We start from the raw sequence: 55744 nt of genomic DNA on the forward strand, positions 1-55744 counted from the left end.
GACGCCTCGTGGCGTGAGCCCATGCTCGGCATCATCGAGCAGCGCTGTGTCACCGCCCGCAACGGCGCCCTGTGGCAGGCGGAGACGGTCCACCACCTGGAGAAGTCCGGCGTCGGCGACCGCGCCGAGGCGCTGCGGCGGATGACCCTGTCGTACAAGGACTACATGCATCTGAACGCGCCCGCGCACACCTGGCCCGTGGACTAGGGGGTGGTGCGGAAGTCCCGCACAGCACCCCCTGGCCGAGCGGTCCGCGAGGGCACGGCGTTCAGGTGCCGCGGTAGCCGCGCAGCTTGCGGTAGAGCGTGGCGCGGCCGATGCCCAGGGCCGCCGCCGTACGGGCCTTGTTGCCGCCGTGCAGGCGCAGCGCCTCCAGGATGGCGGTGCGTTCGGCCTCCTCCATCGGCGTGAGGGGGCGGGACGCCGGGCCCTCGCGCACGGGGCCGGGCAGGTCGGCGCGGCGGACGGGGCCGGTCGTGCGGCGGTGTTCGGCGACCGTGCGGACCAGGTGGGCGAGTTCGGTGACGTTGCCGGGCCAGGGGTACTGCTCCAGGGCGCGCAGCGCGTCCAGGGACCAGGTGAGCGGGGGACCGGAAGGGGTGAGGTACCTGGTCAACCCGCTGATGTCCTCCGGGCGTTCCCGGAGCGCGGGCAGGGTGACCGAGCGGGCCGCCAGGGTGTCCAGGAGGCGTTGCAGACAGGGGCCCGGCGTGGCGTCCGGGGTGTAGGTGACCAGGAGCGGCAGCGCGGGACGGGCGGCGAGCAGGGAGTTGAGGGCGGCGGTGTCGGTCTGGGCGAGCTGCTCGGCGTGCCGGACGAGGACCCGGCGTCCCGCCGTCAACTCCTCGAACCTGTCGTTCAGTTCGCCTTCCGCCGCGTCCAGCTCCACCGCGTCCGGGGCGAGTTCGCGGGCCAGGGATGTCTTGCCGGTGCCGCGCTCGCCGATGAGGAGGACGGGTTCGCCGTCCGCCGCCAGTTCCGCCGCCCGGCCCGCCGCGTGCCGCCACGGCAGTGACCGTGCGCCAGGTTCCGAGACCGTGCGCGCGGCCGGGCCGCCCAGGTGCCGCGCGGGTTCCAGCACGGCGACCGCGCCGACGACCGTGCCCTGGTGGGCGACGGGGGAGAGGTGCGCGGAACCGTCCGGGAGGGGCACACGGTGCGCGGTCCTGGCGCCCCGCATCAGGGCGAGCGCGCCCCGTTCCAGTGCGTCGAGTCCCTCCGGGGACAGCAGTCGGCGCGCGGCCTCGCTGACGAGGCGGTTGCGGCCGTCGAGGGCGACGACCGCGCGGGGGCGCGCCCGGCCCCGGCCCTCGCTCGCGTCCCCGCTCTCGCCGGAGATCCTCAAGTAGGCGTCCAGCAGCAGCCGTTCGGCCGCCCCGGACCGGGCGAGGAGCTCTGCCTCCACGGCGACCGCCGTGGCCTCGGCCAGCGGTGCGCCCGGATGCGGTCCGCACTCGGCGCACAGCGCGCAGGCCACCGTCACGGTGCCGCGCGCCCTTCCCGTCTCCGGTGCCCGGACCGGGACGCTGACCGCGGAGACCTCCTGCCACAGGTCGAGGAAGTGCTCGGGGCCGTGCACCTCGGCGCGGCCGTGGGTGTGCAGCGCGAGGGCGGCGCTGTTGTGGCCGACCCGCTGCTCGGACAGGTCCCGGCACAGCGTGTCCGAGACCGGTCCGCCGGTCCACAGCACGCGCAGCCGTTCGTCGGTGAGGACGAGCGACGCCGCCCCGGCGGTGAGCGTGGGGGCTATCCGCTCCAGCACGGGCCGGGCCGCGTCCAGCAGCGCGGAGTCGGCGGGCGGGTGCGTGACCGGGGGCGCGGCCCCCACGTCGTGCCGCACCCCGAAGAACCGGGCCCGTCTCCAGGCCGCGACGACGTCCTGCGGCACGCCGTCCGGCAGCTGCTGTCCGCTGAGGAACAGTTCCCGGGCGCGGCGCAGCGAGGTCAGGGCGACGGGGCGCCGTCCGGTGGGCCTGCCGGTCGCGGTGGCTCTGGAAGGTGTCGGGGTCACGGCGTCTGCGGTGGTCATGGCGCCTCCCACCCTACGCGTAAAGGTTGAAAGCGGAACGACTGCGGTCCGGTCCGACGGCGCGAGGCCTGCCCGGCCCGACGGCGTGAGGGCTGCCCGGCCCGCCACGGCTCCGGCGGCGGACTGGCTCATATTGAGACACCCGCGCGCCCACCGCCCGCTCCATGATCTTGAGAGTCGGTGCCTGGTCTCCCGCCCGACAGGCGCCCCCACCGTCACGCTCTCCCCCCAGTCCCTGGAGCCCACCCAGTGCAGACCGCCGAGCCCGATGTCCGCACCGACGTCCTGATCGTCGGCAGCGGCCCCGCGGGCGCCTCCGCCGCGCTCGCCCTGAGCACGTACGGCGTGCCCAACATCGTCGTCACGCGTCACGCGAGCCTCGCCGACACCCCCCGGGCCCACATCACCAACCAGCGCACGATGGAGGTCCTGCGCGACCTCGGCGTCGAGCGGGAGGTCATGGCGCAGGCCACCCCGCAGCACCTGATGGGCAACACCACCTTCTGCACCAGCCTCGCCGGGGAGGAACTGGGCCGGGTCCGCTCCTGGGGCAACGACCCGCTCGTCCAGGCAGCGCACGAGCTGGCCAGCCCCACCCGCATGTGCGACATGCCCCAGCACCTGATGGAGCCGGTCCTCGTGGACGCGGCCGTCGCCCGCGGCACCCGGCTGCGCTTCTCCACCGTCTACAAGTCCTTCGTCCAGGACGCCGACGGCGTCACCGTCACCGTCGAGGACCGGCTGCGCGGCGACGAGTACACCATCCGCGCCAAGTACCTCATCGGCGCCGACGGCGGACGCAGCCAGGTCGCCCAGGACGCGGGCCTGCCGATGGGCGGCCAGATGGGCGTGGCCGGCAGCATCAACATCGTCTTCGACGCGGACCTGTCCCGGTACACCGCCCACCGGCCCTCCACCCTCTACTGGGTGCTCGCCCCCGGCGCCACCGTCGGCGGCATCGGCGCCGGCCTGGTGCGGTGCGTGCGGCCCTGGAACGAGTGGATGATCGTCTGGGGCTACGACGTCACCGCGGGCGCTCCCGACCTGACCACCGAGTACGCCGAGTCGGTCGTCCGCCGGCTGATCGGCGACGACGAGACACCGGTGACCGTCAAGTCGTCCTCGGCGTGGACGGTCAACGAGATGTACGCCGAGACGTACTCCAGCGGCCGGGTCTTCTGCGCGGGCGACGCCACGCACCGCCACCCGCCGTCCAACGGCCTCGGCTCCAACACCTCCGTCCAGGACTCCTACAACCTGGCCTGGAAGCTCAAGCTCGTCCTCGACGGCACCGCCGCCCCCGGTCTGCTGGACACCTACACCGCCGAACGCGCCCCGATCGGCCGCCAGATCGTCACCCGGGCCAACCGGTCCATCGCCGAGACCGCCCCCGTCTTCGAGGCCCTCGACGGACTCTCCCCGCAGACACCCGAGCGGCTCTGGGCCAACATCGACGCCCGCAAGGACGACACCGAGGCCGCCGGGAAGCGGCGCGCGAAGCTCCGCGAGGCGATCGCCTTCAAGGCGTACGAGTTCAACGCCCACGGCGTCGACCTCAACCAGCGCTACGACTCCGCGGCCGTCGTCCCCGACGGCACCCCCGACCCCGGCTTCGCCCGGGACCCCGAACTGCACCACCAGCCCTCCTCCCGCCCCGGCGCCAAGCTCCCGCACGCCTGGATCACCGCCGGCACCCGCACCGTGTCCACCCTCGACACGGTCGGCAAGGGACGCTTCACCCTGCTCACCGGCATCGGCGGCGCGCACTGGCTGACGGCGGCGAAGGCGCAGGACGCCGACATCGCCACCGTCGTCATCGGCCCCGGCCGGCAGTACGAGGACCCGTACGGCGACTGGGCCCGGCTGAGCGAGGTGGCCGACGGCGGAGCGCTGCTCGTCCGGCCCGACGGATACGTCGGATTCCGGCACGCGACGGCGGCGGCGTCCGCCGAGGACGCCGAGCGGGCCCTGACGGCCGCCGTACGGCGGATCCTCGGCCACGACTCCTGACACGAACACGACTGAAAGGTGAGATCCATGCCCCTCGGACTGCTCCGGCGGCGATTCAGGCATGCCCCCGGAGGCGCCGCGGGCCACACGCTTCCCGTCCCGGACGGAGCGGGCAGCGTCCTGCGCGAGGTCCTCGACCCGGTGAACCAGCCCCTGGGCGGCGCCGAGGTCACGGTGACCGAACTGCGCAGCCACCGGATCGCGGCACGCGGGACGACGGACCCGTACGGGTTCTTCATGGCGGTGCTGCCTCCCGGCGACTACAGCATGATGATCGTGGCCGAGGGCCTCGAACCGCACCGCGAGACCGTGGAGGTCGTCCCCGGAGCCGCCCTCGCCGCCCAGCAGGTCTGGCTCCAGCCCGCCCGCCAGGCCGAACTCCCCGTCCCCGGAACATGGTTGTTCGACCCGCCGCACACCGCGATCCGCTTCATCGCCAAGCACGTCGGCATGGCCCATGTGCACGGCCGCTTCGAACGGTTCGAGGGCGGCATCCAGGTCGCCCAGGACGTCAGCGAGTCCCGCGTGCACGTCCGCATCGAGGCGGCGAGCATCACCACCGGCAACAACACCCGGGACGCGCACCTGCGTTCGGCCGACTTCCTCGACGTCGAACGCTTCCCGTACATCGACTTCCACAGCACCCGCTTCGCCTACCGGGGCGGCAGCAAGTGGTCCCTGCTGGGCACGCTCACCATGCACGGGGTGAGCCGGTCGGTGAGCCTGGACACCTCCTACCTCGGCATGGTCAACGGCGGCTACGGCGAGGAACTGCGCTGCGCTGCCCTCGCCAAGGCCGAACTGCACCGCGAGGACTACACGTTGAACTGGCGGACGATGCTCGCGCGCGGCATCGCCGTCGTCGGCCCGACCGTCCAGCTGGAACTGGACGTCCAGGCGATGTACCGCACCCACGACACCCCGACGCCCCCCGAGTAGCGGCGACCGCGGCTCTCACGCGGCCCGGTACCGTCTGAAGTCCGGGAAGCAGAGCAGCAGCGTCAGCGCGGCCGTCACCGTCAGCAGTCCGCCCGCGGTGACGGCCGACGTCGCTCCGAACGCGGCACCGGCCGCCCCGTGCGCCAGATCCGCCAACCGCGGGCCGCCCGCCGCGACCACGGTGTCCACCCCCTGGAGCCGCCCCCGTATCCCGTCCGTCGCGGCGGACTGGAGCACGGACTTGCGGAACACCCCCAGCGCGAGCAGCGCCCCGCCCGCGGGCACCAGCCACGCCGCCGCCACGGCCAGGGAACCCGCCGTCCCGGACGCGGCCAGCGCCAGCCCCCACACGCACACCGACACCCCGATCGCCGCACCGTGCCGCCGGGTCCGGGTGAAGGTGCCCGACGACAGGGCCGCGAGCACACCCCCGGCGGAGAGCGCCGCGTACAGCACCCCCGCGTTCGCCCCCGGGTACGTCTCCCGCGCGAGCTGCGGGAAGAGCGCCGCCGGCATGCCGAGGAACAGCGCCGAGAAGTCCGCGAGATACACGACCAGCAGTACCCGGCGGGCGGCGAGGAGACGGAACCCCGCCCCGAACCGCCGCCCCTCGCGTCCGCCGGACACGGCCGGGGGCAGCGGGGGCAGCGGTGGCAGGCGCCGTACGGCCCACAGGGTGACGCCGAGCGCGCCCGCGTCCGCGAGATACAGAGGCTGACCGTCGACGACCGGCAGCAGCGCGCCCGCCAGCAGCGGTCCTCCGATCCCCGCCGACCAGGTGACCAGGGACTGAAGGGCGTTGGCGGCGGGCAGCAGCTCGCGCGGCACCAGCCGCGGCACCACCGCCCCGCTCACCGCCGCGTTGGCGCCGAACAGCCCCTGCTGCACCGCGACCAGGGCCAGCAGCACACCCGCCGACCCCAGATGTGCCCACGCCTGCGCCCACAGCAGCACCGAGGTCGCGCCGATCCCGGCCGTGGTCGCCAGCAGCACACGCCGCCGGTCCCGTACGTCCGCCAGCGCGCCGCCCCACAGCGCGGCCAGGGCCATGGGCGCGAACCCCACGAACCCGGCCAGCCCCACGTACGCCGACGAGCCGGTCAGGTCGTAGATCTGCATCGGCACGGCGAGCGCGGTCATCTGGGCACCCAGGGCGGTCACCGTGCTCGCGGCCCACAGCCGCCGGAACCCGGCCTGCCGCAGCGGCCTCGTATCGATCAGTAATCTGCGCACCCGGCGATGCTGAGGCCTCCCCTTCGGTCAAGGTCAACCGCGCGTGCCGTTCGCCGCGCGAGCCCGCCGAGGCCGAGCGGGCGCATCGGCCGACGGCTGGAGCAGCCGTATGTCCAGGTCCGGGTCCGTCGGCTCGGCCCGCTCGGATCGGGTGGCCGGGCCGGCTGGGGCGTTCGGTGAGCATCTCGTCGGCCAAGGTCAACCATGCATGCCGTTCCGCCGCGCGAGCCCGTCCTGTGAGGCCGAACGGGTCGCCGTACAGGGCTTGTTCCGGAGGTCTCACTGGCGGCCCGCATAGGCCGATGGCTGGAGCGGCCGGATGGGCAGGTCCGGTTCGCGAGCGGACTGCTGCTCCGGGGCCGTCGGTTCTGGTCGTGTGGAGGGCGGATCGGCCTCCGTCAGGCCGGGGGCCCGGGGCGGGCGGGGCGTTCGGTGAGCGTTTCGCGGAGCACCGCGCGCCGGGGCTTGCCCGCGGCGGTGCGCGGTACCGCCGGGGTGAACAGGATCTCCTCGGGCACCTTGTGAGCCGACAGCACCGTCGCGCATCCGCGCAGCAGGGCGGCCGGGTCGAGGGACGCCCGCGCCGGGACGACGAACGCCACCGGCACCTCGCCGAGCTGCGGATGCGGGCGGGCCACCACGGCCGCGTCCCGCACCCCGGGCAGCTCGCACAGCACCCGCTCGACCTCGGCGGGGTCGACGTTCTCCCCGCCGCGCACGATCCGGTCGCCCAGGCGCCCGGTCACGGTCAGCGAGCCCCCGGCGCCCAGCCGCCCCAGGTCGCCGGTGCGGTACCAGCCGTCACCCGCGGCGTCGGCGCCCGTCCCGGGCCGGTTGTGGTAGCCGAGCATCATCCCGGGGCCGCGCACCCAGATCTCGCCCTCGCCGGAGTCCAGGCCGCTGTCGGGGTCGACCAGCCGGACGTCCATGCCGGGCAGGGGTGTTCCGCTGCCGCCGCGGACCCGTGGCCCGGTCAGCGACTCCATGGCGATCTTTCCGCAGGTCTCCGTGGAGCCGTAGCCGTCCAGCAGCGGCGCCCCGAACCGCCGCTCGACCTCCTCGCGCAGCTCCGCCCCGCTCGGGGCGCCCGCCGTGACGCACACCCGCAGCGAGGGCACCGTGCCGAGACCCGCGTCGAGGAGCCGGCGGAAGGTGAGCGGCACACCGCCGAGCACCGTCGGCTCGAACTCGCCCACCGTCCGCACCAGTTCGGCCGGATCCGTACCGGCGGTGATCCGTGCGGACGCCCCGGCCGCCGTCGTGCCCAGCACGCAGAGGGAGTGCGCGTAGGTGTGCGCCAGCGGCAGCGGCGCCAGGACGCGGTCCGTGTGCGTGAGTCCCAGACGCGGCAGATAGCAGGCGAACGAGGACCACAGCGCGGAACGCTGACTCGACACGGCCGCCGTGGAGGTGCCCGAGGTGCCGGACGTGTAGAGCAGCCAGGCCGGTTCGTCCAGGCCGAGATCGTCACGGGGACGGCTCCGGCCGCCGGTGACGAGTTCCTCGAAGTGCGCGACACCCTTGGGGAGTTCGCCCTCGCCGGTCACCACCAGCCGCACCGGACGCCCCGCGACCATGCCCGCGATCCGCGGCAGCCGCCGCTGGTCGGTGACCACCACGGCCGGATCGCAGTCGGCCAGCAACTGCGCCAGTTCGGTGTGCGTGGCGCGCGGCGGCAGCGGCACCCCGACCGCCGCGGCGCGGACCGTCGCCAGCAGCCCCTCGACCAGCTCCACGCCGTTGTCCAGGCAGAACGCGACCCGGGTGCCCCGCTCCACGGCGAGGCCGACGGCCAACCCCCCGGTACGGCGGCGCAGTTCGGACCAGCCGACCTCGCGCATGTCGTCGGCGAACGCGAGTCCGCCGCCGTACCGTGCGGAGTTCTTCGCGAGCAGGTCCGCCACCGGCCGGACACCGATCGCCTCCGCCACACCCATCGGGCCTCCTGTCACGGGAGATCCGCACCGCCGCGGATCTTCGAGCAGCGTACGCGCGGAGATCCAACGATGCCCACAACCCGGCCAGTTGCCCCGGTGACCCGCCCAGGGCCACCCGGGCCGGACCGGGGCGCGCTTGGTATGGACCTGTCGGAGGTCTGTCGCTAGGCTCTGCCCCGCCCCACTCCTGAGAGCGCTCTCAGGGCCTTCGGGCCCCACGGGGCCCGTGCTGTTCCACCCCCACTGCCATGGAACGACGAAGGGCAACCTCCATGAGACGCACCAGATTCACGCACGCCGCACTCGCCGTGCTCCTCACCCTCGGCGCGGGCCTCGCCGCGGGCACGGCGCCCGCCTCCGCGGACGACTCCGGCTCGGCGGAACCCGCCTCCGCCGCCCTCCTCACCGCCATGCAGCGGGACTTCCACCTCAGCAAGGCCGAGGCCGTGACGCGGCTCGCCGCCGAGGAGCGGGCAACAGCCCTGGAACCCAAGGCCCGCAAGGCCGCGGGCGCGGGTTTCGGCGGCTCCTGGTTCGACGCCGACACCGCCACCCTCACCGTGGGCGTCACCCCCAACACCTCCGCCGCGACCCTCGCGCGACTCCGCGCCACCGGAGCCGACGTCGTCACCGTCGCGCACAGCGCCCGCGCCCTCGACGCCGTCCAGGCGAGCCTGGACGAGCTCGACGCGCCCGACGCCGTGAGCAGTTGGCACGTCGACCACGAGGCGAGCACGGTCGTCGTGAACGTCGTCGAGGGCAAGCGGGGCGACAACGATGTCCGACGGTTCCTCACCCGGGCCCGCGAGGCGGGACCCGTCACCGTCGAGGAGGTCGCCGCCGCGCCGACGACCTTCGCCGCCGGAACGGTCGGCGGCGACCCGTACTACACCGGCAACGTCCGCTGCTCCATAGGCTTCTCCGTGTACGGCGGGTTCGTCACCGCCGGGCACTGCGGGCAGCCGTCCGCCGCCGTCTACGGCTGGGACCGCAGCTACGTCGGCAACTTCCAGGGCTCGTCCTTCCCCGAGAACGACTACGCCTGGGTCAACGTCGGCAGCGGCTGGTGGACCGTCCCCGTCGTGCTCGGCTGGGGCACCGTCTCCGACCAGCTGGTGCGCGGGTCGAACGTCGCGCCCGTCGGCTCGTCCGTCTGCCGCTCGGGCTCCACCACGCACTGGCACTGCGGGACCGTCCTCGCCATGAACGAGACCGTCAACTACAGCCAGGGCGCGGTCCGTCAGATGACCAAGACCAGCGTCTGCGCCGAAGGCGGCGACTCCGGCGGCTCGTTCATCAGCGGCGACCAGGCCCAGGGCGTCACCTCCGGCGGCTGGGGCAACTGCACCAGCGGCGGCGAGACCTGGTTCCAGCCCGTCAACGAGATCCTCAACCGCTACGGCCTGACCCTGCACACCGCGTGACACCCCGGACGGCCCCCGCGCAGCACCCACGGGCGGCCGTTCGCACGGCACCCCGAGCGGGCCCGGCCGGAGCATCCCTCCGGCCGGGCCCGCACGGGTGTTCCGGGCCGTTGGCGGGCGTGCCGCTCGGCCAGGTCCGGTTCGGTCCCGTCCGGTGTGCGCGGCGTGTTGCGTGTGTGACGTGTGCGAAACCTTGACGACCCCTGAGGCGGGTGTCACGATTCCGGCGCTTCGATGTTTACGTAAACATGCTGTCGCTCCGAAAGGGAAGTCGATGCGCGAGACCCCCGTCCGTTCCCGTCGCACCCACCGCTTGCGTGCCGCTCTCGTCGCGGTGGCCGTCGCCGCCGTCGCCGGTGGCAGCCTGGTGGGGAGCCCCGCCTCCGCGGCGCCGGGCATCGACACCACGCAGTTCAAGGGCGTCAACTGGGCCGACCCGCGCGACAACTTCGCCGATGACACGCTTCAGCTGTCGGGCCTGTCCACCACCGACACCTACGCGCAGACGTACACGAAGGCGAGCCGGATCATCTCCGCGTTCCGCGCCAACCTCGGTGCCAACACCGTCCGCCTGCCGATCAACCCGTACACGGTGAACGGCACCTACTGGAAGTCGTACCGCGCGGTGATCGACGCGGCGACCGCCAGGGGATTCAAGGTGATCGTCTCCTACTGGGAGGGCACCGGCACCCGCCGCGACGGCTACATCGACGACGAGGCCACCTACTGGCCCATGTGGGACACCGTCGTCAAGACGTACAAGGGCAACTCCCGCGTCTACTTCGAGCCGATGAACGAACCCCACGGCTACACCGACACCGAGTGGGCCGACCTCGCCGCCGAGTGGCTCGACACCTACCGCACGGTGCCGCGCAACCGAGTCTTCGTCAGCGGCGCCGGCTACAACGACCACGTCACCAGCGTCTGCGCCGACCCGCGCCTCAAGGGCACCTACCTCTCCCTGCACCACTACGGCTTCTGGAAGTCCTACGCCACCTACGACGAGTGGGTCGCCGACCTCAAGGTCCGCATCGGGGACTGCGCGAACCGCACCGTCGCCGACGAGTTCGGCGCCCCCATGACGACCGGCCTCGACTACAACGTGGCCACGCCGGACGACAACTACGTCAACTTCGTCCAGGCCGTCACCGACACCTTCCGCGAGCTGAAGATGGGCTCGGTGTACTGGCCGGGCCTGCGCACCGACGACACGTACTCCCTCCAGACCCTCACCGGCGACCCCGCCAAGCCGTGGCTCGCCACCACCAACCAGTCCGGCGCGGACCGTCTCGCCTGGGCCTGGGGGAGGGGCAGGCCGGTCGGCGAGTGACGCGCGGCCGGGCAGGGCACACGGGCCGTTCGGCCGGTCGTGCCCTGTCCGGAGGCGGCGGCCTGTGCTGTCATGGGAGGCGGGGGAGGTGAACACCCATGCGCGTCGCCGGCCGCTACCGCCTCACGCAGAGCGTCGGACAGGGCGGCATGGGACGGGTGTGGCGGGCGCTCGACGAGACGCTCGAGCGGCAGGTCGCCGTCAAGGAGTTGCGCCTCGACAACCCCGACTACGACAGGGACGCGCGCACCCGGCGCGAGCGCGCCCTGCGTGAGGCACGGGCCGCCGCCCGCGTCGACCACCCCGGCGTGGTCCGCGTGTACGACGTGCTGGAGGAGGCCGGCCGCCTCTGGATCGTCATGGAACTCGTGGAGGCGCCCTCCCTCGAACAGGCCGTCTCCGCACAAGGCCCGCTGGGCGTACGGGAGACGGCCCGCGTCGGCCTCGCCCTCGCCCAGGCGCTGCGCCGGGTGCACGCCGCCGGGGTGCTGCACCGGGACATCAAGCCCGGCAACGTCCTGCTCGGCCCCGGCCACCGCGTCGTCCTCACCGACTTCGGCATCTCCGCGCTCCAGGACGCCCAAGGCCTCACCCAGGACGGCCTGTTGATGGGATCGCCCGAGTACATGCCCCCGGAACGCGCCACCGGCGGCACCCCCGGCACCGCCTCCGACTCGTGGTCCCTCGGCGCCACCCTCTGCACCGCGGCCACCGGCCGCTCGCCCTTCGCCCGGACCACCGTGCACGCCACGCTCGTCGCCGTGGTCCACGAGGACCCCGAACTCCCGCCCTCCGGCCACCCGTTGACACCCCTGCTGCGCTCCCTGCTGCTCAAGGACCCCGCACGGCGCCCCGGCGGCGACGCGATCGTCACCTACCTGGCCGCCGTCGCCGACCGGGAGGAGGAGCGGCCGTCCCAGGGCATCAGGTCCCGGCTGCTCGTCGTCCTCGTGCTGCTGGTCGCGGCGGCGCTGGCCGTCGTCATGGCCGTGACCGCGATCCCGTCCGGCGGCGGGACCCGTCTGCCCGAGGTCACGCCACCGCCGACGGTGGCGGGCACGTCACGAGCGCCGTCGCCTTGACGGCACGGGCACGGGCACGGGCACGGGCACGGACGCGAGGCGGGATCGGCCCGTGGCACATCCCCCTCGCGACCGCGGACCGCCCCTGGGGCCGGGACACGACCTAGGGCCGCGCCGGTACCCGCCGCTCGGTCCCGCCACGGTCCTCGTCGCGCCGGAACGCCCACGCCATGTCCGGCTCCACCACGAACCGGAAGAGCCGCCGCACCGGCGCCGTGCACAGCAGGGTCACGACCGTGCCCGCCACGCCCGTGACGGCGACCGCGCCCAGCGGTCCGTGCACCCAGGCCGGGCCGTACCAGTTCCAGTGTCCCGCCGCCTGGACGACGAAGCCGTGCAGCAGATAGCCGTAGAGGGTGCCCGCGCCCAGCGCGGTGAACCAGGTCCGGCGGCCCGGGACCCAGGAGAGGAAGCACGCGACCAGGAGCAGCGAACAGCCGAAGAGGGCGAGTGTCATCACCGGCCCCGACCAGGCGGGCGCGCCGAGTTCCTGGACGCTGTCGCGGTGGTAGAACCACGCGCCGGTCATCCGTGGCACCGCCCAGTACGCCAGCACCAGCGCCCCGGCGAAGACCGGCACCGCCGCGATCCGCACCGCGCGGCGCCGGACCAGCGCGAAGTGCGCCGGGCGCAGGGACAGCCCGAGGACGAAGAACGGCAGGAACTGCAGGGTGCGTTGAAGGTCGAGGTCGTCGCCGATCGGTGACGACACGGACGCCAGGGCCGCGAGGGTCAGCGCGAGCGGGAGCGGCCACCTGACCGACCGCCACACCGGGGCCGTCAGCCGCCAGATGAACAGAGCCGCCAGGAACCAGGTGAGATAGAGCGGCTCCAGGAGGCTGATCCGGCGGTCCGGGGCGTGGTCGGTCCAGCGGGTGAACAGGGTGTACGCCGTCTCGAACACGACGTAGGGGACGGCGACGCCGGTGATCAGCCGCCTCAGCCGTCGCGGGCTCGCGTCGAAGCCGCGGGAGAAGTAGCCGGCGACGACGATGAACGCCGGCATGTGGAAGGCGTACACGAGCAGATAGAGCGCGGAGGCGGCACGGCTCCCGTCGCGCAGCGGCTCCCAGGCATGTCCCGTCGCGACGAGCACGATCGCCAGGTACTTCGCGTTGTCGAAGAACGCGTCGCGGTGTCCGGGACCCGGCGGCGGTGGGTCCGGCCGGTCCGGTGGGCTCGCGGAAGCGGAGGATGGGGATGAGGCGGAGGGCGGGGGCGTGGTAGGGACGGGAGGCGGGGACATCCCCCGCGCCTGACCGATTCCCGGTGGCTCAAACGTCCCGGCCAGCCGGGGTCAGGCCGCGGGCTGCACCAGCCCCGACTCGTAGGCGAAGGTCACCGCCTGCACCCTGGCCCGCGCGCCGATCTTGGCGAGGATGTGGCTGACGTGCGACTTCACCGTCGTCGGCGCGATGCTCAGCCGCTCGGCGATCTCCGCGTTGGACCAGCCGGAGGCGACCGAGGTGAGGACGTCGCGCTCCCGCTCGGTGAGCATGTCGAGGGCGACCCCGGACACGGACCGGCGGACCGGGAGCTGCTGACGCACGGTGTCGATGAGGGTCCGGGTCAGCTGGGGCGTGATGACCGCGTCGCCGACGGCCACCACCCGCAGCGCCGCGATCAGTTCGTCGGGAGCCGCGCTGTCGAGGACGAACCCGCCCGCCCCGGCGCGCAGCGCGGTGGACGCCCGTGCCTCGTGGCTGGCCGCGGTGAGGACGAGCACGCGGGGCGGCCGGGCCGTGGCGGGGGCCGGTCCGGCCGCCGGGACGAGGGTGGGGGAGGGGCGGGTGATCCGGCGGATGACGTCCGTGCCGGCAGTGTCGTCCACCCGGGCGTCCAGCAGGACCACGTCCGGCCGCAGCACCGCGCTCAGACGGACCGCGTCGGCGGCGCCCGTCGCTTCGCCGACCACGGTCAGGTCGGGCTGCTCCGCCACGAGCATGCGCAGTCCGAGCCGCTGGAGCGCCTGGCTGCTGACGATCAGAACAGAGGTCATGGGGGGTCCTCCTGAACGAAACGGTTTCGTTCGCTTTCCCCTCAGGATAGCCCCGCCTCTATCGAAACGACATCGTTTCCACCGTGTCCTGGATCACCTCTCCAGCGAGCCTGGAGGAGAACGTTCCCGAAGCCGGGCCTTCCCGAAGCCGAGCGTTCCCGTGGCCGGGCCGGCCTGGCCGCCCCGCCCGACCGCACCGAGCCCGGCCGGGCCGCCGTCCCGCCCGGCCAGGGCAGTGCTCCGCCCGGTCGCGGCAGCACCCCGTCCTAGAGGAACGCCGTCCCCGGGTCCAGCCCCGACAGCACCCGCCCGTACAGCTCCAGATTCGTCGCCGGGTTGACGAACGAGTGGAGGTTGAGCGCGTGCAGGTCGCGCACCGCCCGCTGTACGGGGACGTCCCGGTGGAGGGAGGACGCGCCGGAGGCGGAGGCGACGAGGTCGACGGCCTCCTTGCAGAGCCGGGCCACGTAACCGGCCTGGGCCCTGATCTTCGCGCGTTCCTCCTGACCGAACGGCTCCCCGGCCTCGATCCGGGCGACGAACTCGTCCGTGAGCAGCTCGGCGCAGGAGAGCTTCATCGCGGCCTCGGCGGCCTGGAGGTGGGTGACGGTCGCCTCGTGCTGCCGGGTGTGGAAGGTGTACGTGATGCCCCGCCGGTGGATGCGTTCGGTGAAGTCCGCGAGGGCGGAGCGCGCGAGGCCCAGTGCGTGGGGTGCCGTCCACGCGCAGAACAGCAGGAGGACCGGCATCCGGTAGAAGGGGTCGTCGGCGTTGGCCTTGGAGGGGAACTCGCCGGCCAGCAGGGGGCCGAGGGGCAGGACCCGGTGGGCGGGCACGAAGACGTTCCGCGCCACGACACTGTTGCTGCCGCTCCCGGCCAGGCCGGACACGTACCAGTCGTCGAGGACCTCCAGCTCGGCCATGGGGACGGCGGTCCACAGCGCCTCGGGCGGCCCGTCCGGACGCTCGACGCGCGCGGTGAGCAGATGCCAGTCGGCGTCCTGGCAGCCGGTGGCGAACCCGGACGTGCCGTCGACGATCCAGCCGCCGTCCCCGGCGACCGCCGTGGCGTCGGGGACGAGCGTGCCGCCGACCCGGACGTCCGGGCCGGTGAAGATCTCGTCCTGCGCCTCGTCCGGGAAGAGGGACGCGATGAAGGCGCAGCCCGCCTGGATCAGGACCGTGAACGCGGCGGAGCCGCAGGCGGCGGCCACCTCGGCGATGACGTCGACCTGGGTGCGCGGCCGTGACTGGTAACCGCCGTACCGGCGGGGGACGTTCATCCGGTACACCCCGGCCTCGGTGAGCGCCGCGACCACCTCGCCCGTGACCCGCCGCCGCTCCTCGGCGCGCAGCGCGTGCTCGGCGATGAGGGGGCGCAGGGACCGTACGCGGGCGACGAGTTCGGTGTCGGTGGTTGCCATGGGTGACCTCCCGGGCGCGACGGGTCATCACCGTGGCGCGTATCGCTGCGAGTGTCAACGGGCGCTACCGGGGGCTGAGTCGGGGTGCGGGATTCGGTCGTCCGAGGTCCGGGTGGGTGCACGGGGGTTGTCCTGACAATCGGTCCACGCCTAGGGTCGCTCCGGAGCGTCTCGCAAGCGCTTTCTGCACCTCTGGGCTGCCCCGGCCCGTCCGTTGCGTGCGGGCTGCACCGGTCCGTTCGGGGGGAGTTGCGTGCGGGCCGCACCGGCCCGTTCGAGGAGAGTCGAGTGCGGGCTGCCCGGCCCGTTCGAGGAGAACCGCATGCCCTCAGGCCCCCCACGCCGCCGTGTGGCCGTGATCGGCACCGGCGCCATCGTCTCCGGCGGCCATCTCCCCGCACTGAGATCCCACGCCGGCCGACTGGACCTGGTGGCCGCCGTCGACGTGGACGAGACCCGTCTCCGGGCCTTCCGGGACGCCGCCGGCGCGGACGTCGCCGGGTACACCTCGACCGACGCCATGCTGGACGCCGTACGCCCCGATCTGGTGCTGATCGGCACGCCGCCGTCGCTGCACCGGGAACAGACGGTCGCCGCGCTGGAGTCGGGCGCCTGGGTGCTGTGCGAGAAGCCGCTGTGCCTCTCGCTCGCCGAGTACGACGAGATCGCCGAGGCCGAGAAGGCGTCCGGGGCCCACGCGTCGGTCGTCTTCCAGCACCGCTACGGCTCCGGCGCCGTCCACGCCCGCGAACTGATCACGAGCGGGGAACTCGGCGCGCCGCTGGTCGCGCACTGCCAGACGACCTGGCACCGGGACGCCGACTACTACGCCGTGCCCTGGCGTGGCCGCTGGGCGACCGAGGGCGGCGGACCGACCATGGGGCATGGCATCCACCAGTTCGACCTGCTGCTGCACCTGCTCGGCCCGTGGACGGAGATCCGCGCCATGGCCGCACGGCTGGTCCACGACACCGAGGGCGAGGACGTCTCCACGGCCCTCGTGCGCTTCGCGAACGGCGCCCTCGCGACCGTCGTCAACAGCGTGCTCTCCCCGGACGAGGTGAGCCGCATCCGCGTCGACTGCGCCGACGCGACGGTCGAACTCACCCATCTCTACGGCCACCGCAACGACGACTGGGTCTACACCCCGGCCCCGCACGTGCCCGCCGGACGCGCCGCCGCCTGGCGCACCCCGGCCGCCGACGTCCCCAGCTCCCACACCGCACAGCTCGGCGCCCTCCTCGACGCCTATGACAACGGTGTCCGACCGCCCGGCGGCGGAGCGGACGCCCGGGCGACCCTCGAACTCGCCGCCGCCCTCTACAAGTCCGCGTTCACCGGGCAGCCGGTCCACGCGGGCGAGATCGCACCCGGCGACCCGTACCACCGGGCCATGCACGGAGACCACCCCCACTGGGCCCCCAAGGAGCGCGCATGAGCATCCGCGTCACCCACGCGCACGGCGACCACATCGCCGTCACGGCCGCCGACGGCACCGAGATCCTCCGCTACGTCTACCGCCCCGACCCCGACCCCTTCGAGTCCCGCAAGCCCTACGCCCACCCCCTGCGCACCCTCGCCGGGCGCACCGTCACCGGCTACCGGCCCAGCGACCACCGCTGGCACAAGGGACTCCAGATGACGGCCAGTCATCTCTCCGGGCAGAACTTCTGGGGAGGCAACTCCTATGTCCACGGCCAGGGTTACCAGCGGCTGCCCGAACGGGTCGGCTCCATGCGGCACGACGGCTTCCCCGTGTTCGCTGTCGAGGACGAACGCTTCTCCCTCGCCGAGGAGTTGACCTGGGTCGAGAACGGCGGTGCCGAGTGGGCGAGTGAACTGCGCGGGCTGGTCGTGCACTCCGTGGACGAGGAGGCCGGCGCCTGGGCCCTGGACTGGTCGGTGAAGCTCACCAACACCCGTGCCGATCCCCTGACGTTCGGGTCCCCCACCACCGCGGGCCGCGAGATGGCCGGTTACACCGGACTCCAGTGGCGCGGCCCTCGCGACTACACCGGCGGCACCGCCTTCGCCCCCGGATCCGACGCCGACGCGGCCAAGCTGATGGGCAGTCAGGGGCCGTGGCTCGCCTTCACCGCCGAACACGACGACACCGACGGGCACTCCACGATCGTCTTCGCGCACGCTCCCGAGAACGAGCGGGCCGTGCACGAGTCGCACTGGTTCGTACGGTCCGAGCCGATCCCGACCGTGGCGTTCTCCTGGGCGTTCTTCGAGGAGTTCGAGCTGCCGCCCGGCGAGTCCTTCGCCTACCGGTACCGTGTCGTGGTCGCCGACGGGGCCTGGGACCGCGAGCGGGTCGCCGCCCACCTGGACGGCATCCCGTGGTGACGCCGAGGCCCGCTCCGCCGCACCCGCTGCCGGGCGCCGTCGGACTCTCCCACCTCACCGCCTACGACTGGGAGGCCGCCGACGGCGTGTGCGGCGGCAGCCCTCATCTGCACCTGGTGTGCACCGAGGCGTACGTCGTCACCGGCGGCCGGGGCGCCGTGCAGACGCTGAGCCCCGACGGGTACCGGGACATCCCGCTGGAGCCCGGTTCCGTCGCCTGGTTCACCCCCGGGACCGTGCACCGCATGGTGCAGGGCGGCGATCTGCGGATCACCGTGCTGATGCAGAACAGCGGACTGCCCGAGGCCGGGGACGCCGTGTTCACGTTCCCGGCCGCGGTGCTCGCCGACCCCGACCGGTACGCGGCAGCGGCGGCGCTGCCGCCCGGCACCGGTTGCGAGACGGCCGCCGCCGCACGCCGCCGCAGGGACCTGGCCGTCGAGGGCTACCTCCTTCTGCGCGAGGCGCTCACCGCCGGGGACGACGGCCCGTACCGGGAGTTCCAGCGCGCCGCCGCCCGGCTCGTCCGCGCCAAGGTGCCCCACTGGCGTGACCTGTGGCGGGCCGGTGCGCTCGCCACGGCCGAGCGCACCGGCGCCCACCTGGACGCACTGGAGGCGGGCGAACCGGAGTACCTCGCCGACGCGACCGCCCACGAGACCGCGCCCACCAGGATCGGCGGGTTCGGCATGTGCGGCCGGCGCGACGAGTACGGCCTGCCGGGGATCACGCTGCCGTACGGCGGCGAGTGACCCCTCCTGCCCGGCCAGGTGGCCGAGGACGCCGCCCCCGGCGACACCGTTCCCGGCGGCAAGTCCCGCCTCGACAGCGCCTTCCCCTACGTGGGCAGGTACTCGCTCAGCGCGTCGATCAGCCGGTCCAGGGCGGGGTGTTCGGACGACCGGTCGGTGAGGATCGTGCGGTCGCCGAGGCGGATCTCGTACCGGAACAGATCGCGGGCGCCCTCGTCGACGGTGAGGTCGGGCACCTCGTCCAGCGCCGGGTTGTCGAGAAGCGTCCGCAGTTCCCCGAACTCGGCCTCCCGCGTGCGGTGTTCGGCCTTCTCTCCGTCGTCCTCGGCCTGGACCGTGCCGTCGTCGCGCAGTACCACCCGCTGCGCGACGCCGGCGAATCCGCCGCTGATCTCCAGCGTGACGAGCCGCTGCCCGGTACCGGTGACCTGGCTCGGTGCCGGGCTCGCGCTCGTCGAAGGGGGCGTGGAGGACGCCGTCACGGACGGGGCGGTGCCGCCCGCGGGTCCCGCCGCCCCGTTCCCCGGCGCGCACGCGGCCAAGGCCAGCGCGCAGACGGCGACCACCGTCGCCGTACCGGTCCTCAAGGGTCCGTCCGGTCCGGTGCCCGCACCTTCAGCACCTGGTCGTCGACGTACAGAACCTCCAACTCCCGCTCCGCACACGGGAGGCCGAGCGTGAGACGGTGGCCCTCCGGGTCCGCCAGGGCCCATCGGCCCGTGCGCCGGCCGGGTACGTCACCGCGGCCGAGCGGGCGGTCGGTGAAGGTGCCGTCGGCGGCGAACTCCAGGCCGCGGCGCCCGCGCGCGGGAGGCAGGGGGTAGCCCGCCGGGCGGTACACGCTCACACCGGGGGAGTCCTCCTCGTGTGCGTGGACCCATGTCCCGATCAGTGCCTCGGGCGGACCGCTCATGCCGGTCACCTCCTGGTCCGGGGCGAGTTGACCCGATACGGAACGCGATGCCGTACTTGGCGCGGAATTCGCGATTCTGCTTACCGTGCCCGGCCCGTCGCCCTACGGTAAACCCCAACGGGCCCGCTCCACCCTCACCTTGGCGCCGTCGAGGCGCACTCCTTCCAGGTGGTGCAGCGTGCCCGAGAACGAGTTCGACGAGACCAGTCCCAGCCCCGCCCGCCGCGTGTGCGGCACCATGCCGGTCCACCGGCGCCTGCTGACCGAGGACCCCGGCTACGCCGTGGCCCGCGAGGCCCTGGAGAACCGGGCCTTCGCCTTCGAGACGGGCAGGGAGTCGCCGGCCCGCGCCGGAGTGACGGTCATCCCGGTGGTGGTGCACGTCGTCCACCGCACGGCCGAGCAGAACATCGACGAGGAGCAGATCCGCAGCCAGATCGACGTCCTCAACCAGGACTACCGGATGCGGAACCCGGACGTCTCCCGGGTGCCCGCCGTCTGGCAGCCCCTCGTCGCCGACTGCCGTATCGAGTTCGTCCTCGCCTCGCGCGACCCGGACGGCGGGCCCACCGACGGCATCACCCGTACCGAGGCCGCCCTGGACTCCTTCGGGATGGACGACGCGATCAAGTTCGCGGCGAGCGGCGGCCGTGACGCCTGGCCCGCCGACCAGTACCTCAACCTCTGGGTCGCACCGCGCCTCGTCGACCCCCAGGTCGGCGAGATCCTCGGCTACGCCCAGTTCCCGGGCGGCCCCTCCGCCACCGACGGCGTCGTCATCGGCCACACCTTCTTCGGTACGACGGGCACGGCGGCGGCACCCTTCGACCTGGGCCGCACCGCCACCCACGAGGTCGGCCACTGGCTGAACCTCTTCCACATCTGGGGCGACGACGGCACCGGATGCAGCGGCACCGACTTCGTCGCCGACACCCCCAACGCGGGCGGCCCCAACTTCGGCACTCCGGGCTTCCCGCACGTCACCTGCGGCAACGCACCCGACGGCGACATGTTCGTCAACTACATGGACTACACCGACGACGCGGCCATGTTCATGTTCACCCAGGGGCAGGTGGCCCGCATGGACGCCACCCTGGAGGACGCCCGTTCCTCGTTCCTCAAGCAGTGAGCCGGGTTCAGCGGCGCGCGGCGGCCCGGAGCAGATGGTCGCGTACGACGGCGACGTGCGGGTTGCCCGAGACCCCGGGGCGCTGGACCAGGAAGGCGGTGTTGATCGGGGGGTCCTCCGGGTCGTGCAGCGGCACGAGCGCACCGGAGGCCAGCTCCTCGGCGCACAGGTAGCGGGGCAGCACCGAGAACCCGGCGCCGCCCACGACCGCAGCCTTCACTCCGTTGAGGTCCGGCATCGTGACCGCCGGATGACGGGTCAGCCGTCCGCCGAAGACGTGCCGCCAGTAGCGGCGCACGATGGGCAGGTCCTCGGCGTAGGCGACGAGCGGGACGCCGTTGAGGGCGGCGGGACCCTCGTGGCCCGGGGACCTGTCCGCCCATCCGGGCGCGGCGACCAGCACGAACTCCTCGTCGTCCAGCGGCATCGAGGTCAGCGTCCGCCCGCGCGGCCGGAACGTGGCGATCACCAGGTCGTGCCGGCCCGCGCGCAGATCCTCCAGCAGCGGTTCCGTCAGACCGGGGGTGATCCGCAGCCGTACGCCGTGCTCCACCAGCGGCGCGACGCCGGGGAGGACGGAACGGGTCAGGTATTCGGCGGGGCCCGCGAGGTGGACGGGCTCGGCGGGGGCCTCCTGCGGGTTTGCGACCGCGCTGAGCGCGTCGAGCGGCTCGACGATCCGGGCCGCGAGCGCGTCCGCGTACGGCGCCGGGGACACGCCGCGCGCCGTCCGCTCGAACAGCTCACGGCCGAGCTGCCGCTCCAGGGCGCGGATTTGGGTCGTCACCGTGGGCTGGGACAGGCCCAGCAGCCGGGCGGCGGCGGTGAAGGAGCCGGTGCGGTGGACCGCCAGGAAGGTCCGCAGCAGATTCAGGTCCAGCGGGCCCCCAGCCGGGTGGTCATTGGATTCCCTATCTCTCACATGTCTGAGCCTATTGGATTTCTATGACCGCGGGTTCTACGTTCGAACCATGTCAAAGATCCTTTTCGTGCTGACCGGCGCCGACCACTGGACCCTCGCGGACGGCACCTCGCACCCCACCGGCTACTGGGCCGAGGAGGCTGCCGCCCCCTACGAGGCGTTCAAGGCGGCCGGTCACGAGATCGTCGTCGCCACCCCGGGCGGCGTCGTGCCCACCGTCGACCGGGCGAGCCTCGCGCCCGACTACAACGGCGGGCAGGAGGGCGCCGACCGGGTCGCCGCGGTGCTCGCCGGGGCGACCGAACTGCGGGAGCCCGTGGACCTCACGGACGTCGACCTCGACGACTACGCCGCCGTCTACTACCCGGGCGGGCACGGCCCGATGGAGGACCTCGCGGTCGACGCCGGCTCCGGCGCCCTGCTGACCCGCGCCCTGGACTCCGGCAAGCCGCTCGGCGTCGTCTGCCACGGCCCCGCCGCACTGCTCGCCGCGGTGCGCGCCGACGGCACCAACGCCTTCGCGGGCCGCCGGATCACCGCGTTCACCAACACCGAGGAGACCCAGTCGGGCTTCGCGGACAAGGCCCTCTGGCTGCTGGAGGACCGGCTCGTCGAGGCCGGTGTCCAGGTCGGGACGGGCGAGCCCTGGGCGCCGCACGTCGTCGTCGACGACAACCTGGTGACCGGCCAGAACCCGGCCTCCTCGGCGCCGGTCGCGACCGAACTGCTGAAGAAGCTCGGCTGAACGCGCCGACGGCGGCCCGCCGCCCCGTTCGAGGGTGACGGGCCGCTGGGCGCGAACTGTTCAGGCCGTCGCGCGGAACGATCGCAGCCGCAGCGAGTTGCCCACCACGAACACCGACGAGAAGGCCATGGCCGCCCCGGCGAGCATCGGGTTGAGCAGACCGGCCGCGGCGAGCGGCAGGGCCGCCACGTTGTAGGCGAAGGCCCAGAACAGATTCGTGCGGATCGCGCCCAGGGTGCGCCGGGCCAGCCGGATGGCGTCCGCCACCGCGCGCAGATCACCGCGGACGAGCGTCAGGTCGCCGGCCTCGATCGCCGCGTCGGTGCCCGTGCCCAGGGCGAGCCCCAGATCGGCCTGGGCCAGTGCCGCCGCGTCGTTGACGCCGTCGCCGACCATCGCCACCGAACGGCCCTCGCCCTGAAGGCGCTTGACGACCGTTACCTTGTCCTGCGGCAGCACCTCCGCGACGACGTTCTCCGGGGCGATCCCTACCTCACGGGCGACGGACCGCGCGACCGCTGCGTTGTCGCCGGTGAGCAGGACGGGCGTCAGGCCCAGTGCCTTGAGCCGGGTGATCGCCTCGGCGCTGGTCTCCTTGACCGCGTCCGCGACCTCCAGCACCGCCCGCGCCTCGCCGTCCCAGGCGACCGCGATCGCCGTCCGCCCCGACGCCTCCGCCCTGGTATTCAAGAGGGCCAGTTCCTGCGGCAGTTCCAGTGACCGGTCGGCCAGCAGCCGTTCCCGCCCGACGAGGACCGCGTGTCCTTCCACGATCCCCCGCACGCCGAGGCCGGGCACGTTCGCGAAGTCCTCCGGAACGGGCAGGGTGCCGGTCCGCTCCCGGGCGCCCTCGGCGACCGCGCGGGCGACCGGATGTTCGGAGGCGTGCTCCAACGCGCCCGCCAGCCGCAGCACTTCGGAGGCGTCGGTGCCCTCGGCGGGGTGGACGGCGAGCAGCGTCATCCGGCCCGTGGTGACCGTGCCGGTCTTGTCGAGGACGACGGTGTCGACGCGGCGCGTGGACTCCAGCACCTCGGGACCCTTGATCAGGATGCCCAGTTGGGCACCGCGCCCCGTGCCCACCAGCAGCGCGGTCGGCGTGGCCAGCCCCAGGGCGCACGGGCAGGCGATGATCAGCACCGCGACCGCCGCCGTGAACGCGGCCGTCAGCCCCGCGCCGTTGCCGAGCCAGAAACCGAGGGTGCCCAGCGCGAGCGCGATGACGACCGGCACGAACACGGCGGAGACGCGGTCCGCGAGCCGCTGCGCCGCGGCCTTCCCGTTCTGCGCGTCCTCCACCAGCTTCGCCATCCGGGCGAGCTGGGTGTCCGCGCCGACCCGGGTGGCCTCGACGACGAGCCGCCCGCCGGAGTTGACGGTGGCGCCGGTCACGGCGTCCCCCACGGTGACCTCCACCGGCACGGACTCCCCGGTCAGCATCGAGGCGTCGACGGCCGAGGAGCCCTCGGCCACCGTGCCGTCGGTGGCGATCTTCTCGCCGGGCCTGACCAGGAACCGCTCACCGACCCGCAACTCGTCGACCGGGACGGTGTGTTCAGTGCCGTCGGGCCGCAGCACCGTCACGTCCTTGGCGCCCAGTTCCAGCAGCGCCCGCAGCGCCGCGCCCGCCTTGCGCTTGGAGCGCGCCTCGAAGTACCGCCCGGCCAGGATGAACGCGGTGACGCCCGCGGCGGCCTCCAGATAGATGTTTCCGGCGCCGTCCCCCCGCTCGACGGTCAGCTCGAAGGGGTGCGTCATACCGGGCGTCCCCGCCGACCCGAGGAACAGCGCCCACAGCGACCAGCCGAAGGCGGCCAGCGTGCCGACCGAGATCAGCGTGTCCATGGTCGCCGCGCCGTGCCGCGCGTTGGTCAGCGCCGCCTGGTGGAAGGGCCATCCGGCGTAGGCGACGACCGGGGCCGTCAGCGTCAGCGACAGCCACTGCCAGTACGCGAACTGCAACGCCGGGATCATCGCCATCGCGACCACGGGCACGGCCAGCACGACGGCCGTCGTCAACCGCTCGCGCAGGGACCGAAGTTCGTCGTCCGGGACCCCCTCGGGCCGCTGAGGTGGCGCGGGCTCCCGCGCGCTGTACCCGGTCTTCTCCACGGTCGCTATCAGGTCGCGCACCGAGACCTCGCCGCCGTAGTGGACCTTCGCCTTCTCGGTGGCGTAGTTGACGGTGGCCGTGACCCCGTCCATCCGGTTGAGCCTCTTCTCGATGCGTGCGGCGCAGGAGGCGCAGGTCATGCCGCCGATGGCGAGCTCGACCTCGGAGCCGGCCGTGGTCGCGGTGGTGGTCATCGCTCCTCCTGGATACGGGGTGGGGGTATTTTCCGAGCCTAGTCCTGTATACCCTCAGGGGGTACCCGTCGCAAGCTTGACTTTATACCCCCCAGGGGTATCGTCGGTTCTGTCGAGGCCCCGTGTCCGAACCGGCGGCCGTGATCTCAAGGAGCCGGCCATGCGCGCTGGACTCAAGATCTCCGCGTTCGCCGCCGCACTCGCCGCGACCTTCGGCACCGCGTACGGCGTGGGCCGGGGCGTCGATCCCCTCGTCACGGAGAGCGCGCCCGCGCCCCACGAACGCCATGCCGAGTCACCGCCCGCCGAGGAACACGCCGGGCACGAGGAGTCACCCGCCGCGGGCGGCCTCCAGATCTCCGAGGGCGGCTACACCCTGGATCTGGAGACCCCGCGAGTCGCCGCCGGGCACCGCTCCGAGCTGCGGTTCGCGGTCCGGGACTCGGCCGGGCGCGCCGTGACCGCCTTCCAGCGCGAGCACGACAAGGAACTCCACCTCATCGTCGCCTCCCGTGACCTCGGCACCTACCGGCATCTGCATCCCGCGCGCGCCGCCGACGGCACCTGGAGCATCCCCGTCGAGCTGCCCCGCGCGGGCGGCTACCGCGTCTTCGCCGACTTCACCCCGGCTGCCGAGGGCGCGGAGAACCTCACCCTCGGCGCGGACCTCGCCGTCTCGGGCGACTACGCCCCACAGCCGCTCCCGGCACCGGACGCCACCGCCACCGTCGACGGTTACCGGGTCCGGCTCACCGGCGGTCTGACCCCGGACGCCGCGAGCGAGCTGAAGCTGACCGTCTCCCGTGACGGCCGCCCGGTCACCGACCTCCAGCCCTACCTCGCCGCGTACGGCCACCTCGTGGCCCTGCGCTCCGGCGACCTCGCCTACCTGCACGTCCACCCGAACGGCGAGCCCGGCGACGGGACGACGAAGGCGGGCCCGGAGATCTCCTTCACGGCCACGGCGCCCAGCGGCGGCACGTACCGTCTGTTCCTGGACTTCCGGCACGAGGGCAAGGTCCGCACGGCGGTGTTCACCGTGCGCGCCGGGGCGGCGCACGGGACGGGCGGGCAGGAGGCGGGCGGCCACGCCGAGGAGACCCACGGGCACTGACCCGCCGGTGCCGGTGCCGCTGTCCGTCAGCCCAGCGCCCGGTCCAGGTTGAACGCCGCGCTGATCAGCGCGAGGTGCGTGAACGCCTGCGGGAAGTTGCCCTGTTGCTCGCCGGTGTGGCTGATCTCCTCGGCGTACAGGCCCAGATGGTTGGCGTAGGTGAGCATCTTCTCGAAGGCGAGGCGGGCCTCGTCGACCCGGCCGGCGTGCACCATCGCCTCCACGTACCAGAAGGAGCAGATCGAGAACGTGCCCTCGTCTCCCCGCAGTCCGTCCGGGCTGGCGAGCGGGTCGTAGCGGTAGACGAGGGAGTCCGAGACCAGTTCCTCGGTGAGCGCGTCCAGCGTGGAGAGCCACTTGGGGTCGGTGGGGGCGATGAACTTCGTCAGCGGCATCATCAGGACGGCGGCGTCCAGCACGTCACCGTCCTCGTGCTGCACGAACGCCTGCCGGTCCGGCGACCAGCCCTTGCTCATGATCCGCCGGTAGATGGTGTCCCGGCACTCCAGCCAGCGGGGCAGGTCGGCGGGCAGCCCGCGCCGGTTGGCCATGCGGATCGCCCGCTCGATCGCCACCCAGCACATCAGCCGCGAGTAGAGGAAGTTCTTGCGCCCGCCCCGGGTCTCCCAGATCCCCTCGTCGGGCTGGTCCCAGTGCGCGCACACCCACTCCACCAGCGCGCACACGTCGTCCCACTGGGCGCTGGAGACGGGCTTGGCCCACTTGTCGTAGAGGTAGATCGAGTCGATCAGCGCGCCGTAGATGTCGAGCTGGAGCTGGTCGGCGGCGGCGTTGCCGACCCGGACCGGCGCGGAGCCCAGATGACCCTCCAGGTGCGGGAGTTCGTACTCGGTGAGATCGGTGCGGCCGTCGATGCCGTACATGATCTGGAGCGGGCCTGAGGGCTTGCCGTCGCCCGGACTGATGTGCCGGGTCACGAAGTTCATGAACGCCTCGGCCTCCTCGGTGAAGCCGAGGCGCAGCAGGGCGTACACACAGAACGCGGCGTCGCGCACCCACACGTACCGGTAGTCCCAGTTGCGTTCGCCGCCGATCTGCTCGGGCAGGCTCGTCGTCGGCGCGGCGACGATCGCGCCGGTTGGGGCGTAGGTGAGGAGTTTGAGGGTGAGCGCCGAGCGGTGCACCATCTCCCGCCAGCGGCCCCGGTACTTGGACTGCGACAGCCAGCGCCGCCAGTACGCCACCGTCGTCTCGAACTGGTCGGCCGCCTCGGTGCGGGCGCACCGGCTGGGCGCCACGTCCCCGCCGACCTGGTCCAGCGCGAACACCGCCGACTCGCCCTCGGCGAGCTTGAACTCGGCGTGGGCGTCGAGGCCGTGGGCCTCCAGCGTCACCGTCGCCGACAGGGCCAGGGACAGGCCCTCGGAGTCGAAGACGGCCACGTCGCCGTTCATGCGCACGGTGTGGGAGCGGCGCCCGTAGTCGAAGCGCGGGGCGACCCGGGCCCGGAACGGGATGGTGCCGCGCACGCACATCACCCGGCGGATCAGCCGGTGGCGTTCGGCCTCGACCGACTCGCCGTCGACCGGCATGAAGTCCTGCACCTCGCCGACGCCGTCCTCGGTGAAGAACCGGGTGATCAGCACGTTGGTGTCGGGGAAGTAGAACTGCTTGGTCCGGGCCGGCACCGAGGCCGCCAGCTCGAAGGCCCCGCCGCGCTCGGCGTCCAGGATCGCCCCGAACACGCTCGGGGCGTCGAAGGACGGGCAGCAGTACCAGTCGATCGTCCCGTCCGTGCCCACCAGCGCCACACTGCGCAGGTCGCCGATCAGGCCGTGCTCGGCGATGGGCAGATACGGCGAGGCGGAATGCTCCATGGCCCCAGCCTAGGGCGCCCGGGCTACAGAGTTGCTGGATACCGCTCGGACGGGTCGGACGCGCGGAGGGCCAGGCGGATCGGACGGATCGGGCGGGTCGGGCGGGTCGGACGCGCGGAGGGGCAGCCGGATCGGACGGACCGGTCGTGCGGTTCAGACGGCCAGGACCCGGACCCCCGCCTCCTCGAACTCCCGTACCACACCGGCGTCCACGGCGCTGTCCGTGACCAGTGTGTCCACCGACCCGGCCCCGCAGATCCGGGCGAACGCCCGCTGTCCCAGCTTGCTGGAGTCGGCCGCCACCACCACTCGCTCGGCCCGCTCGCACAGCAGCCGGTTGATCGCCGCCTCCGCCTCGTCGTGCGCGGCGGCGCCATGCGTGACGTCGAGGGCGACCACCCCGAGCACCGCCACATCGAGGGTGATCTGGCCGAGCACCCCGTCCGCGAGCGGCCCGACCAGTTCGTAGGACTGGGCCCGCGCCACCCCGCCGGTCACCACGATCTTGAACTGGGGCCGTACGGCCAGCTCGTTGGCGATGTTCAGGGCATTGGTGACGACGGTCAGCGCGGGCGTGCCCGACCCGAGGTCGCCGCGGACCGCGAGGGCCCGTGCCACCTCCGTCGTCGTGGTGCCGCCGGTCAGTCCGACCGCCTCGCCGGGCGCGACGAGATCCGCGACCGCCTTCGCGATCCGCTGCTTCTCGGAGGCGCGCCGGGCCGTCTTGTACCGCAGCGGCAGCTCGTACGACACCCCGTGCACGACCGCCCCGCCCCGGGTGCGCACCAGCATCTGCTGCTCGGCGAGCTGGTCGAAGTCGCGCCGGATCGTCGCGGCCGAGACCTCCAGCTCGGCGGCGGCCTCCTCGACCTCCAGCCGGCCCCGCTCCACGAGCAGCTCCAGCAGCGCCTTCCAGCGGGCGTCGCGCGACATCCGCACCCTCCGATCCTCGATCACCTGGCGACCTTAACGCACCCGGAATCCCCTCCGATGCTTGATTCTGCTCGAAACATGGCTCTATCTTGCACAAACAATCAATCGTGGGAGGGGAAACACCATGACGGCCACGACCTACGTCGAGGACGAACTGACCAGCCAGCCCGAGTGCTGGACCCGTGCCGCCGCCGAGGCGGCCGGACACCGTGACGCGCTGCCGCAGCCGGGGGAGCGGGTGGCGATCGTCGGCTGCGGCACCTCGTACTTCATGGCGCAGGCCGTCGCGGCCCTGCGCGAGGGCGCGGGCCAGGGCGAGACCGACGCCTTCGCCGCCTCGGAGTTCCCCACCGGACGCCCTTACGACCGGGTCGTCGCCCTCACCCGCTCCGGCACCACCACCGAGGTGCTGGAACTGCTCGCCGCGACGAAGGGCCGCACCCGCACCACCGCGATCACCGCCGACCCGCACACCCCCGTGATGGGCTCGGCCGACGACGTCGTCGTGCTCGACCACGCGGACGAGCGGTCCGTCGTCCAGACCCGCTTCGCGACCACCGCGCTCACGCTGCTCCGCGCCCATCTCGGGCTGCACTCGGAGGCCGTCGTCGCCGACGCCCGCACCGCGCTCGCCGAGCCGCTGCCCGAAGGGATCGTCGAATGCGCCCAGTTCACCTTCCTCGGGCGCGGCTGGACCGTGGGCCTGGCCAACGAGGCCGCACTGAAGATGCGCGAGGCGTCCCTGTCCTGGACGGAGGCCTACCCCGCGATGGAGTACCGGCACGGCCCCATCAGCGTCTCCACCCGCGGGACCGCGACCTGGATGCTCGGCGAGGCCCCCGAGGGGCTCGCCGAACAGGTTCGGGACACCGGCGCCCTGTGGGTGGCCGGCGGGCTCGACCCGCTCGCCGAACTGGTCCGCGCCCAGCGCCTCGCCGTCGCCGTCGCGGCGGCCCGCGGCCTCGACCCGGACCGGCCGCGCCACCTCACCCGCTCCGTGATCCTCGCCCGCCCGTAACGCTCCGGAGGAGAACCAGCCGTGCCTCTCGCACCCACCGGCGAGCTCATCTCCCGTGCCGCCGCGGCCCGTTCGGCCGTCACGGCGTTCAACGTCATCACCCTGGAGCACATCGAAGCCGTCGTGGCCGGCGCCGAGTCGGCCGGCGCGCCCGTCGTCGTCCAGGTCAGCGAGAACGCGGTGCGGTTCCGCCAGGGCCGCCTGCTGCCGCTGGCCCGCGCCGCCGTCGCCGTCGCCGAACGCGCCGCCGTCCCCGTCGCGTTGCACCTGGACCACGTCCAGAGCGACGAACTGCTGCGCCGGGCCGCCGACGCGGGCTTCGGCTCCGTGATGTACGACGCCGCCCGCCTCCCGTACCAGGAGAACCTGACCGCCACGCGCGCCGCCGCCGACTGGTGCCACGCCCAAGGACTCTGGATCGAGGCCGAGTTGGGCCGGGTCGGCGGCAAGAACGGCGAGCCGCCGCTCGACGCCCACGCGCCCGGCGCACGCACCGACCCCGCCGAGGCCCGCGCCTACGTCCACGACTCCGGTGTGGACGCCCTGGCCGTCGCCGTCGGCAGCTCGCACGCCATGACGACCCGCACCGCCGCCCTCGACCACGACCTCGTCAAACGCCTCGCCGGCGCCCTCGACGTCCCGCTCGTCCTGCACGGCTCCTCGGGCGTCCCGGACGACGAACTCAGGGCGGCCGTCGCGGGCGGCATCGCCAAGGTCAACGTCGGCACGGCCCTCAACATCGCCCTGACCGGAGCCGTCCGCGCCCATCTGGACGCGCACCCCGACGCCGTCGACTGCCGGAAGTACCTCGCCGAGGGAAGGGAGGCGATGGCGCGGACCGTGGAACGGATCATCCGGGTCACGGGCGGTCCCGCCGCCTGACGGGCGGCGCGCCGCGCGCCGCCCCCGGCAAGGCCGTCAGCGCTTGACGGCCTTCAGCACCACGAACTTCGGGTCACCGGCGACGAGGCGGCTGTTGCCGAACAGCCGCTTCAGCTTCAGGTGATAGCCCAGGTGCCGGTTGCCCACCACCCACAGTTCACCGCCGGGCCGCAGCACCCGCTTGGCGCCGGTGAACATCCGCCAGGCGGTGGCGTCGGTCGTCGCCTGGTGGGAGTGGAAGGGCGGATTGGTCAGGACGAGGTCCACGCTCGCGTCCGCCACCCCGGCCAGTCCGTCCCCGACCCGGAACTCGGCGTGCCCCGGCACCCCGTTCGCCTTGTACGTGGCCTCCGCCGAGGCCACGGCCTGGAACGACTCGTCCACGAACAGCACCTCGGCCTCCGGGTCGGAGACCGCCACCGCCGTACCGACCACGCCGTTGCCGCAGCCGAGGTCCACCACCCGGCCGGCGCCCCGGGTGTCGGGCAGATGCCGCAGGAAGAAGCGGGTGCCGATGTCGAGGCGGTCGGCGCAGAACACACCCGCGTGGTTGACCACGGTCCGCCCCGAGACGGCGCCGATGCCCTCGGGCAGCGTGTACGTGTACGGCCACGGGTTGGCGGGACGGTCCGTCGCGGCGCTCGGCGCGCAGAAGATCAGACGGGCCTTCTTCTCGGCGAGCGAGGTCCGCGTCGGGCCGAGGATCCGCTCGAAGAGCCGGAGCGTGGAGGTGTGGATCTCCTTCACCATGCCGGTGCCGACGACCACCGTCCCCTCGTGCACCGCCGGCGCGATCCGCAGGAGCTGGTCCTCCAGCAGGGCCAGGCTCTTCGGCACCCGCACCAGCAGCACGTCGACCCGGTCCGGCGGCGGGTCCTGCGTGGTCAGCAGCGGCACCGAACCCGGCTGCACACCCGCGCGGGCCAGGTTGGCCCGGGTCGCCTCCTGGGCCAGATAGGAGTCGGTGAGCTGCGTCGGCCGGTGCGCGGCCAGCGCCGTGACCAGGGCGCCCCAGCGGTCACCGACCACCACGACCGTGCCGTCCAGCGGCACCTTCTCGTCGGCGAGGTGCCTCAGCAGATACTCGTCGGAGGCGTCCCAGGCCCGCAGCCGCTCCCGCGGGTCCTCGGGGAATCGGGTCAGTTCCAGCTCGCCCCAGGGCGTCGTCATAGGGTCGTTCATCGTGCGACCAGGCTAGCGGAGCCGCAGGTCATGCAGGATGGGGACCATGGACGCCGAGCTGTTCCCCCGAGCCCGCACCGAGCCGGCGCCCGGCGCGGCCCACCTGCCGGACTGGCTGGACCCGGACCGGCAGCGCGACCTGCTGGCGGCCTGCCGCGACTGGGCCCGCCCCCCGGCCGGCCTGCGCACGGTCCACACCCCCGGCGGCGGCACGATGACCGCACGCCAGGTGTGCCTGGGCTGGCACTGGTACCCCTACGGGTACGCCCGCACGGTCGTCGACGGCGACGGCAGCCCCGTGAAGCCCTTCCCGCGCCGCCTCGGCGACCTGGCCCGCGAGGCCGTACGGGACGCGTTCGGGACGACGGCACCGCCGTACGACATCGCCCTGATCAACTTCTACGACGGTGACGCCCGGATGGGCATGCACCGGGACGGCGACGAGAAGACCGACGCCCCCGTCGTCTCGCTCAGCCTCGGTGACACCTGCCTCTTCCGCTTCGGCAACACCGAGACCCGCACCCGGCCCTACACGGACGTCGAGCTGCGCAGCGGCGACCTGTTCGTGTTCGGCGGGCCCGCACGGCTCGCGTACCACGGCGTCCCGAAGGTGTACCCGGGCACCGCGCCGCCCGAGTTGGGGCTGAACGGGCGGCTCAACATCACGCTGAGGGTCGGTGGGCTGTAGGACGGCCGGTCCGGGGATCATGGGAGACTCGCCCTCATGAGCGGTGAGGCGGACCCCCGGCCGGCGGGGGAAGGGACCACGTCGAGGGCGCGGTTGGACCGGGGGCGCGGCGCGCTCGGGCCCGCGCTGGAGCTCGTGCACACCGGACGCGCCCCCACCCGGGCCGTGCTCACCGCGGAACTGGGGGTGACCCGGGCGACGGCCGGCGCGGTCGCCGCCGAACTGGAGGCACTCGGCCTGATCCGGGTCGACGCCCGGCCGGGCGCCGCCGCCGGATCGCAGGGCCGCCCCTCGCACCGGCTGTCCGTCGCCGAGGACGGCCCGGTCGTCCTCGCCGCCCAGGTGCACGCCGACGGGTTCCGCGCCGCGCTGGTCGGGCTCGGCGGCCGGATCGTCGCGACCGCGCCCGGCTGCGAGACCGTGGACGCCGACCCGGCCAAGGTGCTCGCCTCGGTCGTCGAGGCGGGCACCGACCTGCTGCGCACGACGGGGCGGCGCTGTGTCGGCGCCGGTCTCGCCGTGCCGTCCGCCGTCGCCGAACCCGATGGGCTCGCGCTCAACCCACTGCACCTGGCCTGGCCCGTGGGCGCCCCGGTCCGCCGGATCTTCGCGGAGTGCGTGCGCGCCGTCGGCCTCACCGGACCGGCGTTCGCCGGCAACGACGTCAACCTCGCCGCGCTCGCCGAGCACCGGCACGGCGCGGGCCGGGGCGCCCGCGACCTGCTGTGCGTGGCGACCGGGCACCGGGGCGTCGGCGGCGCGCTGGTCCTCGACGGCCGTCTGCACACCGGCAGTTCGGGCCTGGCCCTCGAAGTCGGCCATCTCACCGTCAACCCCGAGGGCGGCCGGCCCTGTCACTGCGGCAGCCGCGGCTGCCTCGACGTCGAGACCGACCCGCTCGCCTTCCTCACCGCTGCGGGCCGCGAGCCCGGTCCCGAGGTGTCCCTGCTCCAGCAGGCCAAGGACCTGATCCGCGACGACCACGCCGCACCGGACGTCCGCGTCGCCGTCGAGACCCTCGTCGACCGGCTCGGCCTCGGCCTCGCGGGCCTGGTGAACATTCTCAACCCCGACCGCATCATCCTCGGCGGCCTGCACCGCACCCTCCTCGACGCCGCGCCGGACCGGCTCCGCGCCGTCGTCGCCGACCGCAGTCTGTGGGGGCAGAGCGGCGGTGTCCCGATCCTCGCCTGCACGCTGGACCACAACAGCCTGGTCGGCGCGGCCGAGCTGGCCTGGCAGCCGGTGCTGGACGACCCGCTCGGCGCCCTGGCCGACTGACCGTCCGCTGACGGGACTTGGCCGGCGCCGACCCGGCGGGGCTACTTGCGCCAGAACAGGTGGTGCGTCACCCCGCTCGGACTGGGCACGACGTCCAGGTGGTAGCGGTCGAGGAGTTCGTCGGGCGACTCCCACAACTTCAGCCCGTGGCCCACCTTCACCGGGGACACCGCGACATGCAGCGTGTCGACCAGATCCGCGTCGAGGAACGCCCGTACCGTGCTCACCCCGCCGCCGAGCCGCACGTCCTTGCCGCCGGCCGCCTCCCGCGCCTGCGCCAGCACCTCGGCGGGCTCGCCCCCGACGAAGTGGAACGTGGTGTCGGAGAGCGTGAACGAGGGCCGTTCGTGGTGGGTCATCACGAACACCGGTGTGCGGAAAGGAGGTTCGTCACCCCACCAGCCCTGCCACTCGTGGTCCTCCCAAGGCCCGCGCTGCGGGCCGAACTTGTTGCGGCCCATGATCTCGGCGCCGATGTCCCGCGCCCAGTCCCGGGTGAAGTAGTCGTCCAGGCCCATGGTTCCGCCCTCGGTGCGCCCCGGCCAGTGCGCGGTGGCGAAACCCCAGGAGAACAGCCGCATGTGGTCGACATGACCGAACGGACGCTCCAGGGTCTGGTCCTCTCCGGCGCCGATCCCGTCGCTGGAGACGTTGAAGTTGTGCACCCTCAGCAGCTGAGCCATGTGTTCTTCCTCCTGTGCGCTTCGTCGCCGTCACCGACAACCACGGGTAGGACCGCCGGGCCCGCCGGAACTCATCGCCGGACCGGCTCGGACCGTACTCACGACCGGACCGGCTCCGACCGTACTCACGACCGGATCGGCTCGGACCGTACTCACAACCGGATCGGCCCGGACCGTACTCACCGTCGGACCGGCCCTATCCGACGAGCGACTGCGTGCCGAGCACGGCCAGCAGCGCCAGCTTCTCCGCCTCCTCCGTCCCCGGCTCGGCCGAGTAGACGAGGAGGTGCAGACCGCTGCCCTCCACCCGCAGCACGTCGCAGTCCAGGGCCAGCCGCCCCACCTGCGGATGCTCGATCGTCTTGCGCGAGGACTCCAGCCGTCCCACGACCCCCGCGTCCCACAGCTCGGCGAACCGCTCGCTGCCCGCCCTCAGCTCGGCGATCAGCCGCACCAGCCGGGGGTCGCCGGGATACCGGGCGGCCGTCGTCCGCAGCTCCCCGACCATGCCCGCCTCGAAGGCCCGCCGTTCCTCCGGCGTGTGCTGCACCCGCCCGGCCGGGCCGACGAAGTTGCGCCACACCCCGTTGCGCTCGAACCCGCGCAGCCCCGAGGCGTCCCCCATCAGCGCCCCGTACATCGGATTGGCCACGAGCAGCGTCATCGCCGCGTCGGACACCCCGACCGGCGTGTCCGTGAACCGCTCCAGCAGCCGCTGCACGCTCGGCGAGATGTACGCCGGCACCGTCTCCGGGCCCGGCGGCACGAGGCCCGCCAGCCGGAACAGATACGCCCGCTCGTCCCCGTCCAGCCGCAGCGCCCGCGCCAGCGCCTCGACGACCTGGTCCGACGGGTTCGCCGCCCGCCCCTGTTCGAGCCGGGTGACGTAGTCCACCGAGATCCCCGCCAGCAGGGCCAGCTCCTCGCGCCGCAGCCCCGCCGCTCGCCGCCGGCCACCGGTGGGCAGCCCGGAGCTCTCCGGGGCCGCCCGGTCCCGCCAGCGGCGCAGCGCCTGCCCCAGTTCCGTCGTCGTCATGCCCCCAGTCAACCGCGCCGGCCGCCGCGCTGCCTGGTACCGGCGGTCCCAGGAAGCGCGGGAGCCTGGCTGCGCCCGCCCGCCGGCGGGACCGTGGAGCCATGACCACCACACTGATCACCGGAGCGAACAAGGGTCTCGGCTTCGAGACCGCCCGCCGCCTCGTCGCCGCGGGACACACCGTCTACGTGGGCGCCAGGGACGCCGACCGGGGCCGCCGCGCCGCCCGGGAGCTGGGGGCCCGCTTCGTCCTCCTCGACGTCACCGACGACGCGTCCGTGGCCGCGGCGGCCAAGACGATCGAGGCCGACGGCGGCCTGGACGTCCTGGTCAACAACGCGGGCATCGAGGTGCGCGGCGAGGACAACGCCATCCCCACCGCCGCGCAGACCACCGCCGACGAGATGCGCCGGGTCTTCGACACGAACGTCTTCGGTGTCGTCCGCGTCCTGCACGCCTTCCTGCCCCTGCTGGAACGGTCCGCGGCGCCCGTCGTCGTGAACGTCAGCAGCGGCCTGGCCTCCCTGACGGGCCTCTCCGACCCGGCCTCCCCGGCCCACTTCTACCCGGCCGTCGCCTACCCGGCCTCCAAGACGGCCGTCAACATGATCACCGTCCAGTACGCCAAGGCGTTCCCGGCCCTGCGCGTCAACGCCGTCGAGCCCGGCTTCACCGCCACCGACCTCAACGGCCACGCCGGCACCCAGACCGTCGAACAGGGCGCCGAGATCGTCGTCCGCATGGCCCAGGTGGGACCCGACGGGCCGACCGGCGGCTACTTCGACGTGCACGGCCCGCTGCCCTGGTGACGGCGGTGCCGGACGGGCTGACCCGCCCGGCCCGGTCCGCATAGGCTCGGGTCCATGCGGATCTCGGTCTCATCGGACATGGACGAACCCGTGGCGCGCGCCCTCGTCGCGGAACTGCGCGACCGGGGACACGAGGTGACGGCCCACGGGGCGCTCGCCCCGGGCTCCGACCCCCAGTGGGCGGTGTGCTCCGAGGCGGCGGCCCGCGAGGTGGCCGACGGGACGGCGGACCAGGCCGTCGTGTGCTGCTGGACCGGCACCGGCGCGTCCATCGCCGCGAACAAGGTCCCGGGCGTACGGGCCGCCCTGTGCACCGACGCGTACACGGCCGACGGCGCGCGCCGCTGGAACGACGCCAACGTGCTGGCGCTCGGCCTCCGGCTCACCTCCGAGCCCTTGCTGAAGGAGATCCTCGACGCCTGGTTCGCCGCCTCGGCCAGCGAGGACGCCGAGGACGTCCGCAACGTGGCCCGCGTCGCGCGCATGGACCGCGGGTAGTGCCGGGCCGGGGAGCGTTGTCAGTGGCCGCGGCTAGCCTGCGGGCATGATCGAGACGACCGCGGACGACCGCGCCTTTCCCCCCGCCCTCACCGAGGTGGCCGGGGTGGAGTTCGACTACGACGACGGCGAGGGCGTCGACTTCGAGCCGTACGACGCCTTCGACTCCGCCGAGGAGACCACCGACTGGCTGCGCCACTGGACCGGCAACCACGACCTCGACGCGGACGCCTACCGCGTCTTCGGACAGGACGGCACCGGCGGCCTCGCCGCCCTGTGGTGCGTCCGGCCGGGGCTGCCCCTGGCGGAACAGCCCGTGGTGTTCCTCGGCTCGGAGGGCGAGCGCGGGGTGGTGGCGGCGAACCTGTCCGACTTCCTGTGGGTGCTCGCCGACGGCCTCGGACCGCTGGAGGTCGTCGAGTACGACCAGTTCGTGGGCCGCCGCAACGCGCGCCTGGCCGAACTCGCCGGACGCCACGCGACCACCCCGCGCCGCACCACCGAGGAGATCGTCACCGCGGCCCGCGCCGAGTTCCCCACCTTCTCCGACGACCTCGACGCCCTCTGCCGCTGAAGCCGTACGCCCGCGGCTCACCCCACGCGGCGCGGCCTCGGCACCAGTTCGCCCCCGCAGTTCGGGCAGACACCGCCCATGGCCTCGCAGCACGGCACGCAGAACGTGCACTCGTAGCTGCAGATACGGGCCGGGGCACCGGCGGGCAGCTCCGCCGTCCCACAGCGCTCGCAGCGGTCGCGCATCTCCAGGGCCATGGTCGTCTCCGCGCTGCTCAGGGGGCCGGTCGCCCCCCATCCTGCCGCACCCCCACGCGAGGGCGAACACCCGGCGCAGCAGCCGGGCCCGCCCTGCGTACTCCCGGGGAGGTACGCCCACTGCCGTCGGCCGTACGACGACGCGGACCCCGCACGGGGCGAGTCTTTGAGCATCGAGGGAAACCCGTCCCCCGAACCACCTCAAGGGAGATGACCGAGATGCAGACCCTCGCGCACGGGGACGGCGGGCCCGGCCCGTGGATCCTCCTGTTCCCGCTGATCTGGGCGGTCGTGGTCGTCGGCGCCGTCACCCTGCTCCGCCGCACCGCCTGGCGAGGCCGGGGCGGACCCTGGCGGACGACCGGCCCCCGCGTGGCCGACCGTCTCTCCGGGGACGCGCCGCTCGCCGTACTGGGCCGCCGCTTCGCCTCCGGCGAGATCGACGAGGACGAGTACTGGCGCCGTCTGTCCGTCCTGGACGAGCGGTTCGGCCACGCCCCGGGCAAGGGCGGTGCGGCATGACCGCGCCGGCTCCCCACGGGACGGCCGCCCGCGTCGTCGACGCCGTCAAGGTGTACGGCACCGGCGACACGGCCGTACGGGCCCTGGACGGGGTGAGCGTCGGCTTCCCGGCCGGACGCTTCACCGCGATCATGGGGCCCTCCGGCTCCGGCAAGTCCACCCTGATGCACTGCGCCGCCGGGCTCGACACCCTCAGCGGGGGAGCCGCCTACATCGGCGACACCGCCCTCGGCCCGCTCGACGACCGCCGCCTCACCCTGCTGCGCCGGGACCGCGTGGGCTTCGTCTTCCAGTCGTTCAACCTGGTGCCGACGCTGACCGTCGCCGAGAACATCCGGCTGCCCCTGGACCTGGCGGGCGGCCGGGGCGACCCGGAGTGGATCGACGCGCTCGTCGACGTCGTCGGCCTGCGCGACCGGCTCCACCACCGCCCCGCCGAGCTCTCCGGCGGACAGCAGCAACGCGTCGCCGTCGCCCGGGCGTTCGCCGGCCGCCCCGACGTCGTCTTCGCCGACGAACCCACCGGCAACCTCGACTCCCGCGCCGGGGCGGAGGTTCTCGGCCTCCTCGGCCGGGCGGTGCGCCGGACCGCGCGGACCGTCGTCATGGTCACCCACGACCCGGTGGCCGCCGCCCACGCCGACGAGGTGGTCTTCCTCGCGGACGGCCGGCTCGTCGACCGCATGCGGGAACCGACCGCCGACAAGGTCCTGGACCGGATGAAGGCCTTCGAGCCCGCCCCCGCGCGCTCCACCGGCCCGCGGACCGAGGTGCCGTCATGAGCGCCGCCGTCCGGCTCAGCCTCGCCTCCCTCCGCGCCCACAAGCGGCGCTTCGCCGGGACCTTCCTCGCCGTCCTCCTCGGCGTGGCCTTCCTCGCCGGCACCCTCGTCATGGGCGACACCCTGCGCGCCGCGTTCGACACGATGTTCGGCCGCGCCACCAGCGGCACGGACGCCGTGGTCCGCAGCGCCGACGCCATCACCACGCCCGGCGAGAGCCAGGGGGTGCGCGCACCGGTCCCCGCCCGCCTCGCGGACACGGTCGCCGGCATCCCCGGCGTCGCCGCCGCGGTCCCCGACATCCAGGGCGCGGGCCAGCTCGTCGGCGCCGACGGCGAACCGATCGGCGGCCAGGGTCCGCCCACCGTGGCCGGGAACTGGATCACCGACCCGAAGCTCAACGCCTACCGGCTCGCCGAGGGCCGCGCCCCCGCCCGGTCCGGCGAGGTCGTCATCGACAAGGGCACCGCCGCCCGCGGCGGCCTGACCCTCGGTGACACCACGACCCTGCGGACACCGGACCCCGTGCGGGTCACGGTCGTCGGTCTCGCGACCTTCGGCGGCGAGGACGGCATGGCGCAGGTGACCTTCACCGGCATGACCCGGGCCGACGCCGAGAAGTACCTCACCGCGCGCCCCGGCGAGGCGGCGTCCGTCCGCGTGCGGGCGGCGTCCGGGGTGAGCCAGCAGGAACTGGTCGACCGGCTGACGCCCGTGCTGCCGAAGGGAATCGAGGCGATCACCGGCCAGGAGTCGGCCCAGGAGAACACGGACATGATCTCCAGCCGGTTCCTGACGCTGTTCACCACCTTCCTCCTCGTCTTCTCCGGGATCGCCCTGCTCGTCGCGACCTTCTCCATCCACAACACCTTCGCGATCGTCGTGGCCCAACGCACCCGGGAGAACGCCCTGTTGCGGGCCCTCGGAGCCTCCCGCCGCCAGGTCACCGCCTCGACCCTCGTGGAGGCGACGGCCGTCGCCGTGACCGCGTCCGCCGCCGGACTCGCGGGCGGCATCGGCATCGCGGCGGGTCTCCAGGCACTGTTCCCGGCGATCGGATTCCCCTTCCCCGAGGGCGACTTGGTGATCAGCGGCCTGTCCATGCGGCTGCCCCTGGCCGTCGGGACCGTCGTCTGCCTCGGCTCCGCGCTGCTGCCCGCCGTCCGGGCGGGCCGCACCGCCCCCATGGCCGCGCTGCGCGAGACCGCCGTCGACACCTCCGGCGCCTCCCGGCTGCGGGCCGTCACCGGCGCGGGCCTGGCGGCCCTCGCCCTCGGCACGACCGTCGGCGGCGTCCTCGTCGAGCCGTCGCTGTGGCTCGCCGGGACGGGCGCGGTGCTCGCGCTCGCCTCGTTCGTCGTCCTCGGCCCGGTCGCCGCCACGACGGCCGTACGGTTCCTCGGCCTTCCGCTCGACCGGCTGCGCGGGGTCACCGGAGCCCTGGCCCGGCGCAACGCGCTGCGCAGTCCGCGGCGGACCGCCGCGACGGCCGGGGCGCTGATGATCGGCGTGGCCGTGGTGTCCCTGTTCACCGTCTTCGCCGCCTCCCTCAAGGCGACCATGGACCAGACCGTCTCCCGCTCCTTCGCGGGCGACGTCGCCGTCAGCACCCCGGGGTTCGGCGCCGGCGGCAGCGGCATCAGTCCTCGTCTCGCCGGGGCAGTCGCCGCACTGCCCGAGGTGGACACGGCCGTGGGTCTCGGCCGGGGCGTCGCCGAAGTCGACGGCGAGGGAAGGGCGTTGACCGTCACCGACCCGGTCGCCCTGGAACGGACCTTCGACCTCGGCCGGATCGACGGCTCGCTGCGGGCCCTCGGCACCGACGGCATCGCCGTCACCCGGTCCGAGGCCGACGACCAGGGCCTGACCACCGGCGACCGCACGCGCCTCACCTTCACCGACGGTGAGACGCGCACCTTCACCGTCCGCGCGGTCTACGGCCGTTCCGAACTCGCCGGGGACTACGTCGTCACCCGCGCCGCCTGGGAACCGCACCGCACCCAGGACACCGACACCCTTGTCGCGGTCTCCTTCGCCGACGGCGTCGACGCGGCCGACGGCAAGGCCGCCGTGGAGAAGGCCGCCGCCCGGTACGGCGACCCGGACGTGCAGACCCGGGAGGAGTACGCGCGGTCGTCGGCGGGCGGCATCGACATGATGCTCACCCTCGTCTACGCCCTGCTCGCCCTGGCCGTGCTGATCGCCCTGCTCGGCATCGCCAACACCCTCACCCTGGCCGTCCACGAACGCACCCGGGAACTCGGCCTGTTGCGGGCCGTCGGCCAGACCAGGGCCCAACTGCGGGCGATGGTCCGCTGGGAGTCGGTGCTGGTCGCCGCGTTCGGCACGGCCGGCGGTCTCGGCCTCGGCACGTTCCTCGGCTGGGTCCTCGTCAAGGCCTCCGACGGGGCGAGCGACTCGGCCTTCGCCTTCGCGATGCCGCCCGCACGGCTCGCGGTCGTCGCCCTCGTGGGCCTCACGGCAGGAGCCCTCGCGGCCCTGCGCCCGGCGACCCGGGCGGCCCGGCTGGACGTGCTCAGGGCGATCGCCACGGAGTAGCCGTGCCCCGTGCGCGCGGCCCGGCGGGCCGAGAGAGCCGGACGGCTGCCTCACCCTCGGGCGGGGCTGCCGGGCCATGACCGGCGCGGGGGAGGGGTGGGTCGGTGTCGCACCGGCCGCACCTCGCCCCCTGTCCGTGCCGACGGGCGGAGGCCGTGTTCGCCGGGCCGCGACCGGACTGCGGAGCCGGGCTGCGGGCGTGATGCGCGCCAGCGCCGCAACGGCCGCTCCGCCCCTGGTGCGCGCTGGTGAGTCCGGCGGCGGGGAAGAGTCCGCTGTCCGACCGCGACCGGCGTGGGGGCCGGTCGGCGGGTGGGTGGGCGTGCCGGTGTTGTGGCGGCTGCCTTGCCCCGGTGCGGGCCGACGGGTCTGGTGGAGGCTGTGGTGCCGGGTCCTGAACGGCCTGCGGGCAGGGTGCGTGCCGGTGTCGTGATGGGGGCCTCGCTCCCGGTCCGTGCCGGCGAGGCTGGAGGCGGGCGGAGGCTGCGGTCGCCGGGCCATGACCGGGGTGGGGGTCGGGCTGCGGGCAGGGTGTGCGCCGGTGGGGTGACGGCTGCCTTGCCCCCGGCTCCGGGCCGACGAGCCCGGTGGCGGGCGGAAGTTGCCGCTGTCCGGCCGCGACCGGCGTGGGGCCGGGAGGAAGTTGCCGTGTCCGACCGCGACCGGCGTGCGGCCGGGCGGAAGTTGCCGCTGTCCGGCCGTGACCGGCGTGGGGCCGGGCCGCGGGCGGAGGGCGTGCCGGTGTCGTAGCCCATCCGGCGTCCCGCGGTCCGCGCAGGTCAACCCGGTCGGGGCCTGGTCCCGGAAGGTGTCACCGCCCGGTCAGCCGGCAACGGCCGACCGGGCGGGAGTGCGTTCGGTCCTGGTGCGGCTCTCCACCTCGGCGAACACCCGGGTGGTTTTCTCCCCGGTCATTCGACGGGGCGGACGGGCGGCGGCGGACTTGGCGGCCACGGGGGCGGTCAGCGTGAACCACACGACCTTCCCGGTGTCGCCCTCGGGACGCACCCCCCAGCTCTCGCTCACGGCGGCCACCATGGCGAGCCCGCGCCCGCAGGTGTCCAGCGAGTCCGCGTCGCAGACGACGGGCAGACGGGGGTCGTGGTCCCGTACGGACACCATGAGGCGGTCGAGCACGAGCTCGATCTCCACGGTGCACGTCTTGTCGGGCCTGGCGTGCCGGTGGACGTTGGTGAGGAGCTCCGTCACACCGAGCGCGGCCCGGTCTATGAGGGGGTCCAGATGCCAGTAGCGCAACTGCGCAGAGACGATTCTGCGGACCTGGCCGATCCGCGACGGCAGGGCTTGGAGCTCCACCGTGCAGTGCCTGTTGGGGTGACTGATCACGGCTGCGACTCCCCGACTGAAGAGGTCCGGAAGAACACGGAGTTGGGATCGAACCAGCAGGCGCCTGCGTGAGAACGGCCGCCTGCTGCCATGCCCGGCGGGCTGGTTCGCAGCGTTATCGCCGGTAAACCCAGAGTGACGTGAGACCAGCGTGGCCCAGGGGGCGGAGCACCGCAACTCGCGAGCGGACCGCGCCCGGCCGGCGCGCCGGCTCAGCGACCGCGCCCGGCCGCCTTCCGCACGGCCTCGATGAACCGGCGTGCCGCGGGCGGCCCCGGTTCGCCCGGCGCGGGGTCGTGGTCGCCGAGGGTCAGCAGATACCGCTGGCCGTTGAGGTTGGCCTGGGCCCGGTCGTCGGCGGCGAACCACGGCTTGGACGCCCGCACCGCCTGCACCGGCGCGCTGTCGATCTCGCTGCCGTAGCTCGTGAGTAACTGGAGCCGCCCGTCGCGTATCCGCACCTCGCCGGCGCTGGTGAGCGCGCGCAGCCGCTTGCCGATCCGTACCCCGGTGGCCGTGAACTCCGGTTCCGCCATGTCTCCCCGCCCCCTCCGCGCCGGCCGGTGATCCCGCGTGGGCTGCCGGCCGACCGCTCGCGTCGTGTGTCTGCGTGATCCAGTCTGCGCCCCCGTACTGCTCCCGCGCGTCCCGTCCGGTGCAGTCTGCCCCCACCCGGCGTCGAGCACCAGTACGCACGACGGGCGTGCTCCACACGCCCGGAGCACTCGCGCGAATGCGCCCCCGGACGGCTGCGGACCCTGCCCCCCAGGGGTGTCTTTGAGGCGCTCAAAGGTGTGTTTATGCAGGTGAGGAGGGTGCGGAAGGTGTTTATGATCGAGGTGTCGGCAGCGCGGCCCGCCGTCGGCGCGAAGCCCTAAGGAGCCCCGCTGTGAGTACCCCCCAGCAGACCCGGACCGGCGTGACCCTCGACGTCGACCGCAGCGACCCGGCCTACCGCGCCTGGCTGAAAGAGGCCGTCCGCAAGGTCCAGGCCGACGCCAACCGCTCCGCCGACACCCACCTCCTGCGTTTCGCGCTGCCCGAGCGGTGGGGCATCGACCTGTACCTCAAGGACGAGTCGACGCACCCCACCGGCAGCCTCAAGCACCGGCTCGCCCGCTCCCTCTTCCTCTACGGGCTGTGCAACGGCTGGATCCGGCCCGACCGCCCGGTGATCGAGGCGTCCAGCGGCTCGACGGCCGTCTCCGAGGCCTACTTCGCGAAGCTGATCGGTGTGCCCTTCATCGCCGTCATGCCGCGCACGACGAGCGCCGAGAAGATCCGTCTCATCGAGTTCCACGGCGGGCGGTGCCACTTCGTCGACGACTCGCGCCGGATGTACGAGGAGTCCGCCCGCCTCGCGGGGGAGACCGGCGGCCACTACATGGACCAGTTCACCTACGCGGAACGGGCCACGGACTGGCGCGGCAACAACAACATCGCCGAATCCATCTTCCGGCAGATGGAGTCGGAGCGTTTCCCGGAGCCCGCGTGGATCGTCGCCACGGCCGGCACCGGCGGCACCTCGGCGACCCTGGCCCGGTACGTCCACTACACCCAGCGGGACACCCGGATCTGTGTCGCCGATCCGGACAACTCCTGTTTCTTCGAGGGCTGGACCACCGGCGATCCGGACGTCACCTGCGACTGCGGTTCCCGTATCGAGGGCATCGGACGGCCCCGCATGGAACCCAGCTTCGTACCGGGCGCCGTCGACCGGATGATGAAGGTGCCCGACGCGGCGAGCGTCGCCGCCGTCCGTGCCCTGGAAGCCGCCATCGGCCGCAAGGCGGGAGGCTCCACCGGCACCGGTCTGTGGAGCGCCCTGAAGATCGTCGCCGAGATGGTGGCCGAGGGGCGGCAGGGGAGTGTGGTCACCCTGCTGTGCGACCCGGGGGACCGCTACCTCGACAAGTACTACTCGGACGCGTGGCTCGCCGAACAGGGCCTGGACATCCGGCCGTACGCGACGGCGATCACCGCGCTCCTGGAGACGGGCGTCTGGCCCTGCTGACCCGCTCGGCTACTTCGCCAGCCGCCGGTCCAGCGCGGTGACCGCGTCCCGGAACGCCCGCCCCAGACCGGGCCTCGCGAGCTTCGCGACGAGCCGGTAGGCGGCGGTGCCGTCGGTGGCCAGCGTCCACCGCACCCGCGTGCCCGCGCCGGACGGGGCGAGCCGCCACTCCTCCACCAGGGTGCGCAGCCCGGGCGCGTTGGCGACGTCGACCCGGTAGGCGTACACCTCCGGCGCCTCGCTGGCGAGGACCGTCTCCTGGAAGCGCCCGCCGCCCTTGAGGTGGATCTCGCGCGTGGAGCCGTCGCCGGTGGACCGGGCGAGGGTCACCGCGGAGAACCACTCCGGCCAGCCCGGTACATCATCGGCGAGCGCCCGGTGGACCGCCTCGGGCGGCGCCGCCATCTCCCGGACGAAGACGAACCGGACGGGCGCCGACTCGACGAAGTCGAGCCCCACCGCGCGCAGTTGGTGAGCCACAGCCCGCCCCTCCTGATGGCCGACGAACGCGAAGGGGGTCACCGTAGCCGACGGTCGATCAACTGTCTGTACGCGCGACGGGCTCACCGGCCACAACCAGCCGCCGCAGCCGCTCGACGACCTCCTCGCGGGCCGCCGCGGGCAGCCCCGCGTCCGTCACCAGCGTGTCCACCTGGTCCAGCGTGGCGAACGAACTCAGGCCCACCGTGCCCCACTTGGTGTGGTCGGCGACCACGACGACACGCCGCGCCGACTGGACCAGACGCCGGTTGGTCTCCGCCTCGGCGAGGTTCGGCGTGGACAGCCCGGCCTCCACCGATATGCCGTGCACCCCGAGGAACAGCACGTCGAAGTGGAGCGCCGCGATCGCCTGGTCGGCCACCGGCCCCACCAGCGAGTCCGACGGGGTGCGCACGCCGCCGGTCAGCACGACCGTGGCCGCGCCCTGCCGGGGGCCCGAGGTGCGCTGCGCGGCGTGGAAGACGTCCGCGACCCGCACCGAGTTCGTCACGACGGTCAGGTCCGGCACGTCCACCAGATGATGGGCCAGCGCGTACGTCGTCGTACCGCCCGACATCGCGATCGCCGACCCCGGCGCGACCAGCTCCGCCGCCGCCCGCGCGATGTCCTCCTTGGCCGTCAGCTCCAGACCCGACTTGGCCTCGAAACCCGGCTCGTGCGTGCTCGCCTCGACCACCGGGACCGCGCCGCCGTGCACCTTCTCCAGCACGCCCTGACGGGCCAGCGCGTCCAGATCGCGGCGCACCGTCATGTCCGACACGCCGAGCTTGCGGGTGAGTTCGTTGACCCGGACCCCGCCGCGGCGCCGTACCTCGTCCAGGATCAGGGCGCGCCGCTGCTCCGCGAGGAGGTTCTGATTCTCACTCACGTCCGCTCCGGTTCCTTTCGCCGCGATCCGTCCGACACGCCCCGCACACCAGCTCCGACAAGGACATTCTCCCCTGCTCAGGCGCGCGGACGCCCCATCCTCGCACGCCTGAGTAACCGGTGCGCCACCGACTGTCTCGACGCGCACATGTCACGCAGGCCCCACGGTTCCCCCGAACGTCACCCGGATCGGGGAGATTCGGTGACGAAGGGTGCGCAATGCCGCCCCGGCCGAGATCCTTGACCCGCATCGCCACAGGCCGACGGCGCGTCACGGGGGAAGTGCGCAACAGTGGAACGTACGAAGGAACGCGCCGCCAGGAGCGGTTCCGCACTGGAACTGCTGGTCCATGGAGTGGGCGGCACGACACCCGAGCAGATGCTCGACGATCCGCGCACGGTCCGGATCACCGGCGACGACACGGCGGCCGTGTTCCGGCGCGCCGAGGACGCCGAGGATCCCGAAGGCGCCGCCGGACCCGCGCGGGGCGGCCGGGAACCGGTCCGTGAGGCGTACGTCTGGTGCAACCTCACCTCGGGCAACGCCTCCCGCGCGCTGTGGCTGTTGCTGCTGCCGTTCATGGTGGTCAACCTCGCCCACTGGATGCGCCCCGCCGCCCGCGGCCACGCACGCGCGGTGCGGCTCTACGGGCTGCTGGTCCGGCTTGCCGCGCTGACCTTGACGGTGCTGCTCGTGGCCGCCGTCTGCGAGGTCGCCATCGACCTGACCGCCTGGCAGTGCGCGGGCACGCGCGCGTGCGCGGAGCGGCACACCTGGCTCGGCTTCCTCTCCCCGACCGTCGAGGGCGGCGGCTGGTGGAGCCGGCCCGGCCGCCGCCTCGCCCTCGCCGCCCTCCTCCCCGCCGCCCTCAGCTGCCTGCTCTGGTACCTGTCCCACCGCACCTGGAACGCCTACGAGTCCCAGCGGCCCATGACCCACCCCGCCGAGGCCGAGGAGGACACCGCCCGCACCGCGCTCGGCCGTCCCGGCTTCTGGTACGGCCGCCGCCTGGTCGCCCGGCTGCGGGCCGCCCACACCGCGGCGGCCCTCCTCACGGTCGCCGCGGCCGTCGCCGCCGCCACCGCCCGCCACGACCGCGCCCCCGGCGGCTCCGCCCTCCTCGACGTCCTCGGCCGGCTCCTCCTCACGGCGATCGCCGCCGGCGCGGCCGGCGCCGTCTGGGTCGTCTGCCGCCGGGGCCGCAGCGAGCGGCGCCTGGACCGCGCCGTGGACGAGCGGCTCGTACGGCGGCTGCCGCGCGCCGCGCTCGTCCTGCTCGCCCTCACCCTCGTGCACGCCGGGTGGGAGCGCCCCGGCTGGACGTCGTCCGGACGGCTGCCCGGGGACGCGACGTTCGGCGGCCTCGCCCTGGTCCAGGGGCTCATCGTGATCGTCATGGCCGGCGTCGCGCACGCCCTGCACCGCACGCACCCCGACCCGCGCGCCGCGATGCGGGGCCTCGGCGGGCCCGCCGTCGCGATGCTGGCCTGCGCGCTCGGCGGCGTGATGTCCGGCGGGGTGTCCCAGCGCGTGGCCGACTGGCTGGACGGCACCGGGGACTCGATCCCCGGCCCGCCCGTCCTGCTGACCTGGCAGGCGTCCGTGATTCCGCCGCTGATCGTCGTCCTAGCCGTGCTCTGCTGCTGGCTCGCCCGGCGCACCTGGCAGCTGCGCCGCACCGAGATCGCGCGCGTCGAGGCCGACTACCCCGGCGAGACCCGGGACCGTGCCCTCACCCGCCGGATCGCCACCGTCCGCACGCTGGCCACGCTCACCGACCGGGCACCGCTCCTCGTCGCCGTCGGCTCCGTCACGACCCTGCTCCTCGGCGCCGCCGCGCTGGTGGGCGCGCTCACGACCCGGCAGCCGCCCGCCGAGGCCGCGGCCCGGTCGTACGCCGTCGTCCACGGCGGCGCCCAGACCGCGCAGGCGCTCGGCTCCTGGCTGATCGGCTTCGGCTTCATACTGTTCGTCACCTGGGGCCGGCGCGCCTACAAGGACGCCTCCGCCCGCCGCACCATCGGCATCCTCTGGGACGTCGGCACGTTCTGGCCGCGCGCCGCCCACCCCTTCGCCCCGCCCTGCTACGCCGAGCGCGCCGTACCGGACCTGACCTGGCGGATCGCGACCTGGACGCGGGCCACCGGCGGACGCCTGGTGATCTCCGGGCACTCGCAGGGCAGCGTCCTCGCCGCCGCCGCGGCCTGGCAGCTGTCGGCCGCCGACCGCCGGCAGGTCGCCCTGCTGACGTACGGCTCACCCCTGGAGCGGCTCTACGGCCGCTGGTTCCCCGCCCACTTCGGACCCGCCGCGCTCAGCGCCCTGCACCACGACGTCGCCTGCTGGCGCAACCTCCACCGGCCCACGGACCCCATCGGCGGCCCCGTCCGGCTGCCCGGCGACTGCGGCCCCGAGGTCGACCACGAGCCCCTGCGGGACCCCCTCGCCTACGGCCGCACCGAGCGGCACCCCCTGCCCACACCGATCCTCGGCCACTCCGACTACCAGGCCGACCCGGCCTTCGCCACGGAACGAGCCGCCCTGCTGACCCGCCTCACCCCGGAGGCGGACCTCCCGACGCAGCGCTGACACCCGCCGAGTCCTACGGCAGTTCCGGCAGGTCCTCCGCGTACAGCAGGGTCAGGTCGTCCGTGGTGGGGTCCTGCACCTGGGCGACACGGCTCGCGTGGCGTTCCACCATGGCCTCGAAGGTCTGGCGGGCGGTGCGGCCGTTGCCGAAGGCGGGGCCCTTGGGGATCTCCGTGAGGTACTCGAGAAGAGCCTCGGAGGTGCCAGGCGCCAGCCGGTACTCGTGCTCCTCCGCCTGCTGCCCCACGATCCTCAGCAGCTCGTCGGGGGCGTAGTCGCCGAAGGTGATGGTCCGGGAGAAACGGGACGCCACACCGGGGTTGACGGACAGGAACCGCTCCATCTCGGCGGTGTAGCCCGCCACGATGACCACCACCGCGTCCCGGTGGTCCTCCATCAGCTTCACCAGCGTGTCGATGGCCTCCTTGCCGAAGTCCCGGCCCGAGTCCTCCGGCGACAGCGCGTACGCCTCGTCGATGAACAGCACGCCGCCGCGCGCCTTGTCGAAGGACTCCTGGGTGCGGATCGCGGTGGAGCCGATGTGCTCGCCGACCAGGTCGACCCGGGACACCTCGACGAGATGCCCCTTCTCCAGCACACCGAGGGAGGCGAGGATCTCGCCGTACAGCCGGGCGACGGTCGTCTTGCCGGTGCCGGGGGAGCCCGTGAAGACCAGGTGGCGCTTGACCGACGCGGCCTTCAGTCCGGCCTGCTGGCGGCGGCGGCCGACCTCGATCATGTCCGTGAGGGCCCGCACCTCCCGCTTGACGCTCTCCAGGCCCACCAGCGCGTCGAGTTCACCGAGCACCGCCTTCGACGTACGGGACTCCCGCTCCGGCTCCGGCGCGGCGGCCGGGGCCTGCGGCTCGGCGGCCCGCTGGCCGGGGATCGCGCCGAGCAGGCCCGGCGTCTGGCTCGCGGTCTGCACGACGGGCTCGGGAGGGGCGGCGGGGCCGATGCCCGCGCTCCCGTCGCTCGTGCAGTCCTCGACGACCGGACCCGTGCCGGAGCCGTTGTCGGGACCCGACTCGGCGAACTCGAACCCGCCGCGCGCGCACCGCTCCGTACGGCACTTGCGCAGCGTCGCCCGGCAGCCGTCGATCACATGGAAGCCGTAGCCGCCGCTGCCGGTGACCCGGCAGTTCAGGAAGCTGCCCCGGCCGCCCGCCGAGACGTAGAACCCGGCCTCGGCGGGGGACTCGACCGTGCACCGCTCGATGGTGGGGTCGGCGCCCTTGGTGACGATCACGCCGGTCTGCGTGCCGCTGACCGTGCAGTTGTTGAGGGTGCCGCCGCTGCCGTGGTCGCGGAACCAGGCGCCGGTCGCGGCCTCGCGGATCCGGCAGTCGTCGAGCTGCGCGGTCGCGCCGTCGCTCACCGACACCGCCGTGTTGCGCACCTGGGACAGATCGCTGTCGACGACGTCCGCGCGCGAACCGCGGTCCAGGACGAACAGCGCGTCCGGCACGTCGTGCACCCGGCAGGAGTCCAGGACGGCGGTCGCGCCGTCGCTGACCCACACCGCCGGATAGTCGCCGGTGCTGTCGAAGATCTCGCACTGGTTGGCGTCCACGCGGGTGCCCGGGTCCCACACCGACAGGCCGTTGCGGCCGAACTGGCGCACCGTCGTGCGCGTCAGCGTCAGCACCGAACGCGAGCGCAGGTCCACCGCGTTCTCGGGGATGTCGTGGATACGGCAGTCGGCGAGGGTCAGCACCGCGTCCGTGTCGAGGGTGACGCCGTCGCCCGAAGTCCGGTGCACCACACAGTCGGTGAGGTGCGCGGTGGCCCGCCCGGTGATCTGCACCCCGCTGCCGCGGACCTCGTAGATCTCGCAACCCACCGCTTCCAGACCGGAGTTCTCCCCGGTCGCCGCCACACCCACCCCCGAGGCGTGGTGCACCCGGCAGCGCTCCAGCCGCGGATGACCGCCGCCGCGGACCGACACACCGGCCTGCCCGGCCGCGACGACCTCGCACTCCTCGAACACCCCGCCCCCGCCGTCGAGTACGGAGATGCCGATCCCGGCCGGGTTGTCGACCGTGGAGCGCCGCACCGTCGGGCGGGCGCCGCCGCGCACCTCGATACCGGCCGCGGAGCGGGTGACGATCCTGAGGTCGGTGAGCTCCGGCACGCCCTCCTCGACCAGCAGCGCGGGCACGGACGCGTCCTGCCCCTCCACGTGCAGGTCCTGGACGACCGCCGAGGCCCGCACCGTCAGCGGCACCCCGTCCAGGGGCGCGATCCGCACGGAGCCCGGGGAGCCCTCGGGGCCGCGCAGGGTCACCGCCCGCTGCACGACGAGGTTCTCCCGGTAGGTGCCCGGGGCGATGGTCAGCACGTCGCCCTCGGCCGCTGCCTCCAGGGCCGCGGCGAGCGAAGCGTACTCACCCGTGCGGCGACGCCACCGCGATGTGCCGGTGTGCGTCACCTGGACCGTGCCCTGTGCCATGGTGCTGCTCTGCCCCCACCTCGTGTTACGCGGGTCGGATGCCGAGTGCCTCGGCCGCTCCACCGTAGCGTGCGCACGGGCGGTGGGTTGACCAGAGTCGGAAGGCCGTCAGCTCCCCGTCCCGGTCCGGCCCCAGTCCGGCCCCGCCTGTGACCAGGCCCGGTCCCAACGCGCGTACCTGCGACGGACCATACGCCACACGATCATGCGGCGGGCACCCTCGACCAGACCGATGCCGAGCAGGGCCGCGCCGACCCCGGCGAGCACCGCGTGCGTGGTCGCGGTCGCGGAGTCCAGCGGGCGGGCGACGATCCTGCCTTGAGCGTCCGTCCAGATCATGAACCGGTCGCCCTTGTGCGGGCTCCTGAGGTCCGCCAGCGCCGGTCCGTGCCGGTGCGTGCCGTCCGGGGCGGTCCAGTCGGCGACGACCCGGCTGCGCAGCTCCCGGCCGGTGGCGGCCTCCGCGTCGGTGTCCAGGGGGGAGCGCGCCAGCTTGCGGGCCACCGTCGCGGTCACCGCGTGGCGGGACGCGTGCTGCTCCCGGACGGCGCGCTGGAGGGAGTCCTGGGTGAGCCCGCCGACGAGCGCGCCGGCCACCGGTGCGAGCACCAGGACGAGCAGCACGGCCGTCAACGCCAGCCAGGCCTCGGCGAGATCGGTCGCCCGGCGCAGTGGATTGCGCCGCCAGCGCCACAGTCCGCTGATCGTTCGCACGGTGCCGCACCCCCTTCCCGCTCCGTGATAACCCCTCCAGGAGGCGTTCATTCACGAACCCGGTCGAAGAGAGAGCGAAATCACCGCGCCCGGGCCTCTCAGGAACTTCTCACGATTCCCAACGCGCGGGCACCCGGGCCGGGTTCCCGACGCCCGGATCTTGAGCGGGCCTCTACCGCTCCAGGACCGCGACGGGGTCACCGACACGGACCGTGCCGGGGGAGACGGGCACCAGGTTCCGGCCGAACACCAGTTGGGACCCGATGCGGCGGTGGCGGCCGAGCGTGTACAGCGGCTCACGGCCGCGCGCGGCGCTGCTCTGGTCGGTGGTGGTCACCACGCACCGCCCGCAGGGCTTGACGGCCCGGAACTCGACCTCGCCGATGGTCACCCGGGACCAGCCGTCCTCGGCCCAGGCGTCGGTGCCCGAGACGACCACGTTGGGCCGGAACCGGTTCATGGGCAGCGGGCCCTCGGCGGCGTGATCACCCAGGGCGATCAGGGAGTTGAGGGCGTCGAGCGAGGCGGTCGTGGTGATCAGCAGCGGATAGCCGTCCGCGAAGGAGACGGTCTCGCCCTCCCGCCCGTACTCGGGGTCGACGGGCCTGCGGACGGCCGGTGCGTCCATGTGCACGAGCCGGACGTCGACGCCGAGGAACGTGCTGCACCAGGCGTGCGCGGCCGGATCGTCGCTGGGAACCGCCTCGACCTTGTCCCGGAAGATCTGCATCGGCACGGTCCCGATGGCGCTCGGCACGGCCACCGTCAGCGGTGGTCTGCCGGGCGCGGACAGCCTGACGCCGCCCCCGGGCACGAGCTCGGCGGCGGCCGTCGCGAGACGCGGCTGCTGGCGTTGGGTGACGACCTTTCCCCCGTCGTCGATCAGTGCCCAGCGCCGGTCCCCGGCCAGCCCCCAGGGCTCCACGACGGCTTCCTGGGGCGCGAGCCCCCGGAACGCCTTGACCGGATGGACGTGGATCGAGTGCAGTCGCGCGTTCCCCATGAGGTCATCGTGCCAGGAAGGGCCGGTGACCCGGGGATCGGCTCAGTACCCGCGGTACTGCTGCTGGTTGCCGTACGGGTCCTGGTAGGGAGCCGGGTTCGGGCGGGGCGCCGCGGGGCGCATCGCCTCGTAGCCCATGCCCTGTGCCGCCGGACGCGGCTGCTGGGGCTGGGCCCCGGGGTAGCCGCGCGGCCCGGTCTGCTGCGGGATGTAGGCGGCGGGCGCCTGCTGCAGCGGTGCGGGCTGCTGCGCCTGCGGGTAGCCGTAGGAGGGCTGGGAGGGGCCCGCCGGGAGGGCGGGCAGCGCGGACGGCAGCGCCGGCAGGTTGCTGCCGGGCATGCTCGGCATGCCGGGCATGTCGTACGCGGCAGGGACCCGGATCGGGGCGATCTGCGGGGTGCCCCGCTCGGCCACGAGCGAGTCGTAGATCGGAGTGTCCGGGAAGGAGGCGGAGTAGTAGCCGCCGCCATAAGTGGAGCGGGGGGAGGTCATGGCCATAAGTTAAGCCCACGATGTGCTGGTTGGGGAGACCGATAAGAGGGTTGTTTTCCGTGTCGGCAGTGACGCCGGACCCCCAATGCGAGCGAACTCGGCAAAATGGACGGCGGGTCGTGCACTGATCCCGTAAAGACCGAGTTCCGGGCGGGTTACCGGGGGTTGACCGGTGATCTTCCTGTGCTCGGCGTGGGAGTTCCCTGTCGCGGGGAATAGGTTGGCCCTGTAGGTATCGAAGGACTGCCGGGACATGCCTGGCGCGGTGACACGTGATGGGGGCGGACATGTCAATGTCGAAGGGTTCCAATACTCCGGTGCCGTCGACGGCACTGCGGGTCGAATTGGGCTGGGGCGCGGGACAGGGGGTGCCGGACGCCGACGCGTCGGCGCTGCTGCTGGTGAGCGGAAAGGTCCGTTCGGACGCCGACTTCGTCTTCTACAACCAGCCCGCGCATTCCTCCGGTGCCGTCCGGCACGAGGGCAAGCGGCAGACCGGCGGTCAGGTGATCGACGCGCTGAACGTCGATCTCGCGCGCGTGGAGCCCGCGATCGAGACGATCGTCGTGGCCGCCTCCGCCGACGGCGGCACTTTCGGACAGGTTCCCGGCCTTTACATCGAGGTCAAGGATGCCGCCCAGGGCACCGTCGTCGCCCGGTTCGACAGTGTGGGCGCGAGCGTCGAAACCGCTTTCGTACTCGGTGAGTTCTACCGCCGTCAGGGCGCCTGGAAATTCCGCGCCGTCGGACAGGGCTACAGCAGCGGCCTGGAGGGCCTCGCCACGGACTACGGCATCACCGTGGACGAACCGCAGCAGGCGGCTCCGCCCGCGCCCCGTCCCGCGCCGGTCGCGCCCCCGGTGAACGTGCCGCCGCCCCCTCCGGTCGCGCCCCCGGCGCCGCCCGCGCCGCCGGTCCAGCCGGTCAGCCTCAGCAAGGTCACGCTCACCAAGTCGGCCCCGTCCGTCTCGCTGACGAAGCAGGGCGGCACCTCCGGCGCGATGCGCGTGAACCTCAACTGGGAGATCCGCAAGCAGTTCTCGGGGTGGGCCAGCAAACTGGGCCGCCCGGTGGCCATGCACAACGACCTCGACCTGGACCTGTGCGCCCTCTACGAGCTCTCCGACGGCAGCAAGGGAGTCGTCCAGGCCCTCGGCAACGCCTTCGGCTCCCTGCACCAGCCCCCGTTCATCCACCTCGACGGCGACGACCGCACCGGGGCCGTCGCCGCGGGCGAGAACCTCACCATCAACCTCGACCACCGGCAGTACTTCCGGCGCATCCTCGTCTTCGTCACCATCTACGAGGGCGCCCGCTCCTTCGCCGACCTGCACGCCACGGTGACCCTGCAACCGCAGTTCGGCGCCCCCATCGACTTCTCGCTCGACGAGTGCACCGTCCCCTCGACGGTCTGCGCGCTCGCCCTCATCACCAACACCGGCGACGACCTCGTCGTCCAGCGCGAGGCCCGCTACCTGGTGCCCGAGCGCGGGGTCAGCATGCAGCGGACCGTCGACTACGCCTACGGCTGGGGCATGAACTGGACCCCTGGCCGCAAGTAGGCGCCGAGGGAACTCCCGCCACGCCTTCAGCCCTGCCGTTCACCCTTCCTCGCCGATCGTGTCGGGACGCGCGTAGGTGCGGCCCTTCCAGGCCGCACCCCGCCCCCGGTAGTGCTGGACGGCCGAGTCGACCGTCATCAGGAGATAGAGGAACGCGGTGAACGGCAGCAGCGGCGCGAGCCACAGCGGCTGCCCGTAGTAACGGAGCATCGGGAGATACGTCCCCGTCATCACCAGCCACGCCGCCCCGCCCAGGAGCGCGGTCGCCGGATCCCCGGCGACGAGGCCCAGGAGCGACGCCGCGGGCGGCACCAGATACACCAGCACCAGCCCGGCCACCGTCCCGGCCAGCAGCAGCGGACTGTGCCGCAACTGGGCGTACGCGCTGCGCGACACCATCCGCCACAGATCACCCAGGCGCGGATACGGGCGCACGCTGTCCACCCCCTCGGCCAGCCCCAGCCAGACACGGCCCCCGCCGCCCTTGACCGCCCGCGCGAGCGCCACGTCGTCGATCACGGCGTGCCGGATCGCGTCCGGGATCCGGGCCCGCTCGGCGGTGTCGGCGCGCAGCAGCACACACCCGCCCGCCGCTGCCGCCGTCCGCGTCCCCTTCCCGCCGATCCGGCGGAACGGGTAGAGCTGCGCGAAGAAGTAGACGAAGGCCGGCACCACCAGCCGCTCCCACAGGCTCTCCACCCGCAGCCGGGCCATCTGCGACACCACGTCGAAGCCACCGGTGCGCGCCGCCGCGACCGACTGGCGCAGGCTGTCGGGAGCGTGCGCGATGTCCGCGTCCGTCAGGAGCAGATACTCCGGCTCACGCGCGCGTGCCAGCGCGATGCCGTGGCGCACCGCCCACAGCTTGCCCGTCCAGCCCGGCGGCGGCTCACCGGGGGAGGAGACCGTCAGCGGCAGCCCGCCCGCGCGCGCGAGCTCCCGGGCCAGCTCACCGGTGCCGTCCGTACTGCCGTCGTCGACGAGGAAGATCTCCGCGCGCCCCGGATAGTCCTGCGCGAGGAGCGAGGGCAGGCTCGCGGGCAGCACCTCCGCCTCGTCCCGCGCGGGGACGACGACACA

General features: G+C 73.5%; 50 protein-coding genes (2 of these 50 only partly in view). 25 read left to right on the forward strand and 25 right to left on the reverse strand.

Annotated elements, in window-relative coordinates:
- A protein-coding gene (locus tag ACIPSE_RS29980; RefSeq protein ID WP_401668433.1) for a glutamate--cysteine ligase crosses the window boundary here: on the forward strand, window positions 1-207 show its 3' end. Its footprint begins 1272 nt before the window's first position; the window shows 207 of its 1479 coding nt (coding positions 1273-1479); its start codon lies beyond the left edge, outside the window; its stop codon occupies window positions 205-207.
- Between the two features lie 61 nt (window positions 208-268).
- On the opposite strand, the gene ACIPSE_RS29985 is transcribed toward ACIPSE_RS29980, so the two are convergent.
- The gene (locus ACIPSE_RS29985) at window positions 269-2029 is read right to left on the reverse strand and encodes a helix-turn-helix domain-containing protein (protein WP_401668435.1); all 1761 of its coding nucleotides are present in this window, start codon (window positions 2027-2029) and stop codon (window positions 269-271) included.
- Window positions 2030-2278: 249 nt separating this feature from the next.
- Here ACIPSE_RS29985 and ACIPSE_RS29990 point away from each other — a divergent pair, with 249 nt between their 5' ends.
- Window positions 2279-4039, forward strand: coding sequence for an FAD-dependent oxidoreductase (locus tag ACIPSE_RS29990; RefSeq protein WP_401668437.1), 1761 nt, complete (start codon window positions 2279-2281; stop codon window positions 4037-4039).
- A gap of 27 nt (window positions 4040-4066) precedes the next feature.
- Window positions 4067-4978 (forward strand): YceI family protein, encoded by a 912-nt coding sequence (locus tag ACIPSE_RS29995; protein WP_401668440.1) that lies wholly within the window; start codon window positions 4067-4069, stop codon window positions 4976-4978.
- A 15-nt stretch (window positions 4979-4993) separates the two neighbouring features.
- Here ACIPSE_RS29995 and ACIPSE_RS30000 read toward each other — a convergent pair whose 3' ends face one another.
- Window positions 4994-6211, reverse strand: a complete 1218-nt coding sequence (locus ACIPSE_RS30000) for an MFS transporter (RefSeq protein ID WP_401668443.1) — start codon at window positions 6209-6211, stop codon at window positions 4994-4996.
- Between the two features lie 398 nt (window positions 6212-6609).
- Window positions 6610-8148, reverse strand: coding sequence for a class I adenylate-forming enzyme family protein (locus ACIPSE_RS30005; RefSeq protein WP_401668445.1), 1539 nt, complete (start codon window positions 8146-8148; stop codon window positions 6610-6612).
- A gap of 272 nt (window positions 8149-8420) precedes the next feature.
- Between ACIPSE_RS30005 and ACIPSE_RS30010 the strand changes: the two genes are divergently transcribed.
- From ACIPSE_RS30010 to ACIPSE_RS30020, 3 genes are all read left to right on the forward strand, one after another.
- The gene (locus ACIPSE_RS30010; RefSeq protein ID WP_401668447.1) at window positions 8421-9572 is read left to right on the forward strand and encodes a S1 family peptidase; all 1152 of its coding nucleotides are present in this window, start codon (window positions 8421-8423) and stop codon (window positions 9570-9572) included.
- A 274-nt stretch (window positions 9573-9846) separates the two neighbouring features.
- On the forward strand, window positions 9847-10902 hold the full coding sequence (locus ACIPSE_RS30015) for a glycoside hydrolase family 5 protein (RefSeq protein WP_401668450.1): 1056 nt from the start codon (window positions 9847-9849) through the stop codon (window positions 10900-10902).
- Window positions 10903-11000: 98 nt separating this feature from the next.
- Window positions 11001-11984, forward strand: a complete 984-nt coding sequence (locus tag ACIPSE_RS30020) for a serine/threonine-protein kinase (protein WP_401668452.1) — start codon at window positions 11001-11003, stop codon at window positions 11982-11984.
- 103 nt (window positions 11985-12087) lie between these two features.
- On the opposite strand, the gene ACIPSE_RS30025 is transcribed toward ACIPSE_RS30020, so the two are convergent.
- From ACIPSE_RS30025 to ACIPSE_RS30035, 3 genes are all read right to left on the reverse strand, one after another.
- On the reverse strand, window positions 12088-13230 hold the full coding sequence (locus ACIPSE_RS30025) for an acyltransferase family protein (RefSeq protein ID WP_401668455.1): 1143 nt from the start codon (window positions 13228-13230) through the stop codon (window positions 12088-12090).
- Window positions 13231-13281: 51 nt separating this feature from the next.
- A complete protein-coding gene (locus ACIPSE_RS30030; protein WP_401668457.1) occupies window positions 13282-13983 on the reverse strand; it encodes a LuxR C-terminal-related transcriptional regulator in 702 nt (233 codons plus the stop codon).
- A 266-nt stretch (window positions 13984-14249) separates the two neighbouring features.
- Window positions 14250-15407, reverse strand: coding sequence for an acyl-CoA dehydrogenase family protein (locus ACIPSE_RS30035; protein WP_401668459.1), 1158 nt, complete (start codon window positions 15405-15407; stop codon window positions 14250-14252).
- A gap of 322 nt (window positions 15408-15729) precedes the next feature.
- On the opposite strand from ACIPSE_RS30035, the gene ACIPSE_RS30040 reads away from it, so the two are divergent.
- Genes ACIPSE_RS30040 through ACIPSE_RS30050 form a run of 3 tightly spaced genes read left to right on the forward strand, consistent with a single transcriptional unit; the run spans window position 15730 to window position 18511 of the window.
- Entirely contained in the window at window positions 15730-16845 is a 1116-nt protein-coding gene (locus tag ACIPSE_RS30040; protein WP_401668462.1) for a Gfo/Idh/MocA family protein, read from the forward strand.
- A complete protein-coding gene (locus ACIPSE_RS30045; protein WP_401668464.1) occupies window positions 16842-17759 on the forward strand; it encodes a PmoA family protein in 918 nt (305 codons plus the stop codon). The genes ACIPSE_RS30040 and ACIPSE_RS30045 overlap by 4 nt, the downstream gene beginning before the upstream one ends.
- Window positions 17756-18511: a cupin domain-containing protein gene (locus ACIPSE_RS30050; RefSeq protein WP_401669248.1), complete on the forward strand. Its 756-nt coding sequence runs from the start codon at window positions 17756-17758 to the stop codon at window positions 18509-18511. The genes ACIPSE_RS30045 and ACIPSE_RS30050 overlap by 4 nt, the downstream gene beginning before the upstream one ends.
- A gap of 86 nt (window positions 18512-18597) precedes the next feature.
- On the opposite strand, the gene ACIPSE_RS30055 is transcribed toward ACIPSE_RS30050, so the two are convergent.
- Entirely contained in the window at window positions 18598-19098 is a 501-nt protein-coding gene (locus tag ACIPSE_RS30055; RefSeq protein ID WP_401668467.1) for a hypothetical protein, read from the reverse strand.
- The gene (locus ACIPSE_RS30060) at window positions 19095-19424 is read right to left on the reverse strand and encodes a hypothetical protein (RefSeq protein WP_401668470.1); all 330 of its coding nucleotides are present in this window, start codon (window positions 19422-19424) and stop codon (window positions 19095-19097) included. Before ACIPSE_RS30060 ends, ACIPSE_RS30055 begins: the two co-directional genes overlap by 4 nt.
- A 178-nt stretch (window positions 19425-19602) precedes the next feature.
- On the opposite strand from ACIPSE_RS30060, the gene ACIPSE_RS30065 reads away from it, so the two are divergent.
- Window positions 19603-20553 (forward strand): zinc metalloprotease, encoded by a 951-nt coding sequence (locus ACIPSE_RS30065; RefSeq protein ID WP_401668472.1) that lies wholly within the window; start codon window positions 19603-19605, stop codon window positions 20551-20553.
- Window positions 20554-20560: 7 nt separating this feature from the next.
- Here ACIPSE_RS30065 and ACIPSE_RS30070 read toward each other — a convergent pair whose 3' ends face one another.
- The gene (locus ACIPSE_RS30070) at window positions 20561-21475 is read right to left on the reverse strand and encodes a LysR family transcriptional regulator (RefSeq protein ID WP_401668474.1); all 915 of its coding nucleotides are present in this window, start codon (window positions 21473-21475) and stop codon (window positions 20561-20563) included.
- A gap of 49 nt (window positions 21476-21524) precedes the next feature.
- Between ACIPSE_RS30070 and ACIPSE_RS30075 the strand changes: the two genes are divergently transcribed.
- Entirely contained in the window at window positions 21525-22220 is a 696-nt protein-coding gene (locus ACIPSE_RS30075) for a type 1 glutamine amidotransferase domain-containing protein (RefSeq protein WP_401668476.1), read from the forward strand.
- A 60-nt stretch (window positions 22221-22280) separates the two neighbouring features.
- Here the strand turns inward: ACIPSE_RS30075 and ACIPSE_RS30080 are convergent, their stop codons facing one another.
- A complete protein-coding gene (locus ACIPSE_RS30080; RefSeq protein ID WP_401668479.1) occupies window positions 22281-24527 on the reverse strand; it encodes a heavy metal translocating P-type ATPase in 2247 nt (748 codons plus the stop codon).
- 160 nt (window positions 24528-24687) lie between these two features.
- Between ACIPSE_RS30080 and ACIPSE_RS30085 the strand changes: the two genes are divergently transcribed.
- The gene (locus tag ACIPSE_RS30085; RefSeq protein WP_401668486.1) at window positions 24688-25641 is read left to right on the forward strand and encodes a hypothetical protein; all 954 of its coding nucleotides are present in this window, start codon (window positions 24688-24690) and stop codon (window positions 25639-25641) included.
- 26 nt (window positions 25642-25667) lie between these two features.
- Here ACIPSE_RS30085 and ACIPSE_RS30090 read toward each other — a convergent pair whose 3' ends face one another.
- Together ACIPSE_RS30090 and ACIPSE_RS30095 are read right to left on the reverse strand one after the other, a co-directional pair.
- Window positions 25668-27479 carry a glycoside hydrolase family 15 protein gene (locus ACIPSE_RS30090; protein ID WP_401668488.1) on the reverse strand — a complete coding sequence of 604 codons (1812 nt, stop codon included), beginning with the start codon at window positions 27477-27479 and terminating at the stop codon, window positions 25668-25670.
- A gap of 153 nt (window positions 27480-27632) precedes the next feature.
- Window positions 27633-28412, reverse strand: coding sequence for a DeoR/GlpR family DNA-binding transcription regulator (locus ACIPSE_RS30095; RefSeq protein ID WP_401669251.1), 780 nt, complete (start codon window positions 28410-28412; stop codon window positions 27633-27635).
- Between the two features lie 124 nt (window positions 28413-28536).
- Here ACIPSE_RS30095 and ACIPSE_RS30100 point away from each other — a divergent pair, with 124 nt between their 5' ends.
- Window positions 28537-29430, forward strand: a complete 894-nt coding sequence (locus ACIPSE_RS30100) for an SIS domain-containing protein (RefSeq protein ID WP_401668491.1) — start codon at window positions 28537-28539, stop codon at window positions 29428-29430.
- 21 nt (window positions 29431-29451) lie between these two features.
- Entirely contained in the window at window positions 29452-30312 is an 861-nt protein-coding gene (locus ACIPSE_RS30105; protein ID WP_401668493.1) for a ketose-bisphosphate aldolase, read from the forward strand.
- A gap of 36 nt (window positions 30313-30348) precedes the next feature.
- Here ACIPSE_RS30105 and ACIPSE_RS30110 read toward each other — a convergent pair whose 3' ends face one another.
- Window positions 30349-31482 (reverse strand): methyltransferase, encoded by a 1134-nt coding sequence (locus ACIPSE_RS30110; protein WP_401669253.1) that lies wholly within the window; start codon window positions 31480-31482, stop codon window positions 30349-30351.
- Window positions 31483-31540: 58 nt separating this feature from the next.
- Between ACIPSE_RS30110 and ACIPSE_RS30115 the strand changes: the two genes are divergently transcribed.
- Both ACIPSE_RS30115 and ACIPSE_RS30120 read left to right on the forward strand, forming a co-directional pair.
- Window positions 31541-32182, forward strand: coding sequence for an alpha-ketoglutarate-dependent dioxygenase AlkB family protein (locus tag ACIPSE_RS30115; protein ID WP_401668495.1), 642 nt, complete (start codon window positions 31541-31543; stop codon window positions 32180-32182).
- A gap of 36 nt (window positions 32183-32218) precedes the next feature.
- On the forward strand, window positions 32219-33463 hold the full coding sequence (locus ACIPSE_RS30120) for an ROK family protein (protein ID WP_401668498.1): 1245 nt from the start codon (window positions 32219-32221) through the stop codon (window positions 33461-33463).
- A 41-nt stretch (window positions 33464-33504) separates the two neighbouring features.
- Here ACIPSE_RS30120 and ACIPSE_RS30125 read toward each other — a convergent pair whose 3' ends face one another.
- Complete coding sequence (locus ACIPSE_RS30125) at window positions 33505-34146, reverse strand: dihydrofolate reductase family protein (protein ID WP_401668500.1); 642 nt, start codon at window positions 34144-34146, stop codon at window positions 33505-33507.
- Between the two features lie 196 nt (window positions 34147-34342).
- Entirely contained in the window at window positions 34343-35182 is an 840-nt protein-coding gene (locus ACIPSE_RS30130; protein ID WP_401668503.1) for a helix-turn-helix transcriptional regulator, read from the reverse strand.
- 101 nt (window positions 35183-35283) lie between these two features.
- Here ACIPSE_RS30130 and ACIPSE_RS30135 point away from each other — a divergent pair, with 101 nt between their 5' ends.
- From ACIPSE_RS30135 to ACIPSE_RS30145, 3 genes are read left to right on the forward strand one after another with little or no spacing between them, the layout of a single operon-like run.
- Window positions 35284-35991, forward strand: a complete 708-nt coding sequence (locus ACIPSE_RS30135) for an SDR family oxidoreductase (RefSeq protein ID WP_401668506.1) — start codon at window positions 35284-35286, stop codon at window positions 35989-35991.
- A 54-nt stretch (window positions 35992-36045) separates the two neighbouring features.
- Window positions 36046-36489 (forward strand): RpiB/LacA/LacB family sugar-phosphate isomerase, encoded by a 444-nt coding sequence (locus tag ACIPSE_RS30140; protein ID WP_401668508.1) that lies wholly within the window; start codon window positions 36046-36048, stop codon window positions 36487-36489.
- A 46-nt stretch (window positions 36490-36535) separates the two neighbouring features.
- Complete coding sequence (locus tag ACIPSE_RS30145) at window positions 36536-37063, forward strand: SMI1/KNR4 family protein (protein ID WP_401668511.1); 528 nt, start codon at window positions 36536-36538, stop codon at window positions 37061-37063.
- A gap of 17 nt (window positions 37064-37080) precedes the next feature.
- Here the strand turns inward: ACIPSE_RS30145 and ACIPSE_RS30150 are convergent, their stop codons facing one another.
- Window positions 37081-37260, reverse strand: coding sequence for a DUF1272 domain-containing protein (locus tag ACIPSE_RS30150; RefSeq protein ID WP_401668514.1), 180 nt, complete (start codon window positions 37258-37260; stop codon window positions 37081-37083).
- 219 nt (window positions 37261-37479) lie between these two features.
- Between ACIPSE_RS30150 and ACIPSE_RS30155 the strand changes: the two genes are divergently transcribed.
- The 3 genes from ACIPSE_RS30155 to ACIPSE_RS30165 are packed head-to-tail and all read left to right on the forward strand — an operon-like array spanning window position 37480 to window position 41122.
- Window positions 37480-37782, forward strand: a complete 303-nt coding sequence (locus ACIPSE_RS30155) for an SHOCT domain-containing protein (RefSeq protein WP_401669256.1) — start codon at window positions 37480-37482, stop codon at window positions 37780-37782.
- Window positions 37779-38564, forward strand: coding sequence for an ABC transporter ATP-binding protein (locus tag ACIPSE_RS30160; protein WP_401668516.1), 786 nt, complete (start codon window positions 37779-37781; stop codon window positions 38562-38564). Before ACIPSE_RS30155 ends, ACIPSE_RS30160 begins: the two co-directional genes overlap by 4 nt.
- Entirely contained in the window at window positions 38561-41122 is a 2562-nt protein-coding gene (locus ACIPSE_RS30165; protein ID WP_401668519.1) for an ABC transporter permease, read from the forward strand. The genes ACIPSE_RS30160 and ACIPSE_RS30165 overlap by 4 nt, the downstream gene beginning before the upstream one ends.
- 822 nt (window positions 41123-41944) lie before the next feature.
- On the opposite strand, the gene ACIPSE_RS30170 is transcribed toward ACIPSE_RS30165, so the two are convergent.
- Together ACIPSE_RS30170 and ACIPSE_RS30175 are read right to left on the reverse strand one after the other, a co-directional pair.
- On the reverse strand, window positions 41945-42469 hold the full coding sequence (locus ACIPSE_RS30170; RefSeq protein WP_401668522.1) for an ATP-binding protein: 525 nt from the start codon (window positions 42467-42469) through the stop codon (window positions 41945-41947).
- Window positions 42470-42681: 212 nt separating this feature from the next.
- Complete coding sequence (locus ACIPSE_RS30175; protein WP_401668525.1) at window positions 42682-43005, reverse strand: hypothetical protein; 324 nt, start codon at window positions 43003-43005, stop codon at window positions 42682-42684.
- 353 nt (window positions 43006-43358) lie between these two features.
- On the opposite strand from ACIPSE_RS30175, the gene ACIPSE_RS30180 reads away from it, so the two are divergent.
- Entirely contained in the window at window positions 43359-44483 is a 1125-nt protein-coding gene (locus ACIPSE_RS30180) for a PLP-dependent cysteine synthase family protein (RefSeq protein ID WP_401668528.1), read from the forward strand.
- A gap of 9 nt (window positions 44484-44492) precedes the next feature.
- Here the strand turns inward: ACIPSE_RS30180 and ACIPSE_RS30185 are convergent, their stop codons facing one another.
- Window positions 44493-44963 carry an SRPBCC family protein gene (locus ACIPSE_RS30185; RefSeq protein ID WP_401668531.1) on the reverse strand — a complete coding sequence of 157 codons (471 nt, stop codon included), beginning with the start codon at window positions 44961-44963 and terminating at the stop codon, window positions 44493-44495.
- A gap of 58 nt (window positions 44964-45021) precedes the next feature.
- Window positions 45022-45852: a DeoR/GlpR family DNA-binding transcription regulator gene (locus tag ACIPSE_RS30190; protein ID WP_401668534.1), complete on the reverse strand. Its 831-nt coding sequence runs from the start codon at window positions 45850-45852 to the stop codon at window positions 45022-45024.
- Window positions 45853-46143: 291 nt separating this feature from the next.
- On the opposite strand from ACIPSE_RS30190, the gene ACIPSE_RS30195 reads away from it, so the two are divergent.
- The gene (locus ACIPSE_RS30195) at window positions 46144-48441 is read left to right on the forward strand and encodes a hypothetical protein (RefSeq protein ID WP_401668537.1); all 2298 of its coding nucleotides are present in this window, start codon (window positions 46144-46146) and stop codon (window positions 48439-48441) included.
- 13 nt (window positions 48442-48454) lie between these two features.
- Here ACIPSE_RS30195 and ACIPSE_RS30200 read toward each other — a convergent pair whose 3' ends face one another.
- The 4 genes from ACIPSE_RS30200 to ACIPSE_RS30215 all read right to left on the reverse strand — a co-directional run bounded on the left by ACIPSE_RS30200 (window position 48455) and on the right by ACIPSE_RS30215 (window position 53102).
- Window positions 48455-50893, reverse strand: a complete 2439-nt coding sequence (locus ACIPSE_RS30200) for a right-handed parallel beta-helix repeat-containing protein (protein ID WP_401668539.1) — start codon at window positions 50891-50893, stop codon at window positions 48455-48457.
- Between the two features lie 108 nt (window positions 50894-51001).
- Window positions 51002-51607: a hypothetical protein gene (locus ACIPSE_RS30205; protein ID WP_401668542.1), complete on the reverse strand. Its 606-nt coding sequence runs from the start codon at window positions 51605-51607 to the stop codon at window positions 51002-51004.
- A gap of 172 nt (window positions 51608-51779) precedes the next feature.
- A complete protein-coding gene (locus ACIPSE_RS30210; protein WP_401668544.1) occupies window positions 51780-52610 on the reverse strand; it encodes an MOSC domain-containing protein in 831 nt (276 codons plus the stop codon).
- A gap of 42 nt (window positions 52611-52652) precedes the next feature.
- A complete protein-coding gene (locus ACIPSE_RS30215; RefSeq protein WP_401668546.1) occupies window positions 52653-53102 on the reverse strand; it encodes a DUF6643 family protein in 450 nt (149 codons plus the stop codon).
- A gap of 293 nt (window positions 53103-53395) precedes the next feature.
- Between ACIPSE_RS30215 and ACIPSE_RS30220 the strand changes: the two genes are divergently transcribed.
- Complete coding sequence (locus tag ACIPSE_RS30220) at window positions 53396-54664, forward strand: TerD family protein (protein ID WP_401669258.1); 1269 nt, start codon at window positions 53396-53398, stop codon at window positions 54662-54664.
- A gap of 39 nt (window positions 54665-54703) precedes the next feature.
- Here the strand turns inward: ACIPSE_RS30220 and ACIPSE_RS30225 are convergent, their stop codons facing one another.
- Window positions 54704-55744, reverse strand: partial view of a glycosyltransferase gene (locus ACIPSE_RS30225; RefSeq protein ID WP_401668549.1) — the 3' portion only. The gene runs 150 nt beyond the window's last position; 1041 of the gene's 1191 nt are visible here — the last part of the coding sequence; its start codon lies off the right edge, out of view — the gene reads right to left on this strand; the stop codon is at window positions 54704-54706.

The sequence above is a fragment of the Streptomyces sp. NPDC090106 genome (assembly GCF_044747265.1).
GTDB lineage: Bacteria > Actinomycetota > Actinomycetes > Streptomycetales > Streptomycetaceae > Streptomyces.

Coding starts and splice junctions, on each gene's coding strand:
- ACIPSE_RS29985 (WP_401668435.1), bottom strand. CDS start 2,029: ATGACCACCGCAGACGCCGTGACCCCGACACCTTCCAGAGCCACCGCG.
- ACIPSE_RS29995 (WP_401668440.1), top strand. CDS start 4,067: ATGCCCCTCGGACTGCTCCGGCGGCGATTCAGGCATGCCCCCGGAGGC.
- ACIPSE_RS30005 (WP_401668445.1), bottom strand. CDS start 8,148: ATGGGTGTGGCGGAGGCGATCGGTGTCCGGCCGGTGGCGGACCTGCTC.
- ACIPSE_RS30010 (WP_401668447.1), top strand. CDS start 8,421: ATGAGACGCACCAGATTCACGCACGCCGCACTCGCCGTGCTCCTCACC.
- ACIPSE_RS30015 (WP_401668450.1), top strand. CDS start 9,847: ATGCGCGAGACCCCCGTCCGTTCCCGTCGCACCCACCGCTTGCGTGCC.
- ACIPSE_RS30020 (WP_401668452.1), top strand. CDS start 11,001: ATGCGCGTCGCCGGCCGCTACCGCCTCACGCAGAGCGTCGGACAGGGC.
- ACIPSE_RS30025 (WP_401668455.1), bottom strand. CDS start 13,230: ATGTCCCCGCCTCCCGTCCCTACCACGCCCCCGCCCTCCGCCTCATCC.
- ACIPSE_RS30030 (WP_401668457.1), bottom strand. CDS start 13,983: ATGACCTCTGTTCTGATCGTCAGCAGCCAGGCGCTCCAGCGGCTCGGA.
- ACIPSE_RS30035 (WP_401668459.1), bottom strand. CDS start 15,407: ATGGCAACCACCGACACCGAACTCGTCGCCCGCGTACGGTCCCTGCGC.
- ACIPSE_RS30040 (WP_401668462.1), top strand. CDS start 15,730: ATGCCCTCAGGCCCCCCACGCCGCCGTGTGGCCGTGATCGGCACCGGC.
- ACIPSE_RS30045 (WP_401668464.1), top strand. CDS start 16,842: ATGAGCATCCGCGTCACCCACGCGCACGGCGACCACATCGCCGTCACG.
- ACIPSE_RS30060 (WP_401668470.1), bottom strand. CDS start 19,424: ATGAGCGGTCCGCCCGAGGCACTGATCGGGACATGGGTCCACGCACAC.
- ACIPSE_RS30075 (WP_401668476.1), top strand. CDS start 21,525: ATGTCAAAGATCCTTTTCGTGCTGACCGGCGCCGACCACTGGACCCTC.
- ACIPSE_RS30080 (WP_401668479.1), bottom strand. CDS start 24,527: ATGACCACCACCGCGACCACGGCCGGCTCCGAGGTCGAGCTCGCCATC.
- ACIPSE_RS30085 (WP_401668486.1), top strand. CDS start 24,688: ATGCGCGCTGGACTCAAGATCTCCGCGTTCGCCGCCGCACTCGCCGCG.
- ACIPSE_RS30090 (WP_401668488.1), bottom strand. CDS start 27,479: ATGGAGCATTCCGCCTCGCCGTATCTGCCCATCGCCGAGCACGGCCTG.
- ACIPSE_RS30095 (WP_401669251.1), bottom strand. CDS start 28,412: ATGTCGCGCGACGCCCGCTGGAAGGCGCTGCTGGAGCTGCTCGTGGAG.
- ACIPSE_RS30100 (WP_401668491.1), top strand. CDS start 28,537: ATGACGGCCACGACCTACGTCGAGGACGAACTGACCAGCCAGCCCGAG.
- ACIPSE_RS30110 (WP_401669253.1), bottom strand. CDS start 31,482: ATGACGACGCCCTGGGGCGAGCTGGAACTGACCCGATTCCCCGAGGAC.
- ACIPSE_RS30115 (WP_401668495.1), top strand. CDS start 31,541: ATGGACGCCGAGCTGTTCCCCCGAGCCCGCACCGAGCCGGCGCCCGGC.
- ACIPSE_RS30120 (WP_401668498.1), top strand. CDS start 32,219: ATGAGCGGTGAGGCGGACCCCCGGCCGGCGGGGGAAGGGACCACGTCG.
- ACIPSE_RS30125 (WP_401668500.1), bottom strand. CDS start 34,146: ATGGCTCAGCTGCTGAGGGTGCACAACTTCAACGTCTCCAGCGACGGG.
- ACIPSE_RS30130 (WP_401668503.1), bottom strand. CDS start 35,182: ATGACGACGACGGAACTGGGGCAGGCGCTGCGCCGCTGGCGGGACCGG.
- ACIPSE_RS30135 (WP_401668506.1), top strand. CDS start 35,284: ATGACCACCACACTGATCACCGGAGCGAACAAGGGTCTCGGCTTCGAG.
- ACIPSE_RS30140 (WP_401668508.1), top strand. CDS start 36,046: ATGCGGATCTCGGTCTCATCGGACATGGACGAACCCGTGGCGCGCGCC.
- ACIPSE_RS30145 (WP_401668511.1), top strand. CDS start 36,536: ATGATCGAGACGACCGCGGACGACCGCGCCTTTCCCCCCGCCCTCACC.
- ACIPSE_RS30150 (WP_401668514.1), bottom strand. CDS start 37,260: ATGGCCCTGGAGATGCGCGACCGCTGCGAGCGCTGTGGGACGGCGGAG.
- ACIPSE_RS30155 (WP_401669256.1), top strand. CDS start 37,480: ATGCAGACCCTCGCGCACGGGGACGGCGGGCCCGGCCCGTGGATCCTC.
- ACIPSE_RS30160 (WP_401668516.1), top strand. CDS start 37,779: ATGACCGCGCCGGCTCCCCACGGGACGGCCGCCCGCGTCGTCGACGCC.
- ACIPSE_RS30165 (WP_401668519.1), top strand. CDS start 38,561: ATGAGCGCCGCCGTCCGGCTCAGCCTCGCCTCCCTCCGCGCCCACAAG.
- ACIPSE_RS30175 (WP_401668525.1), bottom strand. CDS start 43,005: ATGGCGGAACCGGAGTTCACGGCCACCGGGGTACGGATCGGCAAGCGG.
- ACIPSE_RS30200 (WP_401668539.1), bottom strand. CDS start 50,893: ATGGCACAGGGCACGGTCCAGGTGACGCACACCGGCACATCGCGGTGG.
- ACIPSE_RS30210 (WP_401668544.1), bottom strand. CDS start 52,610: ATGGGGAACGCGCGACTGCACTCGATCCACGTCCATCCGGTCAAGGCG.
- ACIPSE_RS30215 (WP_401668546.1), bottom strand. CDS start 53,102: ATGACCTCCCCCCGCTCCACTTATGGCGGCGGCTACTACTCCGCCTCC.
- ACIPSE_RS30220 (WP_401669258.1), top strand. CDS start 53,396: ATGTCGAAGGGTTCCAATACTCCGGTGCCGTCGACGGCACTGCGGGTC.